The following is a 54,667-nucleotide window of genomic DNA, read 5'->3' on the forward strand; positions in this document are numbered from 1 at the left end:
GACGATCGGGTTGATAGGCCGGATGTGGAAGCCTGGTAACAGGTGGAGCTGACCGGTACTAATAGGCCGAGGGCTTGCCCACAAAGCTAGCCGTAATGAATGTTTGAGTAAGTAGTCGCATCCACTGTGTGGTTCCCAGACCACGAACAGCACACCCATCGGGTGGGCAGGGTTCGTTGTGTCTGACCGTGTTCCGGTGGTTATAGCGAGGAGGAAACGCCCGGTCCCATTCCGAACCCGGAAGCTAAGCTCCTCAGCGCCGATGGTACTGCACTGGTGATGGTGTGGGAGAGTAGGACGCCGCCGGACTTTTCTTCGAAAAAGCCGCTGCCCATTACGGGCAGCGGCTTTTCTCGTTTAATGCGGCAGAATGCTATCTCCCGCAGAGATAGGTCCGAGCTTGAACTGTCGTTGGACGAGATGGCTCCGGCGACGCAGGCTGGACCCATGCGTACCAGGCACAATCTCGGCTTCTGGCTAGTCGCCGGCGCTTTTCTCAGCGCGATGGCGTTCTCTACCGTGCCGACCCCGCTTTACGTCCTCTACCAGCATGAGGACGGCTTCTCCCCGTTCGTCGTGACCGTGGTGTTCGCGATGTACGCGGTCGGCGTCGTGGTGAGCCTGCTCTTGGCGGGACATGTCTCCGACTGGCTGGGCCGCAAGCGCGTGCTCGTGCCGGCGTTGGGGCTCGAGGTCCTCGCGGCGCTGATCTTCTTGTCCTCTATCGGGCTCCCGGGGCTGCTGCTCGCGCGCTTCGTGTCCGGGCTCGGCGTCGGCATGATCACCGCGACCGCCACGGCGTACCTCGCCGAGCTGCACGCTCTGAGCTGGCCCGGATCGGGAGCCGCACGATTCGAGGTGATCTCGACTGCGGCCAACATCGGTGGTCTCGGGGTTGGTCCGCTCGTTGCCGGAGCTCTCGCCCAGTTCTTGCCCGCTCCACTGCACACTCCGTACCTGTTGTTCGGGGCGCTGCTGGTGTTGGCGGTAGTAGGGGTGGGGCTCGTACCGGAGACCGTCGAGTTGCGAGCGGATCGTCCGGCTTGGCGTCCGCAGCGGATCGGTGTGAGCGGCGCCGACCGGAGGGGTTACCTTGCCGCGGGAACGACCGCGTTCACCGCGTTCGCCGTGTTCGGATTGTTCAACTCGCTGGCGCCCGGGTTCGTGGCCGGAACGCTGCATCATCCGAGTCGGCTTCTCGCCGGTGTCGTGGTTTTCCTGGTGTTCGGTGCCGCGGCAATTGCGCAGACGCTCACCGGCGGTCTGCGTCCCCCGGTGCGGTTCGTGCTCGGGCTGAGCGTCGAGCCGGTCGGGTTGCTGGTGCTGGTCGCGGGGATGGCCAGCGAGAGCCTCGCGGTGTTCCTCATCGGCGGAGCACTCGCCGGTGCCGGTGCTGGTGTGGTCTTCAAGTCGGCAATCGGTTCGGTCGTGTCAGCCGCCGCCCCGTCGGCCCGCGGCGAGGCACTAGCTGGCCTCTTCCTGATCGCTTACCTGGGCCTGGTCATCCCGTCCCTAGGTCTGGGCATCGCCACCCACTTCACGACCCCGACCACAGCCATGTACTGGTTCGTAGCAGCCCTCCTCACCCTCCTAGCAACAGGCGCCCACCTGGGCACCACTCCAGCACCCCCCACCCGGGCCCCCTTGACCCCGACCATCCACTAGTTGCCCAACCAAGTCGGCGGCCCCGTAGCGTCCGCCACCAGCGCGCGGGCAGGAGCCGGCACGGGCCGCACACGTGGCGCACCCGGCCAGATGCCGAAAGTTTCCGGGCCGGCCCGTGCAGCCCACCTGAACGTGACGGCGCGCCTCGCCGGCGTTGCCAGGGACGTTGGCCGGGTTCCCAGCACGCGGATTGCCAGGAAACTGTCCAGCGATACGCCGCTCAGCGAGCAGGTTCCTGACAATCCGCGGGCGCCGCTGGTGTGGACACCGCGCTAGCCGCGCTGATCGGAAGCCGGCGAGCGTTCCGCGCTGGCCGAGGCGGATCGAGGGGCCGGGGTGTGGTGGGGGAGTAGGGCCAGGAAGGCTCGGGCTGCGGCGCTGGGGCGGCGGAGGGTGGAGGTGGCTGCGGAGAGGGGCCAGCGGACGTCTGCGTCGGTGACCGGTAGCGAGCGGAGATCGGTGCGCTGGGGGATCAGGAAGCGGGGGAGGAGGGCCACGCCCATCCCGTGGCGCACGAAGTCCGCCCCGGCCCCGATGTTCACGATCTCGATCGACACCGATCGCTGCAGGTCCGCGGCCGCGAAGGCGCGGTCGGTGACCGCGCGGTTGCCGTAGCCGACCGGGAAATCGACGAACGGTTCGTCGGCGAAGTCAGTGAGCCGGACCTCGTTCCGCTCGGCGAGCGGGTGGCCAGCTGGGACGACGAGATCGAGCGGGGCGTCGGCGAGATCGCGGAGGACGATGCCGGGGGGTGCGCCGCCAGGCATCGAGACGAAGGCGACGTCGAGTTTGCCCTCGGTGAGGGAGTCGGCGAGGCCCTGCGAGCCCGACGGGGCCGCGCTGAGCCGCAGCTGCACCGACGGGTGGCGTCCGTGGAAGTCGGCCATCAGGGCGGGAAGGTCGATGAGGTCGATCGCGGTGAGGGTGCCTATGCGTAGGGTGCCGCGGAGGCCTCCGCGAACCTCGTGCACGGCTTCGCGTGCGTCGCGGGCGGCGTCGAGGGCGGCGCGGGCCTTGGGGAGGAGTGCCTCTCCCGCGTCAGTGAGTTCGATGTGCCGGCCGGAGCGGTCGAAGAGCACGGCTCCCAGGTCCTTTTCGAGGGCCTTGATCGCGGACGACACCCCGGATTGCACGATCCGGAGCCGCTCGGACGCCTTGGTGAAGCTTTGCTCCTCCGCTACCGCGACGAAGAACTCCAGGTGACGCAGCTCCATGCCGCGACTATGTCAGTCGAGCCGCCCACACCCCTCCGCCGCGGTCACGTGCTCGCGCCGCGGTCACGTGCTCGCGCCGCGGTCACGTGCCTGCGACCGTGGGCCACGCTGCTCCGGGCAGGCGCGGCGCGGCGGGTCACGTCGCTCCGGCGGGGTCCGGGGTTGGTGGGATGGGGTGCAGTCGTGCTGGGCGTTGGGATGCTGCGGCGATCAGAGTGGGTTGGATTCGGCGGGTGGCGTCCAGGTGGTCGGCGGTCCAGATGACGCGGACGCCGGTGGGGGCGGCGGGGCCCGTGAGATCTCGGCGGATCGCTTCGATCAGGGTGTGGTCGGCGGACCGGTCGGTGGTGAGCGGAGGCGGCGCCGGCTGGTCGGCGGCGACCCGTTCGCCTAGCAGCTCGAACCAACCGGTGACCGCTTCGCTGCGACGGCGGAGTTCGGCCCGGGCGGTGGTGCGGTCGCCGGGACCTTCCCGGCCGGGGTCGGTCTGCCAGAGGTCGAGGATCGCGCTCGCTGCGATTCGGAGGGCGGCGATGCCGGTGACCAGCGTCATCAGCTCCGCGAGCGGCGTCGGCTTGGGACCCCGCTCGGCCAGATACGTCCGGAGCGAGTCGTCCAGCCGCCGCGCCGACGCGGCGGCCCGCCCTTCCGCCTCTCCCGGCGTCACGGCATCAACTCCCACCGTTCCCGCGCCATCGGCGACTCCAGCGGCTCCGGCGGTTCCCGCGGCGGCGGCGGTTCCGGCGATTCCCGTGGTTCCCGCGCCATCGGCGGCTCCGGCAGCTCCGGCGGTTCCCGCGGCTCGGGCGGCATCCGCGGCTCCGGCAGCTCCGGCGTCGGCAGCGGCCGGGAGGGTGGGGGCGCAGCGGGCGGCTGCGTAGTGGACTGCGGCGTCCAGGAAGTGGGCGCTGTCCATGTAAGCGCGGGCGAGGGCGAAGCGCAGGGTAGCTGCTGCGCCTCGCGGCCAGAACAAAAGGCCCACTACCAGGCTCACCGCGCAGCCCAGCGCGACGTCTTCGAGCCGAACGAGTCCCAACTCCCACCCCGCGGGCGCGGTGATGTTGAACAAGATCAGCAGGGCGACGGTGAACGCGGCCTGGCCGGTCGCGAACCCGATCAGCTCCGGTGCCACCCCGGCGAGAAGCACCGCGATCGGCAGCAGTATCCACAGCACACGGGTGTCGGTCCCGACCACCGTGAGCACCACGGACCCCACCGCGAACCCCACTGTCGTCCCGAGTACACCGCGTGCGATCGTCTGGCCGGTGTTCAGTGCGTTCGAGCGCAGCACCGACAGCGTGCCGAGCACCACCCAGAACGAGTGGGACACCCCGGAAACGTCGGCGACCAGCACGGCGAGTGCCAGGCCGGCCGCTCCCCGGACGCTGTTGTGCAACCACACCGAGTGCCACTCGACGTGCGCCGACGCGCGCTCGACGGCGGAGCGCCAGGCCCCGTTGATGCTGTCGGGCTGGTGCCCGAGGAGCCGTTCCCACCAGCCGCGTCGGTCGGCCGCCGCTGCGGTGGCCACGTTGCGGGCGATCAGCGAGATGACGAACGAGATCTCCGCGCTGCGGAAACCTGGTTCGAGCGCGGTGAGGATTTCGGAGGGGTGCACGGTGTCGGGCAAGCTTTCGCCGGCCCGGTGTTCCAGGTCCGCCAAGGCGTCGGTCAAGGCTTGTTCGGCGGCGCGCAGAGACCCCGGCGAGCCTTCCAGGAGGTCCGCACTCCGCTCGAGGAGATCGGCCGCAGCCCGGTAGACGGCGTCCGGGGCCAGCTGTTCGGGCGATGACGCCAGGATCACGCCCAGCAGGTTCAGCTCGTCCACCAGCCGCACGAGCGTCCGCGCCGAGGTCGACAACCCGGTCGGGCGGTACGGCGTCGCGAGGAACGCCCGGTGCAGCGCGTCGATCGCCTCGCTCGCCGAGGTCCCCTCGCCACGCAACTGGGCCGCGACCGCACGGCACGCCCGGGCGGCCGGCGCCCGCAGCGGGTCCTCGGACTTCGTCGGCCACAGCACCGTGATCGCGATCAGCGCGGCCACCGACGCGATGCCCCACCCGAGCAGCCGGTCCGGAATCGTCGACGGAGCTCCGGGAATCGAGATCGACAGGATCAGACACAGCACCATCGACGTGCCCGCGCCCGCCAGTACCGAGCTCACCACCCCGGCGAACAGCACGCCGAATGCCACCACCGCCATGACGACGGCGCCGAGCCACAGCGTGCCACTGGCCAGCGTCCCGATCACGATCAGGACGGCTCCGACCACGATCAGCCCGAGCTGCGCCTGTACGCGGGCCAGGCGGGAACCGCCGAACTCCACGAACAGCACCTGCGCGAACGACCCGAAGCTCGCGAACAGCGCCGCGGTCGGGTTGTGGAGCACGTGCGAACCGAAGGCGAACAGCACAGGCATGACGACGGCTGCTCGCGCGGCACGCCGCACTGCCCCGAGGTGTATCAGCTCCCGGACGCGCATGCCGCCAAGCAGATCATCCCGAACGGGCGGTCTGTACTCGCTTAGCGTGGGGAAAGAAAAACAGCAGCCGTACGGGCGGGGACGGTGAAGGCGCCGGAGGCGCGGGTGAAGGCCGCGGAGCGGACGACCGGGTCGGGCCCGGAGGCCTGCAGGGGGTGCAGCGCGAAGTCGGTGCCGGCCGCGCCGGGGACGAATTGGGTCGTGGCAAACGGCGTCGCGTTGAACACCACGACGATCCGGTCGTCGACCATCATGACGATCACGCCCGGAGCCCCCGCCGGAAACGTCACTGCAGCTCCGGAGCGGCGGAACAGCGGGCGCAACCGCAGCAGCGTCTCCGCGGCCGTCGTCGCGCTCTCGACGTCGGCTGCCGTCGGGCGCAGCGCCGGATCGGCGAGCAACGGGCCCGCGTAAGGCCACCAATTGGCATTCTTTTCCGCGGGTGGCAGGCCACGGCCGAAGCCGTGGGTGGCGCCGGTCGGGTCGTAGACGTTGAACCAGTCGCCGGAGTTGTAGCTGTCGGCGTCGAAGGACTTGCTGCGCAGCGACTCGACGCCCGCGTGCCAGAACGTCAGGCCCTGGCTGAACGTGGTCAGGGCCAGCGCCAGCGTGTTCATCCGGATCCGGTCGGCCATGCTCGTGATGGGCGGCAGCTTGTACGCGAGCGTGTCGTAGAGCGTGAGGTTGTCGTGCGCGTCGACGTAGGTGACCGCCTCGTGGTCGGCCAGTCCGGCCTGGATCCGGTTCTGAGCGGCGAACAGGTCGTCCCGCGAGCCGGGCAAGCCCGGATCCGTGAACAATCCGCTCGCGAATCCCTGCACCCGAGGGTCCTCGTCGAACGGCGAACCCCCACGAACCGCGTCCCGCAGGCCATCGTTGAACGTGCCGATGCCGGTGCCCCGCATGTTCGCCTGCGACGCGTTGACGAACAGTGCGTTGCCGGCGACCTCGCCGAAGTCCCAGCCCTCGCCGTACAGCAGCCCGTCGTAGCGCTCTCGGAGCTCCACCATCAGCGCGCGCGGGTGGTGGCCCATCAGGTCGAACCGGAACCCGTCGACGCGGTAGTCGCGCGCCCAGGTGAGCACCGAGTCGATCATCAGCTTGCCCATCATCGTGTGCTCGGTCGCCGTGTTTGGGCAGCACGTGGACGTGTGGACAGCGCCGGAGTCGTCGAGGCGGTGGTAGTAGCCGGGCACGATGCGGTCGAGGTTGTTGGTGCCCGTCTGTCCGGAACTGGCCGTGTGGTTGTACACAACGTCAAGAACGACGCGCAGTCCGACGTCGTGCAGCGCGTCGACCATCGCGCGGAACTCGGTGGTGCGCGCTGCGGGGTCGACGGCGTACGAGCCCTCGGGCACGGTCCAGTGCAGCGGGTCGTAGCCCCAGTTGAAGCCGTCGGTCTCGGCGACCGCGGAGACGCGTTTCTGCTGTTCGTCGCTGTCCGGGGCGAAGTCGGAGAGGTCGCCGGGGTCGTCGGCGAGCATGTCGTCGACCGAGGAGAAGTCCGCGACCGGCAGCAGGTGCACGGTCGTGAGGCCGGCGCGGGCGAGGCGGGCCAGGTGGGTCATGCCGACTGAGTCGGGGTGGGTGAACGCGAGGTACCTGCCGCGGTGCTCGGCCGGTACCGAAGTGTCGCCGATCGAGAAATCCCGGACGTGCAGCTCGTAGATCGTGCTGTCGGGGCCGGCCGGGGCCGGGACGGCGGTCCAGCCGCCCAGGTCGACCAGGCGGCTGTGCGTCGAGTTCACCGATAGACCGATCGAATACGGATCGGTCACCCGGTTGCGCTCCACCCGGCCGGTTTCCGGCACGAAGACCTCGACCTCGAACAGGTAGTCGCGGTCCTTCCAGCCGGGTTGGCCGGTGACGGTCCAGACGCCGTCGCCGTCCCGGCGCATCGGGTGTTGCTCGGTGTCCAGGATCAGAGCGACGTTCTGCGCGGTCGGCGCCCACAGCGCGAGCGACGGGACGCCGCCGTGCCAGACCGGGCCGAGCGTGCGGGTGGCCGCCCCCGCGTAGAGGTCGTCGAGCACACCGGCGATCTGCACGCCGGTGGCGCCGAGGAGCGTGTCGTCGGCGTCATAGGCGGCGACGACCAGCTGGCCGGTGAGCAGCTCGCGCACCGGGAGATCCGGCACCCGGAGGCCGGGGAGCAGGTCGATGGCGTCGCCGCCGGTGATGCGGCCCTTGGTCACCGCGAGGCCGCCCCGGGGAGCGGTGTGGAGGCGGACGCGGGGAGCGGGCTTCCAGATGATCCGGTCGGCGGAGGTCCAGCGGGCAGCGGCGCGGGTCAGGTCGACGTCCATCAACTCGGTGTTACCCGTTTAGCGCGCTTCGATCTCTTGATAGGAACAGGGCATGACAACACTTGGTGTCGTTTTTCGCCCTCAAGTACCCCCCGAGCGGCTGCGTGCGGTGGCACGTGCGGCGGACGATGCCGGCCTGGAGGAGCTGTGGCTCTGGGAGGACTGTTTCTGGCAGAGCGGCATCGCGGGCGCTGCGGTCGCGCTGGCGTCGACGTCGCGCCTGCGGGTCGGAATCGGGCTGATGCCGGTGCCGTTCCGCAACTCCGTGCTGGCCACACTCGAGATCGCGACCCTCGAGCGCATGTTCCCCGGCCGTTTCCTGCCGGGCTTCGGCCACGGCGTGCAGGACTGGATGGGCCAGGTCGGTGCGCGGGTGTCCTCGCCGTTGTCCCTGCTCCGTGAAAATGTCGACGCCATGCGCGCGCTTCTCCGTGGTGAGGAGCTGAGTGTCTCGGGTCGGTACGTGCAGTTGGACAAGGTGAAGCTCGACTACCCGCCGGAGCAGGCGCCGCCGATCCTGGTCGGTGCGGTTGGGCCGAAGTCGCTGCGACTGGCCGGCGAGCACGCCGACGGCACGATCCTCGACAGCCAGAAGACGGTATCCGACGTGCGTGACGCCCTCGCGCTGGTCGGCGAGGGGCGGGCGGCGGCCGGGCGGACCGATCCGCACCGGATCGTGTACATGGGGGTCGCGGTGACCGGCCCGGATGCTTCCGCGCGGCTGCAGGCCGAGCTCGAGTACTGGAAGTACGACCCGGCTTCCGGGTTGGGAGTGGCCGGCGGTGCCGCGGAGTTCGCCGCCGAGGCAGCCAAGTACGCGGGGGCCGGTGCGGACACGATGATCTTCCAGCCGCCCGCCGACGAGCCTGACCTGGAGGGTTACGTCCGCTTCGTAGCACAGGAAGTTCGTCCTCTGGTTCGATGATTTTTCGAACGTGTGTGCGATGATCGCTGGGTGGCTGCGGAGGCGAGCATCCTGCACGCTGATCTCGACGCGTTCTACGCGTCCGTCGAGCAGCGTGACGATCCACGTCTGCGTGGTCGCCCGGTGATCGTCGGCGGCGGGGTCGTGCTCGCCGCCAGTTACGAGGCGAAGGCGTGTGGCGTCCGCACCGCGATGGGTGGGCGGATGGCCACGGCGCTGTGCCCGCAGGCGATCGTCGTCCCGCCGCGCATGCACGCGTACAGCGAGGCCAGCAAGGCCGTGTTCGAGGTGTTCCGCGATACGACGCCGCTCGTCGAGGGGTTGTCGATCGACGAGGCGTTTCTCGACGTCGCGGGGTTGCGGAAGGTGAGCGGCTCGCCGGCCGAGATCGCTGCCCGGTTGCGGGATGCGGTTCGGGAGCGGGTCGGGCTCGCGATCACCGTCGGTGTCGCTCGCACGAAGTTCCTCGCGAAGGTGGCGAGCGGGGTGGCCAAGCCCGACGGGTTGCTGGTCGTCGAACCGGAAGGCGAGCTCGAGTTCCTGCATGCGCTGCCGGTGGAGCGGCTGTGGGGGGTCGGCACGGTGACGTCGACGAAGTTGCGGGCACGGCGGATCGTGACGGTCGGACAGGTGGCGCGGCTCGGTGAGGCGTATCTGGTGTCGGTGCTGGGGCAGCACGCCGGGCGGCACCTGCACGCGCTGGCTCACAACCGGGACCCGCGGCCGGTGGTCGTCGGGCGTCGGCGTCGCTCGATGGGGGCGCAGCGGGCGCTCGGGCGGGGGCCGCATGCCGTGCCCGATCTGGAGGCCGCGTTGGCCGGGCTCGTCGATCGGGTGAGTCGGCGGATGCGGAAAGCTTCTCGTGCCGGGCGCACGGTGACGTTGCGGTTGCGGTTCGACGACTACACGCGTGCCACCCGGTCGCACACGCTCGCGCGGCCGACGTCGGCCACGGCGGTGTTGCTCGGGGCCGCGCAGGACCTGCTGGTCGCGGCGATGCCGCTGATCACCGAGCGGGGGATCACGTTGATCGGGGTTGCGGTCGGGAACCTCGACGGGCAGGGGGAGCAGTTGATGTTGCCGCTCGAGCATCCGGACGACGGGGGGCTCGATACCGCGCTCGATGCCGTGCGCGAGCGGTTCGGTTCGTCGGCGGTGACGCGGGCTGCGTTGCTGGGGCGGGGGGAGGGGTTCACGGTGCCGTTGTTGCCGGACTGACGTTTCTCGGGCGGCCGGGGTGGCGGGTCTCTGACAGAAAGGTGCCTTGGCGGGGAATCCGTTGTGGGCGGGCCTATTCTCTGTGTGTGGCAACGCTTCCGGAACCCACCTCGCGCCCGGACACCGACCAGACGTCCGGCTGGCTCGCGCCGCCGACATCCGCCGAGCCTCCCGGCGCGGGCGCGCCCGCGGAGCCGCTAGCGCCCCCCGCGCCTTTCGCCTCCGCGCCGAACGCGCCCACCGAGCCGGTGACTCCGCCCGCGCAGTCCGCGCAGTCCGCGCAGTCCGCGCAGTCCGTGTCCGAGGCGCCGTCCGCGCCGTCCGTGTCCGAGGGGCCGTCTGCGTCGGCTGGGTCCGGGTCGGGTGTGCCGGGGGTGGGGGATGCTCTTGGGGGGTTGGAGCGGGGGGAGATGCGGGCCTCCAATTCGGATCGGGAGCGGGTGGCGGCAGCGCTGCACGAGGCCGCTACCGAGGGGCGACTCGACCTCAACGAGTTGGATGCGCGCCTCGTCCAGGTGTACTCGGCCCGCACCTACGGCGAGCTGCTGCCGCTGACCCGCGACATCCCGATGCCCCGCGCCGAGTTCACCCCCGCGCCGGTGACGAACGCCCCCACCCAGCAGCGACAGCAGGGCCACCCGGTGCTCCCGCCCTCCACCTGGGCGGCCGCGGTCATGAGCGGCTTTAAGCGCTCCGGCGCCTGGACGGTGCCCGAGAAGTTCGAGTGCATCGCCTTCTGGGGCGGCGGCGAAGTCGACCTGCGCGAGGCCGTGTTCACCAGCACCACGGTGACGATCCGCGCCATCGCGATCATGGGCGGCATCGACATCATCGTGCCGGAGAACGCGACAGTGCACGTCAACGGCATCGGCATCATGGGCGGCTTCGACGACAACGCCACCGGCCCCGGCGACCCGGGCGCCCCCGTCATCATCGTGACCGGCCTGTCGTTCTGGGGTGGCGTCGACGTGAAGCGCAAGCCCTCGAAGGCCGAGATCGAGCGTCGCCGGCTCGAGCGCAAGCGCCTCAAGGCCGCCAAGAAGAACCGCTACGACGACGACTGAGCGGTGAAGCGGGGCGCCGCGGGGCCGGTCAGGCGGGCCGGTGGGAGTTTGCGGCCGGCCAGCACCAGGAGTAGATCGCTGGCGTGACCGGTCAGGGGTTTGCCCTCGCCCACGGTCCAGTCGAGGTCGTCGGCGCAGAGGCGAACCCCGGTCAGGTCGACGCCGAAGTATTTCCGGCCGTGCTCGACGTCCCACGCATCCAGCACGGCACGCACTGTCGGCTCGGGCACGGACCAGTCGACTCCCAGCGGCACCAGAGCGTCCAGAGCGTGCACGGTCTCGTGGGTGAGCGTCGAGGCGTAGCCGGTGCCCGGTGGCTTCCACGGGTGGTGGACGTTGTCGCGGATCGAGGCCGTGAGCTCGGCGCTCGACAGGTCCCGTGCGTCGGCGGTCGCGCGGCGGTTGTTGAGGCGGTGGAAGTTGAATCCCGCCAGCGCGAAATGCCAGAGAAACCGCGCCGTGGGGTAGCGGAACTCCATCGCGACGTGCGCGATCACCTCGCGGACGCGCCAGCCGTCGCAGAGGGTCGGTGCGTCCCACGCTTCTTCGGGCAGCGCGCTCAGTGTGTCGGCCAGCTGGTGGCGCTGAGCCGCGATGAGGTCGCGGATCTGGTCCTCGGTCATCGGTGGATCCCTGTCGTCGGAGGTGGTGTTCACTCCACCGACGAACGGCCACCGCTCACCGAGGACAGGCGACGGCGAAGGAATTTCCGCTCGGGTTCGGTCGTGGCCGCTTCGATCGCGTCGCGGTAGGCGTCGGCGGCTTCGGTGGTGCGGCCGAGGCGTCGGAGGAAGTCCGCGCGGACGGCGGGGAGGAGGGGGTAGTCCGCCAGCGCCGTTCGGAGTTCCTCCACCAGTGCTAGGCCCACTCCCGGCCCGTAGGCCATGCCCACCGCGACGGCCTGGTTGAGCGCGACGACCGGCGACGGCACCCGCTCCCGGAGCGATCCGTACAGCGTGGCGATCTGCCGCCAGTCCGTGTCGGCGGCGGTCGGCGCCGTCGCGTGGCACGCCGCGATCGCCGCCTGGATCACGTACGGCCCGGCCGCGCCGCGAGAAGTGAGGGTGGCGTCGAGGAGGTGTTCGGCCTCGGTGATCGTGGGGCGGTGCCACGCGGTTCGATCTTGTTCGTCCAGGGGGACCAGCTCGCCGGTGACGTCGACTCTCGTCGACGAGCGGGACTCGTGGAAGAGCAGAAGGGCCAGTAGGCCTGCGGCTTCGGGCTCTTCGGGCATGAGCTCGTGCAGGAGCCTGGCGAGCCGGATCGCTTCACCGGTCAGCGGGCGGCGGACGAGTTCGGTGCCCGCGGTGGCCGCGTAGCCCTCGGTGAACAGCAGGTACAGCACCGCGAGCACGGCCGGGGTCCGTTCCGGCAGCAGGTGCGCGGGAGGGACGCGGTAGGGGATACCGGCGTGCCGGATCTTCTGCCTGGCCCGCACCAGGCGTTTGGAGATCGCGGCCTCCGAGGTCAGGAACGCTCGGGCGATCTCCGGTACCGACAGGCCCGCGAGCGTTCGCAGCGTCAGTGCGACTCGGGCGTCGAGGGCGAGCGCCGGGTGGCAGCACGTGAACATCAGGCGCAGCCGGTCGTCCGATACGTCGTGAACTGCCGCTTCGGCTACCGGCTCCGTCGCGAACTCTCGGAGCTTGGCGGCACCGACCGCCTCCCGCCGGAGCCGGTCGACCGCGCGGTTCCGGGCGGTGGTGGTGAGCCACGCGCCCGGGTTGCGCGGCACGCCGTCGGTCGGCCAGCGCGCGAGGGCCTGGGCGAACGCGTCCTGCGTGGCCTCTTCGGCGAGCTCCCAGTCACCGGTCACCCGGATCAGCGAGGCGACGATCTGGCCCCACTCGGCGCGGAACGCCTCCTCGACGGCGCTCACAGCGTCGATCAAAGAAGTGGCCGGACCTCGATGGAGCCGTACGTGGCAGCGGGGTGTTTGGCGGCGATCTCGATCGCCTCGGCCAGGTCGGAGCAGTCGATCAGGCAGAAACCACCGATCTGCTCGCGGCTCTCGGCGAACGGACCGTCGGTGAGGAGGGTGTCGCCCTGGCGGACGCGGACGGTCGTGGCGTCCGCCGGCGGACGGAGGCCGGCACCGCCGTAGAGGACGCCGCGGGCGGCCATCTCGGCATCCCAGCCGCCGCAGCCGTCGTTCGCGTGCTCGGCGGCGGCGGTCTCGTCACCCGCGATCAACAGGACGTATTTCATGCCACTCACCTATCGCCAGGCAAACACCGGTTGTTCGAGGTGGGCGACCGACGTGGCGCGCCCGTACAGCGCCACTTCGCGGAACTGATGGAGTACCGCGGCGGTCGGCGCGTGAATCAAACTACCCACCAGCGGCAGCTGGATCACCGGATGATCGGACTCGGGGATGCGGAGGTAGCGCGGTTCGACGTCGAGATCGACGAGCGGAATCGTGTAGACCTCGGCGACCTCCGCCGGGTTCGGTACCAGCGGCGGGACGTCACCGAGCGCGAGCACGATCGGCGTGATCACGTACCCCGAGCGCGTGGCGAAGTCGTCGAGCGTGCCGACGTAGGCCGACCGGTCGGCGAACACGCCCAGTTCCTCGCCGAGCTCGCGGATCGCGGCGTCGAGCGCGTCCTCGCCCGGGTCGAGACGGCCGCCCGGGAGCGCGAACTGGCCGGGGTGCGCACGCAGCTTCGACGTGCGGCGGGTGAGCCAGATGCTCGGCCGGTCCCCGGCGACGGCCAGCGCCACTGCGGCGTGACGGAAACCCTCGGTGGACAACGAAGTGGGGCGAAAAGCACGGACGTTGGTGAAAATAGCGTCCACATCCATGATCCCTAGACACTACGTCAACCGAAGTGGACGGTCGGATACTCTGCTCGACCATGGATGCTGACACCAGCGCGCAGTTGGACACCGGTACGCCGCATCCGGCCCGGGTGTACGACGCCTTACTCGGCGGCAAGGACAACTTCGCCGCGGACCGCCAGGTCGCCGACGCGATCCGGGCGAACCCGGCCGGCGAGATCGGTCCGCTGGCCAACCGCGACTACCTCCGCCGGGTCGTGACGTTCCTGGCCGGTGAGGCGGGCATCGACCAGTTCCTCGACGTCGGCACCGGCCTGCCGACCGCTCCGAACGTGCACGAGGTCGCGCAGGCCATCAACCCGGCCTCCCGCGTGGTGTACGTCGACAACGATCCGATCGTGCTCGTGCACGCACGTGCGCTGCTGGTCGGCGGCACCACCAGCTACGTCGACGCCGACATCCGCGACCCGGAGACGATCCTCGCCACCGCGAGGGAAACCCTCGACCTCACCCGTCCGGTGGGTCTGCTGCTGTTCGCGATCGGTCACTTCCTGGACGACGAGGACGACGCGTACGGCGTCGTCAAGCGGTTGGTCGACGCGTTGCCAGCGGGGTCCTACCTGGCGATGTCGCACCTCACCGGCGAGTTCCAGCCGGAGGAGACGAAGAAGACCGAGGCGATGTACAAGGCGCAGGGCATGAAGCTGCGCGCGCGGTCGAAGGACGAGTTCACGCGGTTCTTCGACGGCCTGGAACTGGTGGAGCCGGGTGTCGCGCTCTCGCACCAGTGGCGTCCGGACGCGCTGGACCGGATTCCCGCCGACACGCCGGGGGAGCAGGCGCCGGGGTGGTCGGCGGTGGCGCGCAAGCCCTAGGTCAGTGCGAGGGTCACCATCGTGAGGTGGTGGAGGCCCTGGCTGCCGCGGACCCGGGCCACCTCGCCGTTGGTGTACCAACCGGCGTAGGGCACCGTCGCGGCCGCGACGCCCATTGCCGCGGTTTCGCGTTCGACGCCGGCCGGACTGAGCATCAGCTTCCGGACGGCGCAGTCGAAGGCCAGCAGCCCCACCGGCGGTGTGCCGTCGAGCATCGCCAGGGCCTGCCGGCAGGACTCGCCCGCCGCGTCGACGAGTGCGTCCTCGTCGGTCTCCATCTGCCAGACCAGGCCGCCCTGCGGCACGTCGGCGAGGCACTGCAGCGAACGGTCGCCGGGGTCCGCGGCGTGGATGACGCGGATGTCCTCGCCGCCGCGCCGGTTGAGGCCGAGCGGGTAGGGCGCGGCGGCATCCGTGAAGGCGGTCGGGTCGTTGGCGAGGTCGGCGTCCAGGCCGAGGCGCTCGGCGTAGACGTCGAGCGCCGGTCGGTCGTCGAGCTCGTAGAGGCGGCCGCCGACGCTTTTCGTCACCGCCATCGGTGCCCCGGCCAGCCGCCAGCCGTGCGCGACGCCGACACCGAGCGGCGACTCACAGCCCAGCCCGACGCCGACCACAGCACCGGACAGAACGTCGACGCGCGCCACACCCCCAGCGATCTGGTACGTCCGCACGTACGTCAACCCGTCCCCGGAACTCCCCCCGATGAGCGGCGTGGCAGCCCCCGTCACCGAATACGCCCCCCGGATGAGCTCCTGCTGGTCCTCACCGAGGCTGTCGAAGAACATCAGCAGCACCCGGTGGGGGAGCGTCAACTCGGTGGCGCACTCCGCGGCCGCCGCCGCGGCGCCCCGGCCGGTCATCGTGCTCACCTCCCCGACCCGGCACCGCGCCTCGACGCCCTGCCCGCCGTACGCGGCGACGACAAGGCTGGTGGTGCCGGGCGTGCCCTCGGCGTACTGCCCGGACGTCGACGTGCCGACGATGACCGCGCTGTCGGAGTGCTCCGCCACCGTGGCGCGGACCCCCTCGACCAGGGCTTCCAAGCCGTCGCGAACCTGGCTGAGGACGATCACGAGCGCCGGTGCGCGGCCGGCGAGCGCGGCCGCGGTGGCATCCCGCCCGGCTTTCCCGGCGTCCTCGGCGTCGCTGTAGCCCACGCTGAACCAGCGGGCTGGTTCCTCGCCCATGCCTGTCGGGTCGGTCGGGCGCGGGCGAACCTTAGAACTTGTCGCGCCAACTCCGGGTGGGACGCCAGCCGAGGAGCCGTTCGGCCTTGGAGCAGTCGATGCCGCTCGCGTCCTTCCGTTTCACGGGTCGGAGCTCGGTCGGCGCGTCCGGGTACACCGCGCGCCAGGTCTCGTGGAGGTCCCGGCCTCCCACCGTGTCCGCGGCCGCGATGTAGAGCACCTCGTGGCCCGGGACGTCCGATTCCGCGGCGAGGACGATCGCGTCGCCCAGGTCGTCGGCGTCGACATAGGACCAGCCGGTGAGGCTCGGCGCGGTCGGGTCGTCGATGATCGGGCCGAGGTTCGGCCGGTAGCTGGCGTCGTTCTGCACCCAGGTGGGGCGCAGCGACAGCACCTTCAGGTCCGACCGGCGGACCGCGGCGTCGCACAGCTGCTCACCGAAGACCTTCGAGAGCCCGTACGGGTCCTGCGGGGCGCACGGGTGTTCCTCGTCGAGGGGCAGGTACTCGGGGTACGCCGGACGCTCGGCGAAGTGAAACCCGGTCGCGGTCTCACTGGATATGTTCACCAGCCTGGGCACACCCCACCGGACACACGCCTCGACGACGTTGAACAGCGCCCCGATGTTGTTCGTGAAGACGGTCGCGGGCGCGTGCCTGCCGGGGGCCGGGATCGCGGCAGCGTGCACCACGACGTCGTACCGGCCCGCTTTCGGGCCCTCGCCCTCGCTGAAGCCACCGACGAGCGCGTACACGTCGCCGGCGTTCGTGAGGTCGGCGGACACGTACGGCGCCGAGCGGTCGAAGCTCGGCGGGGCCAGGTCGGTGGCGGTCACGTCGTGCCCGGCTCGGACCAGCGCGTCGACCGCCGCAACGCCGACCTTGCCCCGTGCCCCGGTTACCAGCGTCCTCATGGTGTACCCCCTAGAACATGCGCCTCGTGATCATGGCCGATACCCATGTACCCAAGCGGGCGCGGGATCTTCCACCCGCGCTCTGGGATGCCGTCGACGCCGCTGACGTGGTGTTTCACGCCGGCGACTGGGTGGACGTCGCTCTGCTGGACGCTCTGGAGGCGCGGAGCGCGCGTCTGGTCGGCGTGTACGGCAACAACGACGGGTCGGAGCTCCGGGCGCGGCTACCGGAAGTTTTCCACGGCGAGTTCGACGGGCTGCGAGTAGCAATGGTGCACGAGACGGGCACGTCAAAAGGCCGAGAACAGCGGTGCGCCGCCGCCTACCCCGACACCGACCTGCTGATCTTCGGACATTCCCACATTCCGTGGGACACCGAGTTCAACGGACTTCGCCTGCTGAACCCCGGTTCTCCCACGGACCGCCGCCGTCAGCCTTACGCGACTTTCATGACAGCGCTGGTCACTGAGGGAGCGCTCGGCACTGTGAACCTGCACCGCGTCGAGCGGTGAACACTTTGGTGGCCCATGGGCCACCAAAGTGTTCACGCCTCAGGCCGGGTTGCGCCAGGTGCGGCCGTGGCGGCCGATCAGACGGTCGGCGTCCGAGGGGCCCCACGACGCGGCCTCGTACGTCGGGATGGGGCTCCGGTCGTTCGCCCAGTGCTCGATGATCGGGTCGACGATCCGCCAGCACTGCTCGACCTCGTCCGTGCGGATGAACAGCGTGGCGTCGCCGAGCATGGCGTCGAGGATCAGCCGCTCGTAGGCCTCGGGCGACTCCTCCTGGAACGTCTGGTCGTACGAGAAGTCCATGCTCGCGGTCCGCACCCGGAACGAGTGGCCCGGCACCTTGGCGCCGAACCGCAGCGAGATGCCCTCGTTCGGCTGGATGCGCAGGATCAGCGCGTCGGCTTCGAGCTCGGTGAGCTGGTTGCCGGGGATCGGCAGGTGCGGCGGACGCTGGAACGTGAGCGCGACCTCCGTGACCCGGGCCGGCAGCCGCTTCCCGGTACGGACGTAGAACGGAACGCCCGCCCAGCGCCAGTTGTCGACGTCGAGCCGGAGCGCGGCGTACGTCTCGGTGCGCGAGAGCGGGTCGACGCCCTGCTCCTCGCGGTAACCGGGCATCAGGTCCTCGCGGGTACCACCGCGGGTGTACTGGCCGCGGACCGCCACGTCCGCGACGTCACGGTCGGTGGGCAGCCGGATCGCCTGGAGCAGCTTCACCTTCTCGTTCCGCAGTGCCTCGGCGCCGAACGACGCCGGCGGCTCCATCAGCGCCAGCGCGAGCACCTGCAGCACGTGGTTCTGCACGATGTCGCGCATCGCACCGGCGGTCTCGTAGAAGCTGCCGCGCGTGCCCACGCCGAGCGTCTCGGCGACGGTGATCTGCACGGAATCGACCCAGGACCGGTCCCAGATCGGCTGGAAGATCGAGTTCGCGAACCGCAGCGCGAGCACGTTCTGGACGGTGTCCTTGCCCAGGTAGTGGTCGATGCGGAAGACCTGCGGCTCCTCGAACGCGCTGTGCACGGTGGCGTCGAGCTGGCGGGCGCTGTTCAGGTCGCTGCCGTACGGCTTCTCGATGACCAGCCGGGAGAAGCCCTCCTCGGTGCGCGCCCGGTTGAGGCCCGCGCCGGCCAGCCCGTGGATGATCGGCGTGAACGCCTGCGGCGGCGTCGACAGGTAGAACAGGTGGTTGCCGCGGGTGCCGCGCTGGTGGTCCAGCTCGTCGAGCAGCGTCGCGAGGGTCTTGTAGGTCTCCGGGTCGTCGTATCCGCCGGAGACGTAGCGCAGGCCGCCACCGGCGAGCTGATCCAGGTCACCCAGCCCGTCGTCGCCCAGGATCGTCTTCTGGAACTCGTCGTCGCTCATCGGCGTCCGCGCGACGCCGACCAGGGCGAACTCCTTCGGCAGCCGGCCGTGGCGGGCCAGGCTCGCGACGGCCGGGATCAGCTTGCGCCTGGTCAGGTCACCCGAGGCGCCGAAGATCACCAGCGTCGACGGCGGCGCGCTCCGGTCGTTCAGGTACTGCGGACCGATGTCCATCGTCTTTTGAACCTCTCCGGCGCGTGGTCTCTTTATCGATGCAATCGACGGTTGTCGTCAACCTATTCCTGCGTTGTGAACCACGGACGACTGGCGCGTTCGGTTGAACACGGCACCGAATCACCTGGGAGGCTGCTTCCCGTGCAGGCTTTCAAGACATTCGTCCGGACGCTACCCGGAGCGGCGTTCGTGCTGAGCGTCGTCGTGCTGGTCGTCACCACGGTGCTGGCGGCCGGCGGGGAGCCGCTGGGGATCGACCGGGCCTTCGCGGACGCGCTGTCCGGGGCCGACTTCCTCGGGCTGGTGACCCAGCTCGGGTCGGGCGCGGTGCTCTACCCGGTGCTGATCGTCGTCGCGGTGGTGCGGCGGCGTGCCGGGGCGTCGTGGCGGAGTGCGGTGGTCCCGCTGCTGATCCTGGCGACCGCGCAGATGCTGGAGGCGGTCACGTTCGTCACGCTGGCGCGCCCGGGTCCGTCGGGCGGGCTGGTGTCGTTCTCGTCGGGGCACGCGATGGCAGCGGTGCTGGGGTGGGGGTTGGTGGCCGGGGAATTCCGCCGCCGTTCCCGGTACGCGCTGGTCGGGGTCGTCGGGCTCGTCGTCGGGCTCAGCCGGGTGGCGCTGGAGGTTCACTGGCTGACCGACGTCGTCGCTGGCTGGGCTTTTGGTGTTGTGGTTTTGGTGGTGAGCCGGTTCGTGGGTGTTCCTTCCCCGGCAGCACCGCCGGAGCTGGGCTCTGCGCGGTGGGCGTGGGCGCTGCCTGCCGTGGCGCTGCTGGTGCCGGTGGTGCCGCTGTTCACCGTCTCGGCTCCGGATCGCATGAAGGACCTGCTGGTCTACTACGGTGCGGGTTCGTCCGCGGGGACCGGTTCGGACGTCTACGAGTTCCGCACCGTCTTCGACATGCCGTTCACGTATCCGCCGTTCGCGGCGGTGCTCAGCGAGCCGCTGTCGCGGGTGCCGCTCGGGCTGCTGCAGGTGCTGTGGGTGGTGGCATCGCTGGCGGCGCTGGTGGGGGTCGCCAGGATCGGGATGCGGCCGGTCGTCGAGCGGATCGGATTGCCGGTGACGCTGGCGCTGCTACTGGTGTCGGCGCCGGTGCGGAGTCATCTGCGGTTCGGGCAGGTGGGGCTGTTCCTCGTGCTGCTGGTGGCCTACGACCTGGTGCGTCGGCATCGTCGGGAGGGTGTCGGGCTCGGGGTTGCGATCGCGGTGAAGCTGACGCCGGCGGTGTTCGTACCGTGGCTGTTGGTGACGCGGCAGTGGCGGACTTTTCTCTGGGTTCTTTTCGCGTCGGTGGGGGCCACTGTCGCGGGGCTGCTCCTGCTTTGGCCGAGTGCCGAGGAGTACCTCTGGCGGGCGCTCTGGGACTCGGACCGGTTCGGCGCGAACGACGTCGTGGGCAACCAGTCGGTGCGGGGGATGCTGCTGCGCAGCGGGGTTCCCCACGTGTCGCTGCTCTGGTTGGCGTCCGCGGTGGTGCTCGTCGTCGTCGGGACGTACGGCGCGTGGCGGCTGTCACGTGCCGAAGATCGGCTGGCCGCGGTGGGGGTGCTGGCCGCGTTGTCGGTCGCGGTGTCGCCGATCTCGTGGGTGCACCATCTGGTGTGGCTGTTCCTGCCGCTCGCCGCGCTGGTGGCCGCGCGTCGGTACTGGCTGTCCGCGGCCTGGGCGGTGGTGCTCACGGTGAGCCTGCCGTCGGTCGGTGCTTCCGGTCTGCGCGCGGGTACCGCTCATCCGGCCTTCTGGCATCTCGTGATCGACGCTCAGGGCCTCACCGCCGTGGCAGCGGTGCTGTTCCTGCCGCTTCTGGTGCTCAGGAGCGCGGAGTCGCGATCCCGTAGAGCGTTGACGTCCACGAGTGCGTGAGCGCGTCGATCAGGGTCTTGTCGTCGTCGAACGGCGGGACCTCGGCCGCGGCGAGGTAGTAGAGCCGCTCGCCGGTCCAGGTGAGGGTGGCCGCAATGGCGCGGATGTCGTGTCCCTCGAGGTAGGCCATCGCGCGGGGGTCTGCGGTGATCCGCGCGACGGTGGCGTCGGTGAACGTGTCCATCTGGGCGAGCCAGAGCGCGCGGAGGTCGGCGTCGCTCTGCCATGCGTCGACGATCGCGACCAGGACGCCCGCGTTCTCCCGCCAGAGGTTCGCGCCCGTCCGGATTCCGTGGCGGAGGCCGTCGATCGGGTCGCCGTCGGGGTCGAGGTACGGCTCGGCGGCGTCCTGTCCCTGCCCGACCGCGGCGCGTACCAGTTCTCCGAGAACCGCCTGCTTGCTGGGGAAATAGAAGTAGAAGCTGGCGCGTGACACCTGCGCCGCGGTCAGGATGTCGGCGACCGTGAGCGCGTCGAAGTTGATCTCGTCGAGCAGGGTGCGCGTGGCGTCGAGAATGCGTTTGTGCAGTTCGGGAGCGTGGGCGCGGCGGGCGGGCATGGGTCGCAGCCTACAGACAGCGTGTCCATACACTCTGTCTGAACACGGTGTATGGTTTGGCTATGACTTCGTTAGCGCTGCACTTGGTGGTTACGGATGCCGATTACGCCGCTCGCTGGTACGTCGACGCTCTGGGGGCGACGGAGGTGAGTCGGCTGACGTTGCCCGACGGGACGCTGCTCACCGTCGAGCTGGACCTGGACGGCACGACGCTGGCCGTCGCGGGCGAGATGCCGGCGCGGTCGATGCGCGCGCCGATTCACGACGGCGGGACGTCGGCGGCGTTCCACGTGGTCGTGCCGGACGCCGACCGGGCGTTCACCCGCGCTGTCGACGCGGGAGCAACCGTGTACGAGCCGCTCTGGGACGCGTTCTGGGGCGACCGGACCGGGCAGGTGCTCGACCCGTTCGGCCATCGCTGGGCGTTCGACCAGCACGTCCGCGACGTGCCCGCCGACGAGGTGTCCCGCCTGGCGGCCGAGATGTTCGCCTAGCGGGGAAGGCGGCCCGTGGCGGCGAGGAGTTGGTCGAACGCGGGCGCGTCGGGGGAGATCCGGACGCGGGGGCCGAAGAGACCGGGGATGCCGTCGGGGCTGGTGGACGTGATAGCGCTGACCCAGCGGTGGGCGCTCTGCACGGCATCGGTCAGGGCGGGATCGTCACCGGGGTAGCGGCGGCCGATCGCCACCGCGAGGTCCCAGCCGTGCACGAGCACCTCGTTGAGCGCGACGGCGCCCGCCTCCTCTCCCGGCAGGTCGAGCCCACCGGCGCGGGTGGCGCCGCTCCAGGCCTCGGGCGCGGCCCAGGCGTCGCTCAGGGCGGCGAGGCGGGTCGGGATACGGTCGCGCCAGTCGTCACCGAGGTGATCGGCCTTCGGTGCGGGCGGCGGTGCCGACGTGCCGATGCCGGTCTTGGTGGCCGCGTTCGTGAACGCCTCGGCCAGCGAGTCGATGTGATCGAGCAGATCACCGACGGGGATGCCGCCGGAGGGCGTCCGGGCGCCGAGCTGGTCGTCCCGGACGTCGCGGACGAGGTCGGCCAGGATGTCGGTGGCAGGGCGCAGATCGGTGGCCATGCGCCACCCTGGCACAGATCCGCGCCCCGCGTCGGCCTCAGTCGAGCAGGTGGAGATCCTCCGTCGTCACCGTTCGACGGCGTACCAGCAGGTGCGCGACCTCGTAGTAGTCCGGGAGCGTGAGCTCCCGACGCCGTTGTACCTCCTCGTCCGTCTCCGGTACCCGTGCGAAAACACGAATGCCTTTGTGGACGGTGGTCGGCGCGGCGGGCAACCCGAGCTCCCGCTCCTCGATCTGCTTCCGGGCGGCGACCCGGTCACGCAGCTCGGGGAGCTCGATCAGGTACAGCTCGCAGAGCCGCCGCACGTGATCCCGGATCTGGTTGCGACTTCGGCCCGGCAACCGCCGGTGCACCTCCTCGTACGAGGCGGGCAACCGGCGCCCGCGGATCAGCGGTTCGCAGAGCGCCGCTGCGACCGGCCGGAGCTCCGAGGGCACCGGCGGCATCGTGGTCGTCGGACGGTCGTCCTGCACCGGTGGCAGCGCGGGCTCCGCGCGCTGCTGCGCCACCACGAGCACGCATCCGTCCGGCCCCTGGACGTAGGCGAGCTCACCGGGGATCGACTGCGCCGCACCCGGATCGTGGCGCGCCGGATCGCGCGGTGGTAGCGGTGGCAGCGGCGGCATGCCCGGCTGGGTGATCCACAGTTCGTGCTTGTCGGACAGGTTGCGGACCCACAGTTCCCCCTCCATCCGCCAGATCGTTCCCGCGACCCGGGACAGTGACTCTCCGTTGATCGCGGAGAAGATGATCAGGTCGCATTCGTCGTCCCGGCCGAACGTGATCCGGTCGCCGTCTCGGGCGAACGAATGCACTTCGTCCGGTTCATAGAGATACCAAACTGCTAATACGGGATCCTCTCCCATAATTAACCCCCCACAGGTGTACCTCCATTTTGCTCGTCAGGAGCAAACCGAACGTCACCGCGGGCGCCAGCGCTTCCAGAGCGCCGTGGCGCTCGCCCGCACCTTGCCGTCCCAGAGAAGCTCGACGTCGGCCGTGATCTGCGGCTCGGCGGCCGACGTGACGACCGCGCGCAGCTCGACGGTCTCCGTGAGCGGCGCCGGCCGCAGGTAGCGGACGTCGAGCCCGGCCGTGACGTACGACAACGGCACCCCCGGCAGCGGCGGCCAACCCTGCCGCTCCGCCTCGAGCATCACCGCGGCCGCGCTGTGGCAGTCGAGCACCGTGGAAATGATGCCGCCGTTGAGATACCCGAGCCCGTTGTCGTGCTCCGGCCACGGCGTGAACTGCGCCGTGACGAATCCGTCGGCGGGGTAACTCCGCAGCTTGAGGCCCTTGTCGTTCCCGTGGCCGCAACCGAAGCACGGTAGCTCCGGATACAGGCGTTCCTGAATGCTTTCGGTCATGGAACGTCACGGTAATTGGATTGTCGGGCGTGTCCTGGCTGCCTACCGTTCGATTCGACGAAAGGAGACCCGGTGGACGTGCTCGTCTTGAACGCTGACCTCGGCCCGCTGCACCGGGTCAGTTTCCGGCACGCGGTACGAATGCTGGTGCGCAGAGTCGCGGAGGTGCACGAGGCGCATCCCGGACGCCTGGTGGGTAGCTACCCGGCGCCTCGGGTGGTGCGGCTGGTCACCTACGTGGTGACGCGCTGGCGGCACAGCCGTGGTCCGGGATGGTCGCGCCCGGGTGTGCTGGTCCGCGACCGCCGGTGCTGCGCGTACTGCGGACGCGCGGCCTCCACTGTCGACCACGTCCTGCCGCGCTCGCGCGGCGGCGCGAACAGCTGGTCGAACACGGTCGCGGCCTGCGGGCCGTGCAACCACCGCAAGGGCGACCGCACCCCGGCCGAGGCCCGCATGCCCCTGCGCTTGATCCCCACCGCACCCACCTGGGCCGCGCTAGGAATCTGACGAGCCCCGGCGGGGTGGGCTCGGACGTAGGCTCGCACCGTGACCCGCGCTCCCGGCGACCTGCTCGTGCACCTCCGCCGCGCGCGCGACCACGCCGACCGGCACTACCGCGAGCCCCTGGACCTCGAGGGGCTCGCGGCGGTGGCCGGCCTGAGCAAGTACTACTTCCACCGCATGTTCACCGCGACCTACGGCATGTCGCCCGCGGCCTACGTCTCCCGGCGCCGCGTGGAACGCGCCCAGGACCTGCTGCGCGCCACGAACCTCACGGTCACCGAGGTCTGCACCGCGGTCGGCTTCTCCAGCCTCGGCTCGTTCTCGAGCCGCTTCCGCGAGATCGTGGGGGAGACTCCGAGCGAGTTCCAGCGCCGCTGGGCCGCGACCGGCGCACCCCACATCCCCGGCTGTTTCGTCTTCATGTGGGGCCTGGCGGAGACTTCCGCAAGTCAGGAGAAGCGCGGCGGGGCGACGGGCTCCTAGCCTGGCTGCATGATCACCAACGTCGCTATCACCAGCGTATTCGTGAAGGACGTCGACGCGTCCAAAGCCTTCTACATCGACGTCCTGGGCTTCGTCGAGAACGCCGACGTCACGCTCGCCGACGGCTCGTACCGGTGGTGCACGGTCAGCCACCCCAGCCAGCCAGAGCTCGCCGTGCACCTCACCGTGCCCGGTCCGCCGCACTCGCCCGACATGGTCGCGGCGATCAACCGGGCCCTCGACGAGGGCGGTATGCACGGCCTCGGCATGAACGTCGACGACTGCCGCAAGACATTCGAGGACCTGAGTGCTAAGGGCGTCGAGTTCATCCAGGAGCCCGAGGAGCGTCCCTACGGCATCGAGGCGGTCGCCCGCGACAACTCCGGTAACTGGATGGTGCTGGTGGAGCACCGGGCGTACTCCGGCTGACACCTCTACGATCAGGCGATATGGGCACCCTCGTCGTCGTCATGGGCGTAACCGGATGTGGCAAGAGCACGGTCGGCAAGCTTCTCGCCGACAAGCTGGGCGTCGACTTCGCCGAAGGTGACGACCTGCACCCGCCGGAGAACATCGCGAAGATGACCGCAGGTCATCCGCTGACCGATGAGGACCGGTGGCCCTGGCTCGCCCGGATCGCCGACTGGCTCGCCGATCACGCCGCCGACGGCGGCGTGATCCCCTGCTCGTCGCTCAAGCGCAGCTATCGGGACCGGTTGCGGCAGGGCGCTCCGGACGTCTGGTTCCTTCATGTCGACGTCGATCGCGACACGATCGTGAAGCGGGTCAGCGAGCGCAAGGGCCACTTCATGCCGGCGACGCTCGTCGACTCGCAGTTCGCCACGCTGGAGCCCCTGGCCGACGACGAGGCCGGGGCGCCGATCGACGGCACGCAGACACCCGAAGAGATCGTGGAAGACGCGCTGCGACGTTTGAATGGCTGACATGGAGCTTGACGGGGTCTCGCTGACGAACCTCGATCAGCCGCTGTTCGACGGCGCCGACGCGACCAAGCGCGACCTGGTCGAGTACATCGACGCCTTGCACGAGCGGATGATCGCGCACCTGCGGGACCGGCCGCTCTCGGTGATCCGGGTGCGGCCGGGCCAGCAGCCGTTCATGCAGAAGAACGTCCCCAAGTACACGCCGGACTACGTGCCGACCGTCAAGCACTGGGCCGAGTCGTCGCACCGGGAGATCTCGTACGCGCTGGCCAACAACCGCAAGACGCTGCTGTGGTTCGCCAACCAGCGAGCGATCGAGTATCACGCCGCGCTGGTGCGGGCCGACCAGTGGGACCGGCCGACCCACCTGATCATGGACATCGACCCGCCGGAGGGGAAACCGTTCGCCGTCGCGGCGGCGGCCGCGCTGCTGGTGCGGCAGGCGCTGGAGAACCTCGGCCTGACCGGCGCGGTGAAGACCAGCGGGGCCAAGGGGCTGCACATCTTCGTCCCGCTCGACGACTCCGCGGGTCCCGAGGACGTCGCGGCCGCGACCAGGGCGCTGGCCGCCCAGGCCGCGCGTCTCGACCCCGACGTCGCCACCACCGCGTTCATCCGTGAGGACCGCGGCGACAAGGTCTTCCTCGACTCCACCCGGGCCGGCGGCGCGACCGTCGTCTCGGTCTACAGCCCGCGGATCCGACCGGGTGCCCCGGTGTCGTTCCCGATCGCGTGGGACGACCTGGAAACGGTGACGCCGGGCGACTTCACGCTGCGCAACGCGTCGGAAAAATTGGGCGAACGGGATCCGTGGGCGGAGGCGATGCCGGAGCCGCAGGCTCTACCGGCGGACCTGATCGCCGAGGGGCACACGATCCCGATCGCCCGGGTGCAGGCGATGCACGAGGGGAAGCGCCGCAAGCGGGCGGCTGCGAAGGAGAGTTAAGCCACCACCCGCACGGTCTCGAACGACGAGTCGGCCGCGTCGGGCAGCAGCATGCCGGCGGGCGGGCCGCTCGAGAGGTACGTGAGCACCTCGGCGGTGATGCGTTCGCCGGGGACGAGCACGGGGACGCCGGGCGGATACGGGCTGACGGTCTCGGCGGCGACGCGGCCAACGGCGTCCTCGATCTTGACGTGTTCGGCGCGTGCGAAGAACGCGTCGCGGGGGCGCATAACGGTCTCCAGTTCCAGCGCCCCGAGCGGTGGTACGTGGACGGGCGGCGGTGATTCGATGCGGTCGTGCTCGTCGATCAGGCGGGTGAGCATGTCGACCAGCCGCGTGGCCGTGCGCTCGTCGTCGGCGATGAGTATTTCGGCGGTGAGGCGCCGCTGGTCGGACGCGACGTCGACGTGGCAGGCAGCGCGCGCCCACTCGGCGGCCTGGAAGCCGCTGACGCCGAGCTCGTGGACGTCGATCACGAGCTTGAGCGGGTCGATGTCGAACGCCTGGCCGGGCGCGACGGTCTCGCGGCCCATCACGCTCAGACCGGGGAGCGCGTCGATCCGTTCGCGGGTCTGCTCGGCCAGGCCGATCGTGTCTTCCAGCAGCGCGTAGCCGTGCTCGACCATGTGCCGGCGCCAGCCGTCGAGGGTCGCGTACACCAGACTCGACGGGCTGGTCGTCCCGAGCAGGTCTTCGCGCTGTTTGAGCACCTCGGCGGACACGCGGTCACCCTGCACGTGGAACACCGAACTCTGTTCCACCGCTGCGCCCATCTTGTGGACGCTGGTCACGACGAGATCCGCGCCGGCGTCCATGCCCCAGGCCGGCAGGCGCGGATGGAACGGCAGGTGCGCGCCCCAGGCCTCGTCGACCAGCAGCGGCACGCCGTGGGAGTGGCAGACCTCGGCGACACCCTGGATGTCGGCGCAGGTGCCGTAGTCCGTGGGCGTGATCAGCAACGCGCCCTTGGCATCCGGGTGGGCGTCGAACGCGGCGGCGAAGTCGGCGGGCTCTGGCGGATGGGCCAGCTCCCGCTCCTGGTCGAAGTGCGGGTGGACCCACACCGGCACGATCCCGGCGAGGATCAGCCCGGCGACCACCGACTTGTGCGCGTTGCGGGAGACCAGCAGCTTCTCGCCCGGACCGGCGACGGAGATCATCGCGGTCTTCACCGACAGCGAGCTGCCGCACGTCGAGAAGAACGCCTGATCAGCGCGGACGGCTTCGGCCATCAGCTCCTGCGCCTGCGTGACGACGCCCTGGGACATGCGTCGGTCGTCGAGGCCGCCCATCGCGAGGACGTCGGCGGCGAACAGGTCACGGCCGAGGACGTCGAGCACCCGTGGGTCGACGCCACGTCCCTGCCGGTGGCCGGGCGGGCCGAAGGGCGTGTCGCCGCGTTCCCGGAACCGTTCCAGCGCTTCGAGAACGGGAACACGTGTCTGGTCACCCATCGTCGGCTCCTTTCAATCGGTGGAAGAGATCAGCCTCGGCGGTGACGCCTTTCGCCAGTTCGTCGAGGAGTACGCGTTCGTTCGGTCCGTGCAGTCCGCTCTCGGCGTCCTGCACGCCGAAAAGCACCACCTCCGGTGGTCGCGCGACGCGCTGCAGCGCGCCGGCGAAGGGCACGGAGCCGCCGTCGGCGGCGAAAATCGTCGGGACACCCCAGGCTTCGGTGAGGGCGGCTGCGGCCGCAGTCGCGCCGGGGCCGTCCGCGGCGGTGCGGACGCCACCGCTGACGGCCCGGCGGGTGACGGTGACCGGTGTGCTCTGCCGCTCCAGGTGGGTGACGAGCGCATCCTGGGCTCGTACCGGATCCTGACCGGGGGCGAGCCGCATGCTGATCCGGGCCCGGGCGTACGGCGGGACGACGTTGATCGCGTTGTCGACCGGGGCGGCGTCCAGGCCGATGACCGTGAGGGCCGGTGCCGCGTAGAGACGCTGCGGACTGTCGCTGAGCTGCGGGACTCGTGCGCCGGGGACTGCGATCGGGGTGCGGTCGGCCCAGTCCTCGGTGAGCAGGCCGGGCACGGCGGGCGCGCCGTGCTCGTCCACCAGGCCGTCGAGGACGCGGATCAGCGCGAGCAACGCGTCCGGGGCGAGGCCGCCGAAGCTACCGCTGTGCACGGGGTGGTCCATCGTGCACACCTCGACGTCGACTTCCGCGATACCGCGCAGCGAGAGGCCGAGCGTCGGAACGCCGGGGCGGACGTTGCCGGTGTCGGCGATCACCGCCACGTCGGCGTCGAGGTATTCGGGTGGGACGGCGTCGAGGGCGGCGGCGAGCCCCGCGCCGTACTCCTCCTGACCTTCGACGACGATCGTCACGCCGACGGGTGGGCGGCCACCCCACGCGCGGATCGCGCCGAGGTGCATCGCGAGGTTGCCCTTGTCGTCGGCGGTGCCGCGGCCGTGGAGCGCGCCGTCGCGGAGCGTGGGTTCGAACGGTGGTGAGGTCCACGCGGCCGGATCGCCGGGCGGTTGGACGTCGTAATGGGCGTAGAGCAGCACTGTCGGGCTGCCCGGGATCCGGCCGACGACGGTCGGCGGCTGACCGGGGATCGGGAGCAGTTCGACGTGCGGGACACCGGAGCTGAGCAGCAGGTCGGCGGTGAGTTCGGCGGCCCGGGTGACCGGTTCCGGTGGGTAGCCCGGGAAAGCCACCGAGGGGATGGCCACCAGCCGCGCCAGATCGGCGACGAGTGTCGGCATCAGGTCGGCGGTCATGAGAGGTACTTGACCGGACGGAGGCTATTCACACGTTTTGGGTGTTTTCGGCCGGGAAACCCGATGACATGGCTGCTCACGATCTCGACCTCGAAGCGGTCGACTTCCTGCTCAATCAACACGCGCAGATCCGGGCGGGGCTGCGTGAAGTGGCGAGCGCGCACGGTCCGGCGAAGGCGGCGGCGTTCGCTGATCTGCGTCGGCTGATCACGGTGCACGAGACCGCGGAGCAGGAAGTCCTGCACCCACGGATGCGTTCGGTGCTCGATGTGACCTCTCTGCTCGGCCAGGAGAAGCACGGGACCGAGCTGTTGGCCGAGCTGGACCGGTTGGATCCGGCGTCGTCGGAGTTCGACAGCCGGTTCACACGGCTCGCGGTCGAGATCATCGCGCACGCCGACCACGAGGAGATCGAGGAGTTCCCGGTGGTGCGGGAGCGGCTGGACCTCGACGAGCGGATCCGGCTGGGGCACGCGTTGCGGCTGGCTGAAGCGGCCGCGCCGCGTCATCCGCAGTCCGCGGAGGCACCCGGTGCGGTCGCCGCGATCGTGGAGCGGGTCCGTGAGGCGGTGCGCGGAGCGTTCAGTCACGGTTGAGTGCGGTGAGCGTCGTCCAGGTGACGAGGCCGTAGGCGAGGTGGGGGAGTGCATCGGCGAGCCAGTCGGACGTCGACCAGTCGCGGGGATCGCTGATGCCCAGCCGCGCCATCGAGGTGTCGGTGGCGGCCATCGCCGCGCCGCCCACCAGGACCGCACCGATCGGTGCGGGCAGGCGCAGACCGGCGGAGCGCGTCAGTGCCACCGCTATCCCGATACCGACGCCGACCGCGATCCCGGACAGTGCGCCGAGGCCGGTGAGGCGGTTCGGTCTGGTGTCCTGGTCGCCCGGTACCGGGTGGCCGGCGCGGTCCGCGATCAGCTCGACGCTGTCCTCGGGGACGCTGCTGGCGGGGCGTCCCCGGACGGACATGTCGAGGTAGGTCGCGGCGTTGAGTGCCGTGGTGCCGGCGGCACCAGCCGCCGCGCCGCGGAGGAGCACGCTGAACATGCCGCGGACCTACCCTGGCACGTCCCCCGGAAACCCTGGCGCAGACGCCCGGTTCACTCCGCGTCGTGGACGAGCAGAGCCACCTGGACGCGGTTGGTGAGTTCGAGTTTGGTGAGGATCCGGGTCATGTAGGCCTTCACGGTGGCCGTGCTCATCAGCAGTTCGCGGCCGATCTCGCTGTTCGTACGGCCGCGACCGACCAGCGTAGCCACCGCCCGTTCGCCGTCCGAGAGGCGGATGAGCAACCGCCGGGCCTCGTCGCGCCGCGGATCCTGTTCCGGCTCGGCGGCGAACGCCATCACCCGGCGGATCACCGCCGGGGACAGCATCGGATCACCGGCGGCCACCTGCCGGATCGACCGGGCGATCTGCTCGGGGGGCGTGTGCTTGAGCAGAAAACCGCTGGCACCCGCCCGCATCGCCCGGCGGATGTGCCGGTCGGTGTCGAACGTGGTCAGCACGATCACCTCCGGTGGGTGCCGCCGCGCACGGAGCTGCTCGGTCGCCGTCAGCCCGTCGATCAGCGGCATCCGGATGTCCATCAGCACGACGTCGGGATGGACGCTGTTGACGGCGGGAAGCACATCGGCGCCGTCACCGACCGCACCGACGACCGCCAGGTCGTCGAACTGGCTCAGCATCATCTCCAGGCCGGCGCGGACGAGCGCGTCGTCGTCCACGATCAGCACTCTGACGGTCACGGCGTGCGCTCCGGCACCCACGCGCACAGCCGGAACTCGCCGGACTCGGTGCGGCCGTGCTCGAGCGTGCCGCCGACGAGTTCCATGCGTTCCCGCAGACCGACCAGACCGCTGCCGGAACCGGGGAGCCACGCGCTGCCCGAGGCCTGCACGCGGTTGGTGATCTCCACGGCGAGGCCCCCGTCCCGCTCGGCCAGCACGACCCGGACCGGGGTGTCGGGCGCGTGCTTACGTGCGTTCGTCAGCCCTTCCTGCACCACCCGGTAGACGTGACGCCCGGCGCCGTCGGCGGCCGCGGCGAGCTCGGGGTGTTCCAGCGTGACGGCGGTACCGGCCTCGCGCGACTGCTCGACGAGCGACGGCACGTCGGCCAGCGTGGGCTGTGGACGGTCGGCGTCGGAGTCGTCGCTGCGGAGCATGCCGATCACCTCGCGGAGATCTTCCAGCGCCGCGTACGCGGACTCACGGATCACGCCGGCGGCTCTTCGCTCGTCCTCGGGGGCCGACTTGCGGACCTGGAGGGCCCCGGCGTGGACGGCCAGCAGCGAGATGCGGTGGGCGAGCACGTCGTGCATCTCGCGGGCGATGCGCTCCCGCTCGGCGTGCCGGGCCTCCTCGACCCGCAGCCGCTGACCCTCCTCGGCTTCGCGGGCGCGGGCCTGCCAGGACTCGAGCAGTAGCCGTTGCGACCGCACGAGCTTGCCGCTGGCCACCAGGGCGGCGTCGATCGCGAGCACCGCGACGACAGCCACCGGGTACTCCGGATGGCCGGCGGCCACCAGCGTGAACGCTCCGAGTAGCAGCGTGAGGTGCACGCCGACGGCGACCAGCGTGGCCGGCCAGCGCCGGTGCCGTGCCACCACCGCGAGCGCGACCGCGGCCGGCCCCATCGAGAACGTGGAGACCACCATCAGCGGCACGAGCCCGATCGCGATCGGGAGAGCCCACCGACGCCGGGCGACGAGCACCGCGCCGATGGCCAGCGCGCCGATCCCGAGGTCGACGAGCGGATGCGCCGGCTGCTCGTCGATCAGGAAGAACAGACCGACGACGACCGACAGCACCACCAGACCGAGGTCGACCCGCCATCGCATGGGTTCACCGTAGGCGCGGGGTGTGACGCTTCGCCGCGTCCGAGGGACGACGGGTGCATCGACCTTGGTCGATCTCAGCGTTCGCCGGCGGGGCGGGCGTCCCAGCGCCAGCCGTCTTTCCGGTCGTCGTGGCCGGGCAGCGAACCGCGGCCGGTGGCCCAGAGCAGGGTGGGCCGGGCCTCGCCGTCCGTCGGTGCATCGGGGAAGAGCCGGTGCAGCGAGCGGGCGCACAGGTCGCTCGGTGGTTCCCACGGCCGCTTCAGACCCTGGGCGAGGTCTTCGCCGTGGACGAGCGTCTCCACGACGCCCATCGCCGCGAAGCCCTCCGGGTCGGAGAGCCCGAAGCTGTGGTGGGCGCGCCGGTCGGGTGGAGCGTCGCGGACGGAGCTGGCGAGGAAGACCCCGCACACCTCGAGCGCCTGCAACAGCCCGGAGGTACCGGCGTTCGCCTGGAGGAACAGGCTGTTCTGCGGGCCCCCCGACGCGCGCGGAGTGGTAGTCGAACGGCACCAGGTCGTCGTGCGGGGGGTTCGACGCGGCGACCTGGATCGCGTACGTGAACAGGTCGTCGACCAGGTGCTCGAGCGTCTCCCAGCAGCTCCAGCGCAGGCTCCCCGCGGGAACCCGCCAGGCACTGTCGGGCACGTCGGCGAACGCTCTCCGCAGCAGGTTGACGCTGAGGGTCACGTCGTCGCCGGTGACGGATTCCATGCGCGGGACTGTACGTGCTGATCCCCGTTTCGGTGGAGGGGTTTTTCGAACGTAAAGGTGACCTTTATGAGGCTCTTCGGAGTCCTGATGCCGATGACGGGACACTCGCCCGGTGCTCATCTACGTCACCGCGATCACCGCCAGTCCGGGCCGGATCTGGAACGCGCTGATCGACCCCGCCCGCACGGCGCGCTACTGGGGCCACCACAACGTCTCGACGTGGGCGACCGGTGAACGCTGGGAGCATCGCCGGGTCACCGACGGCGGCGCCGAGACGGTCGGCGAGGTGCTCGAGATCGATCCGCCGCGTCGACTCGCGCACAGTTGGGCGCGCGTCGGTGAGGAGCACGATCCCTCGCGGGTGTCACGGGTGACGTTCGACCTCGAGCAGGTGGGGGAGCGAGTACGGCTGACGCTGACCCATGAGGGCCTGCCCGCGGACCAGATCGCCGGTGTGGGTGCCGGGTGGCCATTCGTGCTGTCGAGTTTGAAAGCCTATCTCGAAACAGGACAGCCGCATCTCGCTTCATGAGACGTCTATCTCGAAATTGAAAGTAGTGGTGCGAAATGAGGCGTCGGAATGCGTCAGCGCTATTCGACTCCGATTCGTCGCAGAGCGTCGAGTGATTCACGCCGGTCGCACTCGATACGCGCATAGGCCACCGCCTCGGCGATTCGTTCATTACCGGAGGTGACCGCGTGGAAAAGCTGCCCGTTGCCGAGCGCCGGATCGGGGGAGTCGGGCTCGGCGGTGAGGTAGAAAAGCCAGGTCATCCGGCCTGAGACCGGCCGCATCAGCGTCTCCATCAACGCATTTCCAGTCAGTTCGACGATCGCGTCGTGGAATCCGGCCCGGGCCTGGGCGATCCGGTAGGGGTCACCGTCCGTGGCCTCGGCCCGCGTCCGTTCGAGTGCGGTGGCCAGCGGCGCGGTGTCGGCGCCGGCGGCGACCTTCCGCGCGGCGTACACGGCGGCCCCCACTTCGAGAAAGAGCCGCAGGTCGAACAGGTCGTCGGCGGCCGCGACGGACCAGGTGGAGACCACTGTGCCGCGTCGGGGCAGCGTCCGGACGAACCCGTCCCGCTCCAATAAGGGCACGGCCTCGCGCAGGGGAACGCGGGAGACCGCGAGCTCCTCGGCCAGGCGTTGTTCGGCCAGCCGGGAGCCTTGGATGTACTGGCCGCGGATAATGCCCTCGCGGAGGGTGGCATAGATCTGTCGGGACAGGGATTCCGGCTTCGACAGCGATGCGGCGGGTTCAGCCATCGCATTCCTTGCGAGCATCCGGGCGCATGGTCCTACTATCCCGGATTCCGAAATCGAGTCGACCATCGGATTGCCTACGATCGACCCATACCTCGGCGGTAGAGGTATTCGATACCTCGGCGGGACGCTGGTCAGAGGGATTGGGCGCACGCTCGGTGCGGGGCGGATCGACCGCCCGTTTCGCTGATCAACGAGGTGTGCGATGTCCGATCTTGTTACTGGTGTGCCGAGGGTGGCGGGTGGGCCGTTGTTCGCTCCGGTCCGGCGGCCGCCGGCGGTGGTGCGGACCGCGGCCGCGGCGTTGGTGGTCGCTGTCGCGGCGGGCGCGGTCGAGGCGCTGGGGATGGCGGTGGCGTGGGGGCTGGGTGAGGTGCCCGGGCTGTCGGGTGGGTCGCTCGCGGCCGGCCTCGGGATGCGTGCGGTGATCTACACGGTGGTGTTGCTGGTCGTCGCGCAGTTCTGGCGGGGACGGAACTGGGCGCGTCTCACGCTGGCGGTGGGGCTCGGTGTCGTCGGGCTGCTGTCGTTGGTGATGGAGCCGATCAGCTGGCTGGCCGAGGGAAACTCCCTGGCGGACGCGCTCGGCGAAGGCGGCCTGGCGCTCGCGTTGACGATCGCGATCAGGGCGCTGCACGTCGGGGCGGTGCTGGTGGGGTTGGTGCTGATGTTCCGTCCGGAGGCGAATCGCTACTTCCGGGCAGGGACTCGCGGGCGTGGATGAGGAACGACTTCGCGGCGGGGTTGGTCGGCCCGGACGCACGCCAGGCGAGCGCGAGCTGGCCACGCAGCGCCGGATCGACGATCGCGATCGGACGGACGCCGTCCGGCGGCGGTTCGACGACCGACGCCGGCAGGATCGCGAGGCCGAGCCCGCGGGCGGCCAGGTCCGCGAGCAGGAACGGATCGCTCGCCTCGAACGCGATCGTCGGCGCGAACCCCGCGGCGGCGCACGCGTCCTCGAGCCGGGACCGGATGCCCGTGCCGCTCGGGAGGCTGATCAGCGGCTGCTCGCGGAGGTCGGCCAGCTTGACGCTGTCGCGCCCGGCCAGTGGATGGTCGGCCGCGACGGCGCCGACCAGCGGTTCGTCGGTCACGAGTTGGAGGGCCAGGCCGGCCGGGGGTGCGCTCGGCAGGCCGATGATCGCCGCGTCCAGCGTGCCGGTGTGGACCGCGAGCGTCAGTTCGTCGGAGCCGCCTTCGGTCAGCGTGATCTCGACGGCCGGATAGCGGCTGTGGAAGTCGGCGAGGATACCCGGCAGACCCAGTGGGCCGCAGGACGTGATCATCCCGATCGCGACACGGCCGCGGAGCAGACCGGTGAGTTCGTCGACGGCCTGGCGGGCGGCGTCGACGGCCGCGAGCGCCGCCCGCGCGTAGGGGACGACCGCGGTGCCGACCTCGGTGAGGCGGACCGCCCGGCCGGAGCGGTCGAGGAGCGGGTGACCGAGTTCCCGCTCGAGCTGGCGCACCTGCGCGCTGACGCCGGGCTGGGCCACCCGGACCCGCTCGGCGGCCTTGGTGAAGCTGCCGGTGTCGGCGACGGCGAGGAAGTACGCGAGCTGGCGAAGTTCCATAACTGTTGATTCTAGGTGCGAGAAGTAATCGCTCTTTGACGTCTAGGTGGGCGCCGGGCACGGTGGAGCCATGACTACTGCTGCTACCCCCGAGGACCTGGCTCGGCTGTTCGTCGAGCGGTGCAACGCGAACGACGCGGACGGGATCGCCGCGCTGTACGAGCCGGACGCCGTACTCGGATACCCGGCCGGGTCCACGACCGTCGGCCGTGAGGCGATCCGGGCGCTGTTCGAGAAGGCCGCGCCGATGATGCCGGAGATGAAGGTCGAAGAGACGGTGCCGACGCTGTACTTCGACGATCTGGCGCTCACCGCGACCCGCCCGGCCGACGGGACCGGCGGCCGGGCCCAGGTAGCCCGCCGCCAACCCGACGGAACCTGGCTCCGCATCCTCGACCGCCCTGAGTGAGGGCGGCCCGCTCCAGGTTTCAAGCAAGAGCATTCGTCTGTTGCGCTCAACTGGCATCGCTGCGGCGGATCAGGGCGTAGACGAGGGTGATGAAGCTGGCGGTGGACAGGACTGCTCGGACTGCGTTCCAGCGGACCCAGGAGGTCTCGAACGCGGAGCGGACCGTGGCGAAGTCGGTGATGCGTGCCAGGTCGCCGGCGTTGTTGAGCTGGTTGTTCAGCGGCACGTTGATCGCGAACGTGATCAGCAGCGTGGCGACGTAGAGCGCGACGGCCAGCGCGATCCGGAACGCTGTCGAGTGGGCGCCGGCCCGCCACTCGACGACGGCGGCGAGCACGGTGAGCAGCAGCGCGCCGCCGAAGCTCAGCGCGAACCACCCGTTCAGGATCGCCACGTTGATCCGCTGCATGGCGTCGACGAAAGTTCGGTCGTCGGCCTGGCGCAGGCCGGGCATGACCGCGATGGAGAAGGTGTAGAACAGGCCGGCCGCGAGGCCGGACGCCGTGGTGGCGGCGATCAGCGTGATGTTCCTGAGCAGCATGGGAGCCTCCGTGCACCGTGGACCGTTGTGGTCTCCAGTGAACGGCGCGGCGATGGTCTCCGACCATCGCCGCGCAGCTCAGACGCATGCGCGAGCGTCCACGCCCGCAGCGCGGCGCGGCCGCCGTGCGCAGAACGCGCGGCGGTCGTTCATGCGCGGCGCGCTCGCTGTGCGCAACGCGCGGCGAGTGCCCGTGCGCGCCACGTGGTACGTGGCGCGGTACGCGGGGCTAGCTGAAGGCTTTCTTGGCGGCGGCTGAGCCTTCGCGGGCGGCGCCGAGGAAGCTGAAGGTGCCGCGGTCGCGGAACTCGGTCGCGGCGTCAACGGCGGCGCTCAGGGCCGCGAACGCGAAGCTACCGCCGACCGAGACCCGGCTGACGCCGAGCTCGGCCAGCTCGGCGACGGTGGGCCCGTTCGGGCGGGCGAGCACGTTGACCGGCCGGTCGACCGACGTCACGACCGCGCGGATGTCGTCGGCGCCGGCCAGGCCGGGCGCGTAGAGCACATCCGCGCCCGCCTCCTGATAGGCCTGCAGCCGGGCGATCGTGTCGGCGAGATCGGTGCGGCCGTACAGGTAGTTCTCGGCGCGAGCGGTGAGCACCAGCTGCACCGGCCCGGCGTGGGCCGCGCTCGCCGCGGCGGCGATGCGCTCGGTGGCCGCCGCGAGGTCGTAGATCGGATCGGCGTCGCGGCCCGTGGCGTCCTCGATGGAAAGACCAGCCAGGCCGGTGCCGAGCGCCGCGGTCACGGCCTCGGCCACCGCCTCGGGAGCGTCGGCGAAGCCGTTCTCGAAGTCCGCAGCGACCGGCAGATCGGTGGCGGCGGACAGCGCGGACGCGTGCGCGAGCGCCTCCTCGCGGCTGACCTGGCCGTCGAGCCGACCGAGTGTCGCCGCGTGGCCGCTGCTGGTCGTGGCCAGCGCCTTGAACCCGAGCGAGGCCAGCAGGACGGCGGACCCGACGTCCCACGGATTCGGGAACAGCAGCGGACGTTCGCTGCGGTGCAGTTCGAGGAAGTGCCGCGCCTTCGCGGCCTGGGACGTCTGCTCAGTCATGCGGGCAACGTAGCGACCGGGTCCGACGAAACGCGATCGACCCGGCTGACGGTCGTTGCCGCCCTCCGGTCATGATGGGGAACGAACGCTGACCTCGAAGAAGGGTGGGTCCGGGAGTGGCCGAGCAGATTCGGGCGGCGCGGCCCGTGAGCGACAGCGGGATCGATTCCGCTGAACACCGGGCCTGGCTGGACGCCGAGCGGGACCGATTGTTCGACTTCGCCGCGCGATCGGTGCATCCGCTGGGGTTCGGATGGCTCACCGACGACGGGGCGCTCGACGCGGAGCGTCCGCTCGAACTGTGGATCACCTGCCGGATGACGCACGTGTTCGCGCTCGCGACGCTGCTCGGCCGGCCGGGCGCGGCAGAGCTCACCGACCACGGCATTCGGGCGCTGACCGACAACTTCCGAGACCGCGAGCACGACGGCTGGTTCACGTCGATCTCGGCCGACGGCCCGGTGGACGACAGCAAGGCCGCGTACCCGCACTCGTTCGTGATCCTCGCGGCGTCCTCCGCCGCGGCTGCGGGCCGCCCGGGTGCCGAGGCGCTGCTCACCGACGCGCTGGCCGTGAACGAGCAGTGGTTCTGGCGGGAGGACGACGGCATGGTCGTCGACTCCTGGGACCGGAGCTGGTCGACGCTCGACCCATACCGCGGCGTCAACGCGAACATGCACACGGTGGAGGCGTACCTCGCGGCGGCCGACGTCACCGGTGACCTGGTGTGGCAGGCACGAGCCGACCGCATCACCAGGCACGTGCTGGAGTGGGCCTCGGGCAACGAGTGGCGCATTCCCGAGCACTTCGACGAGGCATGGAACCCGCTGCTCGAGTACAACCGCGACCAGCCGCGCCACAAGTTCCAGCCGTACGGCGCCACGATCGGGCACGGCCTGGAGTGGTCGCGTCTCGTGCTGCACCTGGCTGCCGCTTCTTCTGCCGACGACCTGCGCGCGGGCGCGGTGTCGTTGTTCGACCGGGCGGTTGCCGACGGGTGGGCCACCGACGGCGCGGACGGGTTCGTGTACACGACCGACTGGTCGGGCCGGCCGGTCGTCCGCGACCGGTTGCACTGGGTGGTGAACGAGGCCACGAACGCGGCCGCCGCGCTGTGGATCGCCACCGGGGACACGCGTTTCGAGGCGCCGTACCGGCAGTGGTGGGACTACGCCGAGCAGTACCTGATCGACCGCGAGAACGGCTCGTGGCGGCACGAACTGGACGAGCACAACGCGCCGTCCGCGTCGGTGTGGAGTGGCAAGCCGGACGCGTACCACGCGGTGCAGGCGACGTTGATTCCGCAGCTGCCGCTGGCCCCGTCGCTGGCGTCGGCGTTGGCCAGAGGCTGAGCAACCAGAGGCTGAGCGAAAGACCGGCGAAGCGCGCGATCCTCTGGGAGTGTGGGGCGTATGTCGGTTCCTGATGCGGCGCGGGCTCTCGGCGGTACCGAGCAGCCGAACGCGGCCCGGATGTACGACTATTTCCTCGGCGGTTCGCACAACTTCGCCGCCGACAGAACCGCCGCGGAGGGCCTGCTCTCGGTCGCTCCGGACGCCCGGGACAACGCGAGAGAGAACCGAGCTTTTCTGCGCCGGGTTGTCGGCTACCTGCTCGACCAGGGCGTACGGCAGTTCCTCGACCTGGGGTCGGGCATCCCGACCGCTGGCAACGTCCACGAGATCGCACACGCCCGCGATCCGGGGTCCCGGGTGGTCTACGTCGACGTCGAACCGATCGCCGTGGAGACCAGCCGACGCCTGCTGGCCGACACCCCGAACGCCGACGTCGTCCACGCCGACCTGCGCGAGCCCGACACGGTGTGGAGCCAGGCCACTCTGCTCGACCCGGGAGAGCCGATCGCGATCCTCGCCATTTCGGTGCTGCACTTCATTCCCAACAGCGACGACCCCGAGAGGATCCTCGGCGAGTACCTGGCCAGAAGCAGATACCTCGCGCTGTCCCACGTCGTCGTCGACGAAGCCCCACCGCCCGAGTCGGAGGACGGGCTCGCGGTCTACGCCCGCACGGCCACCCCGGTCACCCTCCGGGACTCGGCGCAGGTGACCGCGTTCTTCCACGGTCACCCGCTGGTCGAGCCGGGCCTGGTGCCGGTCTCGCACTGGCGCGCCGACGGCGACGTCGAGCCGTCGGCGATCCACGGCGCGGTGGCCGAGGTCTAGTACTGGTAGAACCCGCGCCCGGACTTCTTGCCCAGCAGGCCGGCGTCCACCATCCGCAGCAGGAGCGGCGGCGGGGAGTACAGGGGCTCCTTGAACTCCTCGTACATCGACTCGGCGACCGACTTGGTGGTGTCGAGCCCGATCAGGTCGATCAGACGCAGCGGACCCATCGGATGGTTGGCGCCGAGCACCATGCCGTTGTCGATGTCGTCAGCCGACGCAAAACCCGACTCGAACATCCGGATCGCCGAGAGGAGGTAGGGGATCAGCAGCGCATTCACCACGAACCCGGCTCGGTCCTGGGACCGCACGACGGTCTTGCCGAGCCGGTCGGTGGCCAGTTCCTCCACCCGTGCCCGCGTCTCGTCCGACGAGAGCAGCGACGGGATGATCTCGACGAGCTTGAGCACCGGCGCCGGGTTGAAGAAGTGCACACCGATGACCTGGGTCGGCCGGCCCGTGGCCATCGCCAGCTTCATGATCGGGATCGATGAGGTGTTCGACGCGAAGATCGCGTCCGGCCGGGTCACGACCTTGTCGAGGTGCGCGAAGATCTCGAGTTTCAGCGACTCGACCTCGGCCACGGCCTCGATCACGAGGTCCCGGTCGGCCAGCTCGTCGAGCGTCGTCGTATACCGGATGCGCCCCGCGGCGGCGTCTCGGTCCTCTGCAGATAGTTTGCCCGCTTTGACCCCGCGATTAAGCGAGTGTTCGATTCGTCGCTCGCCGGCCTCGAGCGCCCCGGCGTCCACCTCGACGACCGTGACGTCGAGGCCCGCGCGTGCGCTGACCTCCGCGATGCCCGAACCCATCAGCCCGGCACCGACCACGCCGACCCGCTCGATCGTGCTCATGTCTGCTCCTTCGGGTAGGACCAAGACCTATCACGTAACACCGTCAACAACTCGTTGGGCCGTGTACTCTCGTAACTCGCCGCTACTGATGCCGCACCGCTGCGGAATCGGGATCCTGCGGCACCGGCACGGCGACGAGTGGGGCCGATGGGTGGGTTCGTGAGCGTGCCCGACGTGATCGGTGAACGGTCCACGGGCTCGCGGGCGTCCGAGGGCGTACCGCGGATACCCGGCCTTGTCCTTCTCGGCGAAATAGGTCGGGGCAACGACACCGTCGTTTATCGCGCTCGACGCGACGGGCCGGACGTTGAAACGATCCAGCAGTACGCCGTCAAAGTTCTCGGCATCGCCGCCAGCGTCGGTGACGAGGCGCGCCACAAGTTCCGCCGCGAGGCCGCGGTGCTGGCCTGCGTCGACCACCCGGGTGTCGTCCGGGTGCACGCGGTCGGCGAGGTCGACGGGCGCCCCTACCTGGTGATGGAGCTGGTCGAGGGCCGGTCGCTGGCCGAGGTGCTGCACGGCGGCACGCTCACCCAGTCGGCCACCGCCGTACTGGGCGCCGCGGTCGCCGACGCGCTCGCCGCCGCCCATCGGGTCGGTCTGGTCCACCGGGACGTCAAGCCGCACAACATCATGGTGCGGCCCGACGGCCGTCCGATGCTGATCGACTTCGGCCTGATCGACTTCGGCCCGGCGGCCAGCGGCAGCAGCGAGCCGGGCCGGGGCATCCGCCCGTCCGGCACGATCGCCGGCACGCTGACGTACACGTCGCCGGAGCAGAGCGGGCTGCTGCACCGCCCGGTCGACGGCCGCTCGGACCTGTACTCGCTCGGCGTCGTGCTCTACGAGTGCATCACCGGACGCCCGCCGTTCCTCGCCTCCGACGTCGGCGAGCTGATGCACCTGCACGCCACGACGGCGCCGCCCGACCCCCGGATGTACCGGTCGGACCTGTCCGGCGGGTTCCTGGCGGTGCTCGGCCGTCTCCTGGCCAAGGACCCTGACGACCGCTATCCCGGTGCCCTCGCGGTCGCCGACGAACTGCGGCGCCTGCTTCCCGACGCCGGGCACGCGTCGGCCGGCGTGGTGCCCTCCGGCATCGACGCGCGTTCCCCGCTGCCGCTCGTCGGCCGCGAGCGAGAACTCGCCGCGTTGCTCGGCTACTGGCGCCGGGTGGCCGGCGGGGTGGCGTCGTCGGTCGTGCTCGAAGGCGCCCCCGGCATCGGCAAGTCACGGCTGGCCGAGCAACTCGTCGTCGAGGTCCGCGCCCGGGCCAGCGGCCGGCCCGGCCCGGTGATCCTCACCGCGCGGGCCACCGACGGCGCGGCGCCGCTCGCCGGGCTGCGCACCGCGATCGACCAGTACGTCCGCGGCGTCGAACGATTACCCGACGGCCCCCGCGCCGAGTCCTACCAGTGGCTCGCCACCGCGGCGGAGCCGGTGGCGTCGCTGTTGCAGCCGCTCTCGCCGGCGCTGACCGCGCTGCTGCGGCTGCCGGAGCCGGTGGCCGACGAGTCCGGTCAGCACCAGTTCCCGGCGGCGGTGGCGACGTTCCTCAGCGAGCTCGCCCGTTGCGCGGGTGGGTTGCTCATGCGGATCGAGGACGCCCACGTCCTGGATTCGGCCAGCGCCCGGGTGATCGCCCAGATCCTCGCCGAGCGGGCGCGCAACCCGGTGCTGGTCGTGTCGACGTCCCGCGGGGTCGCGAACGCCACCAGCCTGATCGCGTCCGCGGAGATGCAGGCGCTGATCGACGAGCGGATCCTGCTCGGTCCGCTGCACCCCACCGCCGTCGCCGAACTCGTCGAGCGGCTGAGTGGACGGATGGACCTCGGCCGGGAGTTCGCCGACCGCATCGCCACCGCCGCGGACGGCAACCCGCTCGCGGTACTGCAGTACTTCCGCGCCTCGGTCGAGGGCGGCCTGATCCGGCCCTCCTGGGGACGCTGGATCGTCGACCTGGACGGCCTGGCCAGCGTCCGCCTGCCCACCGACGTCGTCGCGTTCCTGATCGCGCGCCTCGAACAGCTCAGCGCGCCGGTCCGCACGATCCTGATCGTGGCCGCCGCGCTCGGCGTCCGCTTCGACCCGACGATGCTCAGCGCGGTCAGCGGTGCCTCCGCCGAGGACGTCCGCGTCGCGCTGGACGAGGCCGGCCGGCTGCGGGTCGTCGAACGGCGGGGCGGCGCCGACTACGGCTTCGTGCACTCCGGTATCCGGCGCGCGCTCCTGCGCGGCGCGGACCGGCTGCAGCTGCGCGCGGTGCACCAGACCGCCGCCGAGATGCTCACCCCGCGCGACGTCACGGGCCCGGTCGACCCCGGCCGCATCTACGCGGTCGCCCGCCACCGGATGAACGGCCAGGTCGAGCGTGACCCGGGTGCTGTGGTGCAGGCCTGCGCGGACGCCGCCCGCCAGGCACTGGCCGACTACTCGCCGATCGACGCCGTCGGATACGCCGACGAGGCCGAGCGCGTCGCGACCACCTACCGCCTGCCGCTCCCGTACCGCTTCGACGAGCTGATCGGCCTCGCGCTGCACCAGAGCGGCCGCTACGCCGAGGCGCTGGACCGGCTCTCCTCGGCGATCGACCGGGCCGGTGACCCGCTGGAACGCGGTCGCCTGCTGATCGACGTCGGGCAGGTGCACCTGAGCCGCTGGGACCCGACGGCCGCCGACGAGGCGTTCGGCTGGGCGCTGTCGGTGCTGGGTCACCCGCTGCCGCGCAACCGCACCGCGCTCGCGCTCTCCAGCGGCCTGTCCGCGCTCGTCGCCGTCGCCCGGATGCGCACCGGCCGGACCGAGCGCGCCGGGCGGATGGGGGGCACCATCACCGGGCCGGAGCGGGAACGCAACCGCCTGGTCGCCCGTGCGCTGGTCGGGCTCGCGAACAGCGCGCAGTTCGGCATGCGGCCCCGGCAGATGCCCACCTACGCCCTGCGGGCGCTGCTCCCAGCCGCCCGGATCGGGCCGACACCGGAGTACGTCGGGGTGTTCGGGCTGCTCGGGATGGCCAGCGCCGCGACCGGACGCCGGCGCATCGCGCGTCGGTTGTTCGCCCGCGCCCACCAGGCCGCGGACGCGCTGGGCCAGCCGCAGCTGACCGCGCAGACGGCGCTGCACGAGCAGGACGCCCGGTACCTCACCGGCGACAACGCGCCCGACCGGTCCGCGGCCCTGCTCGGTGAGCGGGGGCAGTGGCTCGACCTGTTCCTGTATCTCAACGGCACCGCGGTGTTCTGCTGGCAGCGGCTGATCCGTGGGGACGTGGTGACGGCGATGGCCGCGTACCGCGGCGGAGCCCAGCGGTTGACGCTCAGCGATGAGGACGATCCCGCTTTCGCACTGGTCGGTGCCGCCGTGACCGCAGCGTGCGGCCGGCTGACCGACGCCCACGAGCAACTCGCCCAGCTGCGCGAACTGGTCGCGGCCCGCGAGGGCGACGTGTCGGGCCTGCGGGTCAACGCGGCGATGACCGAGACCCAGGTCGCCGTGGAGTCCGGCGACCTCGGCGAGCGGTTCGATCACACCCTGGCCGGGTTCGCGTCGATGGGCCTCGAACCGGACGCGTTGCTGCCGATCCAGCGGACGGTCTACGTCTATGCGGCCTACGGGCGGCTCGAACAGTGTCGGCGTGACCGGCACCGCCGCCGTGCCGAGGGCGGCGCCGCGCAGAACGTCGGAATCAAGGACGAGAAGCTCGACGCCGCGCGGCGGGCCGTAGCGGACCTGGCCACCGCCGCACGGGGGCGCAGTTTGCAGGCGCACGCGCTCGTCGCGCGGGCCGAGCTCACGCGGCTGGAGGGCAACCCGGCGGGAGCGCTGGAAGCCGCGCACGCGGCGGCCGGTCCGATCCGGGCGGCCTCCTCGGCGCTGGCCGAGTACGAGGCGGCCCGGGTGCGCGCGCGGGCACTGCTGGAACTCGGAGACCCGGGCGCCGCCCGGCGAGCGGCCCGCGACGCGATCGACCTCGCGACCGAACACGGGTGGCCGCACCGGTCGGACTGGGTGCGCCTGGAGTTCGAGCTGGCCGGCGAATCTCCGGTAGGCACGTACGACCCCGACTGGGACATCTCGCGCTCAGCAGCCGACCGGGAGCGGCTGGCCGCGTTGGAGCAGGTCAGCAAAGCCGCCGCCGGTGAACTGGACCTGCTGGGGCTGGCCCGGGTGGGCCTCGACGAGTCGATCAAGATCCTGCGCGCCGAACGCGGGCTGCTGTTCCTGATGGACGAGGAGACCGGGCGGCTGGAGCTCTGGCTGGGCCGCAACGCGCGCAAGGAGGACCTGGTCGAGTCGAGCGGCTACGCGACGACGCTCGTCGACCGTGTCCGGATGACCCGCCACGAACTCGTGATCACCGGCCCCGAGGACGGTGCGGCACTGGGCTCGGCGAGCGTGCTCGAGTACGGGCTGCGCAGCGTCGTCGTGGCGCCGCTGGAGCTCGACGGTCACCTGCTGGGCGTCGTCTATCTGGACAGCCGGGTAGCGACCGGTGTGTTCCGGCAGAAGGACGCGGCCATCCTCACCGCGATCTGTACGCACGTGGCCGCGGCCTTGGAGACGGCCCGTGCCGCCGAACTCGCCGCCGGCGTCCGCGCCGTGCAACAGGAGCAGAAGACCGCTGACCTGCTGCGGATCGCGATGACCAGCGTGTCGGGGACGCTGGACCCGGCGATGGTGCTCAGCCGGATCCACAACGCGCTGCGCGCGATGCTTCCGTGCGACGTCTCCTGGCTGGTGGAGCAGGACGGGGACGGGACGCTGCGGCTGTCCGGCGAGGCCGGGTTCGAACACGTCAGCCCGTCGACGTTGAAGCTGCTGCTCACCGTCGACAGCCCGATGGTCGTGCCGATCGACGGGCCGTCGAGTTTGCTGGTGGTGCCGCTGACCGTCGCGGAGAATCCGCCGACCCGGATCGGCGTGGTACTGCTGGCCGCCGACGGTGAGGACCGGTTCCGGGAGAGCCACCTCGGGCTGGCGGAGGCGCTGGCCACGCACGGCATGACCGCGTTCCAGAACGCGCTGCTGTTCCAGGAGGTCACCCGGCTCGCGACGCTCGACGGCCTGACCGGCGTGGCCAACCGGCGCCACTTTTACGAGGAGGCTGGTGCGATCGTCGACGCGGGCGGCCCGACCGCGGCGATCATGGTCGACATCGACCACTTCAAGCAGGTCAACGACGGTCACGGCCACGGCGTCGGCGACCAGGTGATCGCGGAGGTGGCCTCGCGGTTGAAACGGGTGCTCGACTCGGGCGGCTGGCTCGGCACCGGGCTCGCGGAGAGCGGGCCCGCCGGCACGGCGGCCGCGCTCGGTCGCTACGGCGGCGAGGAGTTCGCGGTCGTGCTCGGGGGTGCCGCCGCCGAACGGGCCGCGCGGGTGGCGAGTTCACTGCACGCGGCGGTGCGCGAGCTGCCGGTCGAGACGGACGCGGGTCCGTTGCCGATCACTGTGAGTGTCGGCGTCTACAGCGCTGCGGGCACTGATCTGTCGGCGTTGCTCGGGTCCGCGGACGAGGCGTTGTACGCCGCGAAACGCGGTGGTCGGGACCGGGTCGTGGTGGGGAACCGGGCCCTGCCGGTGGACGCTCAGGACAGTGCCTGAGCGCCCACGGTCGGATCAGTACTGCGGGCCCACCGGTCGGCCCAGGCCGCCCTGGTCGCCTTCCGGATCCGCCGCGCCGGCCCGGAGCTGACCGCCCGACGGGGTGCCGTCGGCGCTCTCGGCCAGCGGAGCCGGTCGGCCGACCTCCTCGGCGAGCCGGTCACCGACCTCGTGCTCGGTGAGCGCGGGCAGCATCGAGTCGGTCACCGCACCCTCGGCCAACTCGGAGTAGGCCTCGTGCACCTTCTCCTCGATCGTCTCGCGGGGGACCTCCCCGTCGTAACGCTCGTCGAACTTGTCGGTGATTCGATCGAGAACACGGTCCGTGTCCTCGAACGGGTTCTGCGTCGTCACGGCCGTTCTCCCTCCACAGGCGTTGTTTTCGCCCTACCCGGCCTCTGCGAGGGATAACGTGAACTTTTAGGGTCGGAAGGTCACCCGGGTGGCGTACTGGTTCTTCACGAACGCCAGCTGAGAGGCTCGCGTGATCAGGGTCGACCCGCCGTTGAACCGCAAACCACGGAAGTCGACGTCATCGAGCGGGCCGTTCGGGTTGCCGGTGATCACCGTCGGTAGTCCCCGGGGTGTGCCGGCGAAAGTTGTGTCCGTGACGTCCACTCCCGTGAGCGAGCCCGAACCGGTGACCTCGAAGCCCAGGTAGCGCTCCTGGCACTCCTCGATCCGGATGTCGGAGTAGTTGACGTCGTGCACGTCGCCGTCGTCGCGCACGAAGATCGAGATCGCGTCGCGGGCGTACGGGTCGCTGCGTGCCAGCTTGTGGATGATGTCGATGTCGTCGTACGAGACGCCGGTGATCGGTGCGCCGGTCTCGCGTCCGATCTCCAGGCCGTTGCCCGCTCGTCCGTTGAACACCACGGAATCGTGGACGAAGATCTGGCTGGTCGGGCCCATCCAGGTGTCGTCGGACATGCTGCTCTTGATCGCGATGCCGTCGTCGTAGCTGCGGACGAACGCCCGGTCGACCTCGACGTTGCTGGACGCCACGACGTCGATGCCGTCGGGGGTGCCGGTGTCGTCGTCGTCCCGCCAGTTGATCACCTTGATGTTGCGCAGCGTGACCTGCTGGGACTTTCTCGTGACGACGCCCCAGTGCTTCTGGCCGAGGAAGATCGGGCCGTCGATCGTCACGCCGGTGGAGTTGTTGATCCGCAGCGGACGCCCGTGGTCGACGACGGCGGTGGAGTCGACGATGCCCCGCCCGGTGACGGCGGTGCCGTCGGCGCCCGGGCCGCCCTCGCTGTCCGAACCGATCCGGACCTTGCCACGCAGGATCGCGCCCCCGGCCAGGTGGAGCCGCGTTCCAGGGGCGACCGCGTAGGTTCCGGCGACACCCACGCTGCCGGGAACGATCTGCCCGGCCGCGTTGACGGTCCAGTAACCCGGGCCGACGTACTTCGTGGTCGCCGTGTCGCCGGTCGGCGGATTGTTCTCCAGCGGGTTCGCGAACAGGAACAGCGGCGGGTAGCCGTCGGTGTCCGGATCGATCTCGAAGCTGTACGAGCCGGCGACCGGGATCGTGAAGCGGAACGTCCGGGCCGCCAGTCGCGTCACGCCGATGGCAGCGTCCCGGGGTCGCAGGACCGGCGTCCGGGAGTCCTTACTGGTCGTCACCGTCACCGTGACCGGGCCGCCGCCGAACGAGAAGTTCGTGAAGGCACCCAGACCGGTCGGGTGGACGAAGCTCGGTTGCCCACCGACCGAGACCGTGTACTGGCTCGTACCCGGTGCCCCGGCCGGTGCGGGGTAGGTGACGACGGTGGCGGCGTGCGCGGGTGCCGCTGCCACGAGCATCCCGGCGAGCACGAGCGCGGCGACGGCGAAGCGTCGTAAGTAGTTCATGCCTGTGGCGAACGACGGGCGTCGCGCGCAGTGATGGCGGCGGACGGTTCGGCCATTGCGGACTGACCGGAGCGCCCATTCGCTTCGGTGGGCGTGAGTATCCATCCGCGAACGGCGTCGCACGCGCCGGGGGAGCCTGATCCCCCGAAGGGTTTATCCGCCCGTCGCCTGTCCAGTTTGAGTCGCTGTATGTCTACTGCGAACTTCGCCTGCCGGGTGCCAAGAATGTCATCGGCGGGGCTGAACCATCCTCCGCGTATTTCCGTGGTGACCATGCGCTATGGGTCACTCGGCGTACTTACCCGGGGTGAGAGGGGCGTTCCGATGCGTGCGGGTTTGGCTCTTGCCGTGCTCGTTGCGGCTTTGGCCTTCGGTGTCCCCGCGGCAGCGGAGCCGCCACCGTCCGGCGGTGCCACGTGCCCGCCCGGAGAGGACTGTTCGGTGAGCGCCGAGCGGCCCGGCTCGGGTCCCCGGCCGCCGGCCGAACGTCCGGCGCCGGGGCCCGGGCCGACCGGTCCGGTCGAGCGTGCGTGCAACAACCCGGCGTTCTGCCCGCCCCCCGAGGGCCAGCCGCCGGAAGCGGAGACCGCCGAGCAGGTGGCGCTCCGGGAATTCGCGACGATCCCGATCAAGGGCCCGCAGATCGGCATCGCGCCGGACCCGGACGGCGCCGGCCTCGTCGGGCTGCCGGTCTGGCTGTGGACCGCGGTGACCCCGCAGACGTGGGGTCCGTTCACCGCGACCGCCGCCGTGCCCGGGCTGACCGTCACGGCCACGGCCACCGCGACCCGCATCACCTGGAACATGGGCGACGGCAAGCAGGTCGTCTGTGACAACCCCGGAACGCCCTACCTCGCCTCCTACGGCAACAAAGCGTCGCCGAACTGCGGATATCGCTACACGCGCGCCGGCGAATACACGGTCACCGGCACGACCAACTGGGTCGTCAACTGGACCGGCGGTGGCCAGACCGGCCAGATACCGCAAACGCGAGAAACCACGACCACGATCCAGATCGACGAACTTCAGGTGGTGACGCAGTGAGCCACACCGCGACGCAGACCCCGGTCACGTCCGGGCCGGTGCCGGCGCCCCGGGTGGTCGGGCAACGGCGGGTGCGCGGCGGGCACCTCGGCCTCGCCGTGGCGCTGGTCGCGATCGGCGGGCTGCTCGCCGCGTTCGCGTTCTACGCCGCCACCCGCACCGGCGACTTCCTGGCCGTGCGGCGCCCGGTCGCCGCCGGCGCCACGATCACCGAGCAGGATCTCGCGGTCGTGCAGGTCAACAGCGCTGCGGGGTTGACGCCGGTGCCTTCGTCCCAGCGCGGCAACGTCGTCGGCAAGCGCGCCAAGGTCTCGCTGGTACCCGGCACGCTGCTCACCGCCGATCAGCTCACCGACACCGAGCTGGTCGGGCCCGGTCAACAGCAGGTGGGTATCGGGCTGAAGCCCGAACAGATGCCCGCTTCGCAGCTGCGGCCCGGTGACAAGGTGCGATTGGTGGCGCTGGCTGCTCCGAACTCCACTGATGACTCCACTGCGGACGAAACGTTCACGGCCACCGTCGTCGGAGCCTCGCCGCGGCGGGAGAACCAGGAACGCACCGTGGTGTACGTCGCGGTCTCTTCGGCCGACGCCGCGCGGGTCGTCGAACTGGCCGGGGCCGAGCGGCTGGGCGTCGTGCTCACGGGGACGCGCTGATGGCGCTCGTCGCACTGGCGTCCGCCAAGGGCTCGCCCGGCGTCACGACGGCCGGGCTGGCGTTCACGTTCTCGTGGGCGGCGCGCACGGTGCTGGCCGAGTGCGATCCCTCGGGGGGATCGGTGCTGGCCGGGTACCTGCAAGGGCAGGTCGAGGGTGGGCGCGGTCTGATGCCGCTCGCCGTGGCCGATCTCCGTCACTCCGGTGCCAACGACCGGTTGGAGAGCGAGTTCTGGGCGCAGCTCGTCGATCTCGCGCCTCCCGGCCGGCAGCGGTTGCTGTTACCCGGGTTGACCGATCCGGCGCAGTCCGGCACGTTGGCGCCGTTGTGGAACCGGTTCGCCGGGTTCTTCGCACAGTTGGAGTTCGGTGAGCCCGGGTTCGACGTGGTCGTCGACTGTGGTCGGTTGGCCGCGCCGGCCACTCCGTGGCCGCTGCTCTGGGCCGCCGACGCCGTGCTGCTGGTCGTCCGTCCGACGCTGCCGTCGGTGTCGGCGGCGGTGCCGACGCTGTCCGCGATCCGGGCGCAGCTCAACGAGCGGACGGCGAGCCTGTCGTCGCTCGGGCTGGTGTTGACCGGTTCTGGGCCGTACTCGGCGTCGGAGGTGTCGGGGCAGCTCGGAGCGCCGGTCGTGGCGACGCTGCCGGACGACCGTCGTACCGCTGACGTGCTCGCGTTCGGTGGGGACGTGCGGCTTTCGCGCCCGCTGCTGCGTGCGGCGGCGAGCGCGGAGGGGCGGGTGCGTGCGTTGATCGCGGATCACCGCGAGCAGGTGCCGCGCCGTGCGGTGCGCAGGGAGATGGGGGCTTCCCATGTCCTCGGATGACGCCGCGCCGGTGGATCCGCTGGCGGTTCCCCCTCCGGGGTACGACGCCCCACCGCCGGCAACCGGCTTCCCCCGTCCGCCGGAGACCACCCCGGTCTCCGGCGGTCCCCTGCGCCCAACCTTCTTCCCACCCGACCCACCCGCCCCACCGTTCGCGGACCCACCGCCCGGCCGTCCGGTGTCGGGCGGCCCGCCGCCCGGCGCCTCGCCGTTCGGTCGTCCGGTGTCGGGCGGCCCGGTGTCGGGCGGTCCGGTGTCGGGCGGTCCGGTGTCGGGCGGCTCGCCGTTCGGTCGGCCGGTGTCGGGCGGTCCGGTTGTCGGTGGGCCGCCGTTGGGCGGTCCGGATGCCGGTGGGCCTCCGTTGGGTGGGCCTCCGTTGGGTGGGCCTCCGTGGGATGGGTCGATGTTGGGTCAGTCGGCGGCGGGTGCCGGTGAGTCGCCGGGAGGCCGATCGGGGCCGAGTGGGTATGCGGGGGCTGCGCGGGTGGGATCGGTGGCAGCGGGGTATCCGCCGCCGTCACCGGCCGGGCCCTCGGCAGCGGGCATGCCGTCGAGCGCGCTGCAGTCCGCGCTGCCACCCGTGCCCCGCCGCCCGTCCGAAGCTTTCCGCGTCGACCGACAACCCCACCCCGAGAGCCCGCCGCGCCTGGGCGGAACCGCACCCCCCGAGGGTGCACCGCGCGGAGGCGGTGGCTTGCCGCTCGAGGGTGCGCCGCGCCTGGGCGGCGCCGCGCTGCCCGAGGGTATGCCGCGCGGAGGCGGTGGCTTACCGCTCGAGGGTGCGCCGCGCGGGGGTGTGGGCTCGCCCGGGGGCGAGAACGACGCGGTGGTGTTCTTGCCACCGTCGGTGGTGGAACAGCCGGGCCAGCGGCGGCTGCCGCCGCCCCCGCCCCACCTGCAGGGTGGTCCGGGGCCGCGCCACGCGGCCCCGATCACCGCCGCCGTCGACTACTCCGCGGTGCGCCTGCTCGGTCGCCAGATCAGCGAACGCCTCTCGATGTGGCTACGCAACCATCCCGACGCCGCAGAAGACGACCGCCGCCGCGAACGCGACCGGGTCGCCGGCCAACAGGTCGCCGAATGGGTAGACGCCCAACGCCGCGCAGGCGTCCCCCTCGGCGCCGGCGACGAACGGGCCCTCCTCGACGCGGTGGTCGCCGACCTCGTCGGCCTCGGTCGCCTCCAGGCACTGCTCGCCGACCCGACCATCGAAGAAGTCCACATCCTCGGCTGCGACCGCGTCCGCATCACCCGCCGCTCGGGCGCGGTCGAATCCGGCTCCCCGATCGCCGAATCCGACGACGAGATGGTCGAGATCCTCCAGACCGCGGCCCGCCGCGCGGGCTCCACCGAGCGGTCGCTGTCGACCTCCCGCCCGGTCCTGGACCTGCAACTGCCCGACGGTTCCCGGCTGGCCGCCGTCTACCAGGTCTCCCACCGCCCCTACGCGGTGATCCGCCGCCACTCCACTCTCGACGTCACCCTGCCGGATCTCGCGGGCGGGCGCGGTGACCTGTCGGAGATGATCGACCCGCTGATGGGCGAGTTCTTGTCCGCGGCCATGCGCGCGGGCCTGAACATCATGGTCGCCGGCCTCGCCGGTGCGGGAAAGACCACGCTCCTGCGCGCACTGGCCGCCGAGATCCCGCGTCAGGAAGCGTTCGTCGTGCTGGAAGAGTCACGAGAATTAGGCCTGCACGCCTCCCCGCGCCACCCGTGGGCGATGAGCTTCGAGGCGCGCGAGGGCCACGGCGAACGGGACCTGGCCGGACGTCCGGCCGGTGAGGTCACGATCGCCGACCTGATCCCGCTGTCGCTGCGCCTGGGTGTGCTGCGCGTGATCGTCGGTGAGGTCCGCTCCCGCGAAATCGTGCCGATGCTGCAGGCGATGACCACGAGCCGCGGCTCGATGTGCACGATCCATGCCCGCACCCCGCAGGCGGTGACCGAACGCATCATCGAGCTCTCGCTCTCGCACGGCAAGGACATGACCGTCGAACTGGCCCGGCGTATGGCCGGCAACGCCCTCGACCTGGTCGTCTACGTCACCGTGCAGGACGAGACGCCGATCGGCGGCCGCAAGCACCGCTTCGTCTCCCACATCGAGGAGATCGACGGTGTCTCCGGGGACCGGGTCGCGACCACCACCGTGTTCGGTCCCGGCGCGGACGGGCGCGGAGTGCCGCGGCACCTGCCCGGCCGCATCCGTGACCAGCTCCTCCGGGTCGGCTACGACGCCCGTGCGCTCGCCGGCTGGATCGAGGCCGGCCACGGCGCATGGCGTCAACCGCTGGAAAGCCTTCTCAACCGTATTCCGACGACGACCGCGGGGGTGATGGTGTGAACCTGCGACTGATCGCCGGAATCGGTGGTGCGCTGGTCGTCGGCGGTGTCGTGCTGGGCGTGTTCGCGCTGATCGGCACTGCTCGGCCGCCGCGCCCGACGTCGTCTTCGGTGTTGTGGTGGCGGCGGGTGTGGAACGGCGAGGGGCTGAGCGCATCCGACCGACGTCTCCGAAGGATGCTTTTGGTCGGTTCACTGGCAGCGGGAGTGCTCGCGTGGCTGTTCACGCGGATGCCGATCGCCGGGTTGCTGGCCGCGGTGGCGGTGCCCGGCGTGCCGTGGCTGTTCACGGTGGGTAACAGCGAGAAGCGGGCGATCCAGCGGATCGAAGCGGTCGGGGAGTGGGCGCGGCGGCTCAAGGACATCTCCGCGACCGGGGTGGGGCTGCAGCAGGCGATCGTGTCGTCCACGGCGACCGCGCCGGCCGCGATCTCGACCGAGATCGGGACGCTCGCCGCGCGGCTGCAGGCCGGGTGGAACGGTCGGCTCTCGCTGCTGAAGTTCGCCGACGAGATCGCCGACCCGGTATGCGACCAGGTGGTGGCCGCGCTCATCCTGCACCTGTCGGACCGGGGTGAGCACCTCGGTGACGTGCTCAACTCGATCGCGTCGGCGGCGTCGGCCGAGGTGGCGACCCGTCGTGAGGTCGAGGCGAAGCGGACGCAGCCCCGATTCGCGGTGCGTTTCCTCACCGGTTTGACGTTGCTCGTGCTGGTCTACGGTGCGAGCCGCCCGGACTACATGGCGCCGTACGGCACCACCACCGGGCAGCTCGTGATGGCCGGACTCGGTGGCGTCTTCATCGCATTGCTGGCGTGGGTGCGGGCGATGAGCATGCCGCCGCGGGCGCCGCGGTTCCTGTCCGTTCCCCAGGCGGGTGACCAGTGATCGCGGACTGGCAGTTACCGGCTGCGGTACTCGGCGGCGCGGCCGTGGGTGGTGGTGCGTTCCTGTTGGTGCGGGAGGCGTTGCCGGCGGTGCCCGCGTTGGGTCCGGCGTTGCGTCGGCTGCATGCCACGCCGACGGTTTCGTCCCCGTCGTCCCCGTCGCTGCTGTCGGGGGTGGCCCGGCGGATCCGTGTTCCTTCCCGTGACCTGGCGTTGCTCGGGCGGACGCGGGAGCAGTACCTGCTCTCATTGCTGCTCTCCGCGTTGATCGGGTTGGCGACGCCGCCCGTGGCCGGGTTCATCTTCGCGGCGGCGGGGATCGAGTTGCCGGTCGCGATCCCGGTGGCGGCCGGGCTGGTGTGCGCGGTGCTGTTCGTGGTGGTCGCGCACCGGGACGTCGTCGAGAAGGCGGCGAGCGCGCGTGGCGAGTTCATCCGGGCTGTGTGTACCTATCTGGACCTGGTCGCGCTGCAGCTCGCGGCCGCGCACGGGCCGGTACAGGCGCTCGAGCAGGCCGCGACGGTGTGTGACGGCTGGGTGTTCCAGCGGATCCGGGAGGCCCTGGTCCGGGCGCAGCTGCAGATGCGGTTCCCGTGGGCCGAGCTGCGGCTGATGAGCCAGGAGATCGGCGTCGCCGAGCTGGGTGACGTCGGCGCGATCATGCAGTCGTCGGGCACCGAGGGTGCCCAGGTGCAGCACACGTTGCGGGAGCAGGCCGACTCGCTGCGCGACCAGATCCGCACCACCGACCTCGCGAAAGCCGAGTCGATCACCTCGCGGCTCGACATCCCGGGGGCTGCGCTGGTGTTCGTGCTCGTCCTGTTCGTGCTCTATCCGTTCATGACCCGCATC

Annotated in this window: 53 protein-coding genes and 2 rRNA genes (1 of these 55 cut by a window edge); 28 read left to right on the plus strand and 27 right to left on the minus strand. The window is 70.8% G+C overall.

Annotation, left to right across the window (positions count from 1 at the left end; translation table 11 throughout):
- The 3 genes from ACGFY5_RS26600 to ACGFY5_RS26610 form a co-directional block, all read left to right on the plus strand.
- Nucleotides 1–82, plus strand: a 23S ribosomal RNA gene (locus ACGFY5_RS26600); the annotation flags it as partial.
- Nucleotides 83–192: 110 nt separating this feature from the next.
- Nucleotides 193–309 (plus strand): 5S ribosomal RNA (rrf, locus tag ACGFY5_RS26605).
- 138 nt (nucleotides 310–447) lie between these two features.
- Nucleotides 448–1,665 (plus strand): MFS transporter, encoded by a 1,218-nt coding sequence (locus tag ACGFY5_RS26610; protein ID WP_392723941.1) that lies wholly within the window; start codon nucleotides 448–450, stop codon nucleotides 1,663–1,665.
- Between the two features lie 272 nt (nucleotides 1,666–1,937).
- Here the strand turns inward: ACGFY5_RS26610 and ACGFY5_RS26615 are convergent, their stop codons facing one another.
- The 3 genes from ACGFY5_RS26615 to ACGFY5_RS26625 all read right to left on the minus strand — a co-directional run bounded on the left by ACGFY5_RS26615 (nucleotide 1,938) and on the right by ACGFY5_RS26625 (nucleotide 7,667).
- On the minus strand, nucleotides 1,938–2,879 hold the full coding sequence (locus ACGFY5_RS26615; protein ID WP_392723943.1) for a LysR family transcriptional regulator: 942 nt from the start codon (nucleotides 2,877–2,879) through the stop codon (nucleotides 1,938–1,940).
- 136 nt (nucleotides 2,880–3,015) lie between these two features.
- Nucleotides 3,016–5,298 carry an FUSC family protein gene (locus tag ACGFY5_RS26620; protein ID WP_392723945.1) on the minus strand — a complete coding sequence of 761 codons (2,283 nt, stop codon included), beginning with the start codon at nucleotides 5,296–5,298 and terminating at the stop codon, nucleotides 3,016–3,018.
- A gap of 104 nt (nucleotides 5,299–5,402) precedes the next feature.
- The gene (locus tag ACGFY5_RS26625) at nucleotides 5,403–7,667 is read right to left on the minus strand and encodes an alpha-1,6-glucosidase domain-containing protein (protein WP_392723947.1); all 2,265 of its coding nucleotides are present in this window, start codon (nucleotides 7,665–7,667) and stop codon (nucleotides 5,403–5,405) included.
- Between the two features lie 52 nt (nucleotides 7,668–7,719).
- Here ACGFY5_RS26625 and ACGFY5_RS26630 point away from each other — a divergent pair, with 52 nt between their 5' ends.
- The 3 genes from ACGFY5_RS26630 to ACGFY5_RS26640 all read left to right on the plus strand — a co-directional run bounded on the left by ACGFY5_RS26630 (nucleotide 7,720) and on the right by ACGFY5_RS26640 (nucleotide 10,874).
- Nucleotides 7,720–8,592 carry an LLM class flavin-dependent oxidoreductase gene (locus ACGFY5_RS26630; protein ID WP_392723948.1) on the plus strand — a complete coding sequence of 291 codons (873 nt, stop codon included), beginning with the start codon at nucleotides 7,720–7,722 and terminating at the stop codon, nucleotides 8,590–8,592.
- A gap of 30 nt (nucleotides 8,593–8,622) precedes the next feature.
- Nucleotides 8,623–9,810 (plus strand): DNA polymerase IV, encoded by a 1,188-nt coding sequence (gene dinB, locus ACGFY5_RS26635; RefSeq protein ID WP_392723949.1) that lies wholly within the window; start codon nucleotides 8,623–8,625, stop codon nucleotides 9,808–9,810.
- Between the two features lie 86 nt (nucleotides 9,811–9,896).
- Nucleotides 9,897–10,874, plus strand: coding sequence for a DUF1707 domain-containing protein (locus tag ACGFY5_RS26640; protein WP_392723950.1), 978 nt, complete (start codon nucleotides 9,897–9,899; stop codon nucleotides 10,872–10,874).
- On the opposite strand, the gene ACGFY5_RS26645 is transcribed toward ACGFY5_RS26640, so the two are convergent.
- Genes ACGFY5_RS26645 through ACGFY5_RS26660 form a run of 4 tightly spaced genes read right to left on the minus strand, consistent with a single transcriptional unit; the run spans nucleotide 10,859 to nucleotide 13,679 of the window.
- Nucleotides 10,859–11,497: a maleylpyruvate isomerase family mycothiol-dependent enzyme gene (locus tag ACGFY5_RS26645; RefSeq protein WP_392723952.1), complete on the minus strand. Its 639-nt coding sequence runs from the start codon at nucleotides 11,495–11,497 to the stop codon at nucleotides 10,859–10,861. The two genes, ACGFY5_RS26640 and ACGFY5_RS26645, sit on opposite strands and share 16 nt — an antisense overlap.
- A gap of 29 nt (nucleotides 11,498–11,526) precedes the next feature.
- A complete protein-coding gene (locus ACGFY5_RS26650; RefSeq protein ID WP_392725026.1) occupies nucleotides 11,527–12,762 on the minus strand; it encodes an RNA polymerase sigma factor in 1,236 nt (411 codons plus the stop codon).
- A complete protein-coding gene (locus ACGFY5_RS26655; RefSeq protein ID WP_392723954.1) occupies nucleotides 12,762–13,082 on the minus strand; it encodes a YciI family protein in 321 nt (106 codons plus the stop codon). Before ACGFY5_RS26655 ends, ACGFY5_RS26650 begins: the two co-directional genes overlap by 1 nt.
- A 9-nt stretch (nucleotides 13,083–13,091) precedes the next feature.
- On the minus strand, nucleotides 13,092–13,679 hold the full coding sequence (locus ACGFY5_RS26660; RefSeq protein ID WP_392723955.1) for an NUDIX hydrolase: 588 nt from the start codon (nucleotides 13,677–13,679) through the stop codon (nucleotides 13,092–13,094).
- Nucleotides 13,680–13,732: 53 nt separating this feature from the next.
- Between ACGFY5_RS26660 and ACGFY5_RS26665 the strand changes: the two genes are divergently transcribed.
- Complete coding sequence (locus tag ACGFY5_RS26665) at nucleotides 13,733–14,530, plus strand: SAM-dependent methyltransferase (RefSeq protein ID WP_392723957.1); 798 nt, start codon at nucleotides 13,733–13,735, stop codon at nucleotides 14,528–14,530.
- Here ACGFY5_RS26665 and ACGFY5_RS26670 read toward each other — a convergent pair.
- Together ACGFY5_RS26670 and ACGFY5_RS26675 are read right to left on the minus strand one after the other, a co-directional pair.
- A complete protein-coding gene (locus ACGFY5_RS26670) occupies nucleotides 14,527–15,717 on the minus strand; it encodes an FIST signal transduction protein (RefSeq protein ID WP_392723959.1) in 1,191 nt (396 codons plus the stop codon). The genes ACGFY5_RS26665 and ACGFY5_RS26670 overlap by 4 nt on opposite strands.
- A gap of 31 nt (nucleotides 15,718–15,748) precedes the next feature.
- Nucleotides 15,749–16,630 (minus strand): NAD-dependent epimerase/dehydratase family protein, encoded by an 882-nt coding sequence (locus ACGFY5_RS26675; RefSeq protein WP_392723961.1) that lies wholly within the window; start codon nucleotides 16,628–16,630, stop codon nucleotides 15,749–15,751.
- Between the two features lie 17 nt (nucleotides 16,631–16,647).
- Between ACGFY5_RS26675 and ACGFY5_RS26680 the strand changes: the two genes are divergently transcribed.
- Entirely contained in the window at nucleotides 16,648–17,142 is a 495-nt protein-coding gene (locus tag ACGFY5_RS26680; protein ID WP_392723963.1) for a metallophosphoesterase family protein, read from the plus strand.
- 39 nt (nucleotides 17,143–17,181) lie between these two features.
- On the opposite strand, the gene zwf is transcribed toward ACGFY5_RS26680, so the two are convergent.
- Nucleotides 17,182–18,681 (minus strand): glucose-6-phosphate dehydrogenase, encoded by a 1,500-nt coding sequence (zwf, locus tag ACGFY5_RS26685; protein ID WP_392723965.1) that lies wholly within the window; start codon nucleotides 18,679–18,681, stop codon nucleotides 17,182–17,184.
- Nucleotides 18,682–18,822: 141 nt separating this feature from the next.
- Between zwf and ACGFY5_RS26690 the strand changes: the two genes are divergently transcribed.
- Complete coding sequence (locus tag ACGFY5_RS26690; RefSeq protein WP_392723967.1) at nucleotides 18,823–20,547, plus strand: glycosyltransferase 87 family protein; 1,725 nt, start codon at nucleotides 18,823–18,825, stop codon at nucleotides 20,545–20,547.
- Here the strand turns inward: ACGFY5_RS26690 and ACGFY5_RS26695 are convergent.
- Entirely contained in the window at nucleotides 20,495–21,106 is a 612-nt protein-coding gene (locus tag ACGFY5_RS26695) for a TetR/AcrR family transcriptional regulator (RefSeq protein ID WP_392723968.1), read from the minus strand. The genes ACGFY5_RS26690 and ACGFY5_RS26695 overlap by 53 nt on opposite strands.
- Before the next feature lie 62 nt (nucleotides 21,107–21,168).
- On the opposite strand from ACGFY5_RS26695, the gene ACGFY5_RS26700 reads away from it, so the two are divergent.
- Nucleotides 21,169–21,600 carry a VOC family protein gene (locus tag ACGFY5_RS26700; RefSeq protein WP_392723969.1) on the plus strand — a complete coding sequence of 144 codons (432 nt, stop codon included), beginning with the start codon at nucleotides 21,169–21,171 and terminating at the stop codon, nucleotides 21,598–21,600.
- On the opposite strand, the gene ACGFY5_RS26705 is transcribed toward ACGFY5_RS26700, so the two are convergent.
- The 3 genes from ACGFY5_RS26705 to ACGFY5_RS26715 form a co-directional block, all read right to left on the minus strand.
- Entirely contained in the window at nucleotides 21,597–22,181 is a 585-nt protein-coding gene (locus tag ACGFY5_RS26705; protein WP_392723970.1) for a TIGR03086 family metal-binding protein, read from the minus strand. The two genes, ACGFY5_RS26700 and ACGFY5_RS26705, sit on opposite strands and share 4 nt — an antisense overlap.
- 37 nt (nucleotides 22,182–22,218) lie before the next feature.
- Complete coding sequence (locus ACGFY5_RS26710; RefSeq protein ID WP_392723972.1) at nucleotides 22,219–22,998, minus strand: FHA domain-containing protein; 780 nt, start codon at nucleotides 22,996–22,998, stop codon at nucleotides 22,219–22,221.
- Nucleotides 22,999–23,103: 105 nt separating this feature from the next.
- Nucleotides 23,104–23,553: a PaaI family thioesterase gene (locus tag ACGFY5_RS26715; RefSeq protein ID WP_392723974.1), complete on the minus strand. Its 450-nt coding sequence runs from the start codon at nucleotides 23,551–23,553 to the stop codon at nucleotides 23,104–23,106.
- Nucleotides 23,554–23,625: 72 nt separating this feature from the next.
- Here ACGFY5_RS26715 and ACGFY5_RS26720 point away from each other — a divergent pair, with 72 nt between their 5' ends.
- From ACGFY5_RS26720 to ACGFY5_RS26740, 5 genes are read left to right on the plus strand one after another with little or no spacing between them, the layout of a single operon-like run.
- Nucleotides 23,626–24,063: an HNH endonuclease gene (locus ACGFY5_RS26720; protein WP_392723975.1), complete on the plus strand. Its 438-nt coding sequence runs from the start codon at nucleotides 23,626–23,628 to the stop codon at nucleotides 24,061–24,063.
- Nucleotides 24,064–24,102: 39 nt separating this feature from the next.
- Complete coding sequence (locus tag ACGFY5_RS26725) at nucleotides 24,103–24,543, plus strand: helix-turn-helix transcriptional regulator (RefSeq protein ID WP_392723977.1); 441 nt, start codon at nucleotides 24,103–24,105, stop codon at nucleotides 24,541–24,543.
- A 9-nt stretch (nucleotides 24,544–24,552) separates the two neighbouring features.
- The gene (locus tag ACGFY5_RS26730) at nucleotides 24,553–24,972 is read left to right on the plus strand and encodes a VOC family protein (RefSeq protein WP_392723979.1); all 420 of its coding nucleotides are present in this window, start codon (nucleotides 24,553–24,555) and stop codon (nucleotides 24,970–24,972) included.
- Nucleotides 24,973–24,992: 20 nt separating this feature from the next.
- On the plus strand, nucleotides 24,993–25,487 hold the full coding sequence (locus ACGFY5_RS26735) for a gluconokinase (protein WP_392723981.1): 495 nt from the start codon (nucleotides 24,993–24,995) through the stop codon (nucleotides 25,485–25,487).
- Nucleotides 25,480–26,433 (plus strand): DNA polymerase domain-containing protein, encoded by a 954-nt coding sequence (locus ACGFY5_RS26740; protein WP_392723983.1) that lies wholly within the window; start codon nucleotides 25,480–25,482, stop codon nucleotides 26,431–26,433. Before ACGFY5_RS26735 ends, ACGFY5_RS26740 begins: the two co-directional genes overlap by 8 nt.
- On the opposite strand, the gene ACGFY5_RS26745 is transcribed toward ACGFY5_RS26740, so the two are convergent.
- Together ACGFY5_RS26745 and ACGFY5_RS26750 are read right to left on the minus strand one after the other, a co-directional pair.
- Nucleotides 26,430–27,887: an aminotransferase class I/II-fold pyridoxal phosphate-dependent enzyme gene (locus tag ACGFY5_RS26745; RefSeq protein ID WP_392723985.1), complete on the minus strand. Its 1,458-nt coding sequence runs from the start codon at nucleotides 27,885–27,887 to the stop codon at nucleotides 26,430–26,432. The genes ACGFY5_RS26740 and ACGFY5_RS26745 overlap by 4 nt on opposite strands.
- Nucleotides 27,880–29,160: a M20/M25/M40 family metallo-hydrolase gene (locus ACGFY5_RS26750; protein ID WP_392723986.1), complete on the minus strand. Its 1,281-nt coding sequence runs from the start codon at nucleotides 29,158–29,160 to the stop codon at nucleotides 27,880–27,882. Before ACGFY5_RS26750 ends, ACGFY5_RS26745 begins: the two co-directional genes overlap by 8 nt.
- A gap of 68 nt (nucleotides 29,161–29,228) precedes the next feature.
- On the opposite strand from ACGFY5_RS26750, the gene ACGFY5_RS26755 reads away from it, so the two are divergent.
- Nucleotides 29,229–29,756, plus strand: a complete 528-nt coding sequence (locus ACGFY5_RS26755) for a hemerythrin domain-containing protein (protein WP_392723988.1) — start codon at nucleotides 29,229–29,231, stop codon at nucleotides 29,754–29,756.
- On the opposite strand, the gene ACGFY5_RS26760 is transcribed toward ACGFY5_RS26755, so the two are convergent.
- The 4 genes from ACGFY5_RS26760 to ACGFY5_RS26775 all read right to left on the minus strand — a co-directional run bounded on the left by ACGFY5_RS26760 (nucleotide 29,743) and on the right by ACGFY5_RS26775 (nucleotide 32,427).
- Nucleotides 29,743–30,207 carry a hypothetical protein gene (locus ACGFY5_RS26760; protein WP_392723989.1) on the minus strand — a complete coding sequence of 155 codons (465 nt, stop codon included), beginning with the start codon at nucleotides 30,205–30,207 and terminating at the stop codon, nucleotides 29,743–29,745. The two genes, ACGFY5_RS26755 and ACGFY5_RS26760, sit on opposite strands and share 14 nt — an antisense overlap.
- Before the next feature lie 53 nt (nucleotides 30,208–30,260).
- Nucleotides 30,261–30,908, minus strand: a complete 648-nt coding sequence (locus ACGFY5_RS26765) for a response regulator (RefSeq protein WP_392723990.1) — start codon at nucleotides 30,906–30,908, stop codon at nucleotides 30,261–30,263.
- Nucleotides 30,905–32,002, minus strand: coding sequence for a sensor histidine kinase (locus ACGFY5_RS26770; RefSeq protein ID WP_392723992.1), 1,098 nt, complete (start codon nucleotides 32,000–32,002; stop codon nucleotides 30,905–30,907). Before ACGFY5_RS26770 ends, ACGFY5_RS26765 begins: the two co-directional genes overlap by 4 nt.
- 74 nt (nucleotides 32,003–32,076) lie before the next feature.
- A complete protein-coding gene (locus ACGFY5_RS26775) occupies nucleotides 32,077–32,427 on the minus strand; it encodes a hypothetical protein (RefSeq protein WP_392723994.1) in 351 nt (116 codons plus the stop codon).
- 398 nt (nucleotides 32,428–32,825) lie between these two features.
- On the opposite strand from ACGFY5_RS26775, the gene ACGFY5_RS26780 reads away from it, so the two are divergent.
- On the plus strand, nucleotides 32,826–33,245 hold the full coding sequence (locus tag ACGFY5_RS26780; protein ID WP_392723995.1) for an SRPBCC family protein: 420 nt from the start codon (nucleotides 32,826–32,828) through the stop codon (nucleotides 33,243–33,245).
- 59 nt (nucleotides 33,246–33,304) lie between these two features.
- Here ACGFY5_RS26780 and ACGFY5_RS26785 read toward each other — a convergent pair whose 3' ends face one another.
- Entirely contained in the window at nucleotides 33,305–33,979 is a 675-nt protein-coding gene (locus tag ACGFY5_RS26785) for a GntR family transcriptional regulator (RefSeq protein ID WP_392723997.1), read from the minus strand.
- Between the two features lie 202 nt (nucleotides 33,980–34,181).
- Here ACGFY5_RS26785 and ACGFY5_RS26790 point away from each other — a divergent pair, with 202 nt between their 5' ends.
- Nucleotides 34,182–34,700: a hypothetical protein gene (locus ACGFY5_RS26790; protein ID WP_392723999.1), complete on the plus strand. Its 519-nt coding sequence runs from the start codon at nucleotides 34,182–34,184 to the stop codon at nucleotides 34,698–34,700.
- Here the strand turns inward: ACGFY5_RS26790 and ACGFY5_RS26795 are convergent.
- Entirely contained in the window at nucleotides 34,600–35,553 is a 954-nt protein-coding gene (locus ACGFY5_RS26795; RefSeq protein WP_392724000.1) for a LysR family transcriptional regulator, read from the minus strand. The two genes, ACGFY5_RS26790 and ACGFY5_RS26795, sit on opposite strands and share 101 nt — an antisense overlap.
- Before the next feature lie 70 nt (nucleotides 35,554–35,623).
- Here ACGFY5_RS26795 and ACGFY5_RS26800 point away from each other — a divergent pair, with 70 nt between their 5' ends.
- A complete protein-coding gene (locus ACGFY5_RS26800) occupies nucleotides 35,624–35,962 on the plus strand; it encodes a YybH family protein (RefSeq protein ID WP_392724002.1) in 339 nt (112 codons plus the stop codon).
- A gap of 46 nt (nucleotides 35,963–36,008) precedes the next feature.
- On the opposite strand, the gene ACGFY5_RS26805 is transcribed toward ACGFY5_RS26800, so the two are convergent.
- Both ACGFY5_RS26805 and ACGFY5_RS26810 read right to left on the minus strand, forming a co-directional pair.
- The gene (locus ACGFY5_RS26805; RefSeq protein WP_392724004.1) at nucleotides 36,009–36,503 is read right to left on the minus strand and encodes a DUF1772 domain-containing protein; all 495 of its coding nucleotides are present in this window, start codon (nucleotides 36,501–36,503) and stop codon (nucleotides 36,009–36,011) included.
- A gap of 229 nt (nucleotides 36,504–36,732) precedes the next feature.
- Nucleotides 36,733–37,557 (minus strand): isocitrate lyase/phosphoenolpyruvate mutase family protein, encoded by an 825-nt coding sequence (locus ACGFY5_RS26810; RefSeq protein ID WP_392724005.1) that lies wholly within the window; start codon nucleotides 37,555–37,557, stop codon nucleotides 36,733–36,735.
- A gap of 116 nt (nucleotides 37,558–37,673) precedes the next feature.
- Here ACGFY5_RS26810 and ACGFY5_RS26815 point away from each other — a divergent pair, with 116 nt between their 5' ends.
- Entirely contained in the window at nucleotides 37,674–38,909 is a 1,236-nt protein-coding gene (locus tag ACGFY5_RS26815) for an AGE family epimerase/isomerase (RefSeq protein WP_392724007.1), read from the plus strand.
- 60 nt (nucleotides 38,910–38,969) lie between these two features.
- Nucleotides 38,970–39,740, plus strand: coding sequence for an SAM-dependent methyltransferase (locus tag ACGFY5_RS26820; RefSeq protein ID WP_392724009.1), 771 nt, complete (start codon nucleotides 38,970–38,972; stop codon nucleotides 39,738–39,740).
- On the opposite strand, the gene ACGFY5_RS26825 is transcribed toward ACGFY5_RS26820, so the two are convergent.
- Complete coding sequence (locus tag ACGFY5_RS26825) at nucleotides 39,737–40,594, minus strand: 3-hydroxybutyryl-CoA dehydrogenase (RefSeq protein WP_392724010.1); 858 nt, start codon at nucleotides 40,592–40,594, stop codon at nucleotides 39,737–39,739. The genes ACGFY5_RS26820 and ACGFY5_RS26825 overlap by 4 nt on opposite strands.
- 159 nt (nucleotides 40,595–40,753) lie before the next feature.
- On the opposite strand from ACGFY5_RS26825, the gene ACGFY5_RS26830 reads away from it, so the two are divergent.
- Complete coding sequence (locus ACGFY5_RS26830; RefSeq protein WP_392724012.1) at nucleotides 40,754–46,198, plus strand: diguanylate cyclase; 5,445 nt, start codon at nucleotides 40,754–40,756, stop codon at nucleotides 46,196–46,198.
- A gap of 15 nt (nucleotides 46,199–46,213) precedes the next feature.
- Here ACGFY5_RS26830 and ACGFY5_RS26835 read toward each other — a convergent pair whose 3' ends face one another.
- Nucleotides 46,214–46,552 (minus strand): three-helix bundle dimerization domain-containing protein, encoded by a 339-nt coding sequence (locus tag ACGFY5_RS26835; RefSeq protein WP_392724014.1) that lies wholly within the window; start codon nucleotides 46,550–46,552, stop codon nucleotides 46,214–46,216.
- A 66-nt stretch (nucleotides 46,553–46,618) separates the two neighbouring features.
- Nucleotides 46,619–48,058, minus strand: coding sequence for a glycosyl hydrolase family 28 protein (locus ACGFY5_RS26840; protein WP_392724015.1), 1,440 nt, complete (start codon nucleotides 48,056–48,058; stop codon nucleotides 46,619–46,621).
- A gap of 441 nt (nucleotides 48,059–48,499) precedes the next feature.
- Between ACGFY5_RS26840 and ACGFY5_RS26845 the strand changes: the two genes are divergently transcribed.
- The 6 genes from ACGFY5_RS26845 to ACGFY5_RS26870 form a co-directional block, all read left to right on the plus strand.
- Nucleotides 48,500–49,102, plus strand: coding sequence for an ATP/GTP-binding protein (locus ACGFY5_RS26845; RefSeq protein ID WP_392724017.1), 603 nt, complete (start codon nucleotides 48,500–48,502; stop codon nucleotides 49,100–49,102).
- Nucleotides 49,099–49,758, plus strand: a complete 660-nt coding sequence (locus ACGFY5_RS26850; RefSeq protein WP_392724019.1) for an SAF domain-containing protein — start codon at nucleotides 49,099–49,101, stop codon at nucleotides 49,756–49,758. The genes ACGFY5_RS26845 and ACGFY5_RS26850 overlap by 4 nt, the downstream gene beginning before the upstream one ends.
- A complete protein-coding gene (locus tag ACGFY5_RS26855; protein ID WP_392724020.1) occupies nucleotides 49,758–50,585 on the plus strand; it encodes a ParA family protein in 828 nt (275 codons plus the stop codon). The genes ACGFY5_RS26850 and ACGFY5_RS26855 overlap by 1 nt, the downstream gene beginning before the upstream one ends.
- Nucleotides 50,586–51,330: 745 nt before the next feature.
- Nucleotides 51,331–52,929 (plus strand): CpaF family protein, encoded by a 1,599-nt coding sequence (locus ACGFY5_RS26860; RefSeq protein ID WP_392725028.1) that lies wholly within the window; start codon nucleotides 51,331–51,333, stop codon nucleotides 52,927–52,929.
- The gene (locus ACGFY5_RS26865; protein WP_392725029.1) at nucleotides 52,839–53,816 is read left to right on the plus strand and encodes a type II secretion system F family protein; all 978 of its coding nucleotides are present in this window, start codon (nucleotides 52,839–52,841) and stop codon (nucleotides 53,814–53,816) included. The genes ACGFY5_RS26860 and ACGFY5_RS26865 overlap by 91 nt, the downstream gene beginning before the upstream one ends.
- A protein-coding gene (locus ACGFY5_RS26870; RefSeq protein ID WP_392725031.1) for a type II secretion system F family protein crosses the window boundary here: on the plus strand, nucleotides 53,816–54,667 show its 5' portion. It continues 3 nt past the right edge of the window; only the first 852 of its 855 coding nucleotides appear in the window; it begins with the start codon at nucleotides 53,816–53,818; its stop codon lies off the right edge, out of view. Before ACGFY5_RS26865 ends, ACGFY5_RS26870 begins: the two co-directional genes overlap by 1 nt.

This window comes from Cryptosporangium sp. NPDC048952 (assembly GCF_043197895.1).
Taxonomy (GTDB): Bacteria; Actinomycetota; Actinomycetes; order Mycobacteriales; family Cryptosporangiaceae; genus Cryptosporangium.

Excerpts from the sequence above, each read along its gene's own strand:
- ACGFY5_RS26785 (WP_392723997.1), bottom strand. The coding sequence starts at position 33,979 with ATGGCTGAACCCGCCGCATCGCTGTCGAAGCCGGAATCCCTGTCCCGA.
- ACGFY5_RS26660 (WP_392723955.1), bottom strand. The coding sequence starts at position 13,679 with ATGGATGTGGACGCTATTTTCACCAACGTCCGTGCTTTTCGCCCCACT.
- ACGFY5_RS26715 (WP_392723974.1), bottom strand. The coding sequence starts at position 23,553 with ATGACCGAAAGCATTCAGGAACGCCTGTATCCGGAGCTACCGTGCTTC.
- ACGFY5_RS26840 (WP_392724015.1), bottom strand. The coding sequence starts at position 48,058 with ATGAACTACTTACGACGCTTCGCCGTCGCCGCGCTCGTGCTCGCCGGG.
- ACGFY5_RS26770 (WP_392723992.1), bottom strand. The coding sequence starts at position 32,002 with ATGCGATGGCGGGTCGACCTCGGTCTGGTGGTGCTGTCGGTCGTCGTC.
- ACGFY5_RS26730 (WP_392723979.1), top strand. The coding sequence starts at position 24,553 with ATGATCACCAACGTCGCTATCACCAGCGTATTCGTGAAGGACGTCGAC.
- ACGFY5_RS26705 (WP_392723970.1), bottom strand. The coding sequence starts at position 22,181 with ATGGCCACCGATCTGCGCCCTGCCACCGACATCCTGGCCGACCTCGTC.
- ACGFY5_RS26855 (WP_392724020.1), top strand. The coding sequence starts at position 49,758 with ATGGCGCTCGTCGCACTGGCGTCCGCCAAGGGCTCGCCCGGCGTCACG.
- ACGFY5_RS26745 (WP_392723985.1), bottom strand. The coding sequence starts at position 27,887 with ATGGGTGACCAGACACGTGTTCCCGTTCTCGAAGCGCTGGAACGGTTC.
- ACGFY5_RS26800 (WP_392724002.1), top strand. The coding sequence starts at position 35,624 with ATGACTACTGCTGCTACCCCCGAGGACCTGGCTCGGCTGTTCGTCGAG.
- ACGFY5_RS26645 (WP_392723952.1), bottom strand. The coding sequence starts at position 11,497 with ATGACCGAGGACCAGATCCGCGACCTCATCGCGGCTCAGCGCCACCAG.
- ACGFY5_RS26735 (WP_392723981.1), top strand. The coding sequence starts at position 24,993 with ATGGGCACCCTCGTCGTCGTCATGGGCGTAACCGGATGTGGCAAGAGC.
- zwf (WP_392723965.1), bottom strand. The coding sequence starts at position 18,681 with ATGGACATCGGTCCGCAGTACCTGAACGACCGGAGCGCGCCGCCGTCG.
- ACGFY5_RS26810 (WP_392724005.1), bottom strand. The coding sequence starts at position 37,557 with ATGACTGAGCAGACGTCCCAGGCCGCGAAGGCGCGGCACTTCCTCGAA.
- ACGFY5_RS26760 (WP_392723989.1), bottom strand. The coding sequence starts at position 30,207 with ATGTTCAGCGTGCTCCTCCGCGGCGCGGCGGCTGGTGCCGCCGGCACC.
- ACGFY5_RS26755 (WP_392723988.1), top strand. The coding sequence starts at position 29,229 with ATGGCTGCTCACGATCTCGACCTCGAAGCGGTCGACTTCCTGCTCAAT.
- ACGFY5_RS26620 (WP_392723945.1), bottom strand. The coding sequence starts at position 5,298 with ATGCCTGTGCTGTTCGCCTTCGGTTCGCACGTGCTCCACAACCCGACC.
- ACGFY5_RS26825 (WP_392724010.1), bottom strand. The coding sequence starts at position 40,594 with ATGAGCACGATCGAGCGGGTCGGCGTGGTCGGTGCCGGGCTGATGGGT.
- ACGFY5_RS26750 (WP_392723986.1), bottom strand. The coding sequence starts at position 29,160 with ATGACCGCCGACCTGATGCCGACACTCGTCGCCGATCTGGCGCGGCTG.
- ACGFY5_RS26625 (WP_392723947.1), bottom strand. The coding sequence starts at position 7,667 with ATGGACGTCGACCTGACCCGCGCCGCTGCCCGCTGGACCTCCGCCGAC.
- ACGFY5_RS26695 (WP_392723968.1), bottom strand. The coding sequence starts at position 21,106 with ATGCCCGCCCGCCGCGCCCACGCTCCCGAACTGCACAAACGCATTCTC.
- ACGFY5_RS26820 (WP_392724009.1), top strand. The coding sequence starts at position 38,970 with ATGTCGGTTCCTGATGCGGCGCGGGCTCTCGGCGGTACCGAGCAGCCG.
- ACGFY5_RS26740 (WP_392723983.1), top strand. The coding sequence starts at position 25,480 with ATGGCTGACATGGAGCTTGACGGGGTCTCGCTGACGAACCTCGATCAG.
- ACGFY5_RS26805 (WP_392724004.1), bottom strand. The coding sequence starts at position 36,503 with ATGCTGCTCAGGAACATCACGCTGATCGCCGCCACCACGGCGTCCGGC.
- ACGFY5_RS26655 (WP_392723954.1), bottom strand. The coding sequence starts at position 13,082 with ATGAAATACGTCCTGTTGATCGCGGGTGACGAGACCGCCGCCGCCGAG.
- ACGFY5_RS26665 (WP_392723957.1), top strand. The coding sequence starts at position 13,733 with ATGGATGCTGACACCAGCGCGCAGTTGGACACCGGTACGCCGCATCCG.
- ACGFY5_RS26700 (WP_392723969.1), top strand. The coding sequence starts at position 21,169 with ATGACTTCGTTAGCGCTGCACTTGGTGGTTACGGATGCCGATTACGCC.
- ACGFY5_RS26615 (WP_392723943.1), bottom strand. The coding sequence starts at position 2,879 with ATGGAGCTGCGTCACCTGGAGTTCTTCGTCGCGGTAGCGGAGGAGCAA.
- ACGFY5_RS26630 (WP_392723948.1), top strand. The coding sequence starts at position 7,720 with ATGACAACACTTGGTGTCGTTTTTCGCCCTCAAGTACCCCCCGAGCGG.
- ACGFY5_RS26860 (WP_392725028.1), top strand. The coding sequence starts at position 51,331 with ATGCCGCGCGGAGGCGGTGGCTTACCGCTCGAGGGTGCGCCGCGCGGG.
- ACGFY5_RS26680 (WP_392723963.1), top strand. The coding sequence starts at position 16,648 with ATGCGCCTCGTGATCATGGCCGATACCCATGTACCCAAGCGGGCGCGG.
- ACGFY5_RS26670 (WP_392723959.1), bottom strand. The coding sequence starts at position 15,717 with ATGGGCGAGGAACCAGCCCGCTGGTTCAGCGTGGGCTACAGCGACGCC.
- ACGFY5_RS26795 (WP_392724000.1), bottom strand. The coding sequence starts at position 35,553 with ATGGAACTTCGCCAGCTCGCGTACTTCCTCGCCGTCGCCGACACCGGC.
- ACGFY5_RS26675 (WP_392723961.1), bottom strand. The coding sequence starts at position 16,630 with ATGAGGACGCTGGTAACCGGGGCACGGGGCAAGGTCGGCGTTGCGGCG.
- ACGFY5_RS26790 (WP_392723999.1), top strand. The coding sequence starts at position 34,182 with ATGTCCGATCTTGTTACTGGTGTGCCGAGGGTGGCGGGTGGGCCGTTG.
- ACGFY5_RS26610 (WP_392723941.1), top strand. The coding sequence starts at position 448 with ATGCGTACCAGGCACAATCTCGGCTTCTGGCTAGTCGCCGGCGCTTTT.